56 protein-coding genes and 1 pseudogene (1 of these 57 running past the window's edge) are annotated in these 57,671 nt (G+C 49.3%); 34 read left to right on the forward strand and 23 right to left on the reverse strand.

The features are described 5' to 3' along the window. Window positions 1-942, forward strand: a 942-nt coding sequence (locus tag B5F34_RS11275; protein ID WP_140392999.1) for a DUF4143 domain-containing protein, incomplete at its 5' end; no start/stop codon positions are given. Window positions 943-2,039: 1,097 nt separating this feature from the next. Here the strand turns inward: B5F34_RS11275 and B5F34_RS11280 are convergent. Further along, window positions 2,040-3,200, reverse strand: coding sequence for a site-specific integrase (locus tag B5F34_RS11280; RefSeq protein WP_087338926.1), 1,161 nt, complete (start codon window positions 3,198-3,200; stop codon window positions 2,040-2,042). Window positions 3,201-3,651: 451 nt separating this feature from the next. On the opposite strand from B5F34_RS11280, the gene B5F34_RS11285 reads away from it, so the two are divergent. The 3 genes from B5F34_RS11285 to B5F34_RS11295 are packed head-to-tail and all read left to right on the forward strand — an operon-like array spanning window position 3,652 to window position 9,086. Beyond that, window positions 3,652-6,645 carry a TonB-dependent receptor gene (locus B5F34_RS11285; RefSeq protein WP_087338929.1) on the forward strand — a complete coding sequence of 998 codons (2,994 nt, stop codon included), beginning with the start codon at window positions 3,652-3,654 and terminating at the stop codon, window positions 6,643-6,645. Between the two features lie 26 nt (window positions 6,646-6,671). Next, the gene (locus B5F34_RS11290; RefSeq protein WP_087338932.1) at window positions 6,672-8,228 is read left to right on the forward strand and encodes a RagB/SusD family nutrient uptake outer membrane protein; all 1,557 of its coding nucleotides are present in this window, start codon (window positions 6,672-6,674) and stop codon (window positions 8,226-8,228) included. Between the two features lie 24 nt (window positions 8,229-8,252). After that, entirely contained in the window at window positions 8,253-9,086 is an 834-nt protein-coding gene (locus B5F34_RS11295) for a hypothetical protein (protein ID WP_087338935.1), read from the forward strand. Window positions 9,087-9,429: 343 nt separating this feature from the next. Here B5F34_RS11295 and B5F34_RS11300 read toward each other — a convergent pair whose 3' ends face one another. The 6 genes from B5F34_RS11300 to B5F34_RS11325 all read right to left on the reverse strand — a co-directional run bounded on the left by B5F34_RS11300 (window position 9,430) and on the right by B5F34_RS11325 (window position 14,025). Then, entirely contained in the window at window positions 9,430-10,083 is a 654-nt protein-coding gene (locus B5F34_RS11300; protein WP_087338938.1) for a MarC family protein, read from the reverse strand. 16 nt (window positions 10,084-10,099) lie between these two features. After that, window positions 10,100-10,798, reverse strand: a complete 699-nt coding sequence (locus B5F34_RS11305) for a YjjG family noncanonical pyrimidine nucleotidase (protein WP_087338941.1) — start codon at window positions 10,796-10,798, stop codon at window positions 10,100-10,102. Between the two features lie 3 nt (window positions 10,799-10,801). Next, window positions 10,802-11,680, reverse strand: coding sequence for a hypothetical protein (locus B5F34_RS11310; RefSeq protein ID WP_087338943.1), 879 nt, complete (start codon window positions 11,678-11,680; stop codon window positions 10,802-10,804). A gap of 36 nt (window positions 11,681-11,716) precedes the next feature. Beyond that, entirely contained in the window at window positions 11,717-12,400 is a 684-nt protein-coding gene (gene rsmI, locus B5F34_RS11315; RefSeq protein WP_087338947.1) for a 16S rRNA (cytidine(1402)-2'-O)-methyltransferase, read from the reverse strand. After that, window positions 12,397-12,993: a hypothetical protein gene (locus B5F34_RS11320; RefSeq protein ID WP_162609327.1), complete on the reverse strand. Its 597-nt coding sequence runs from the start codon at window positions 12,991-12,993 to the stop codon at window positions 12,397-12,399. The genes rsmI and B5F34_RS11320 overlap by 4 nt, the downstream gene beginning before the upstream one ends. Window positions 12,994-13,125: 132 nt before the next feature. Then, on the reverse strand, window positions 13,126-14,025 hold the full coding sequence (locus tag B5F34_RS11325) for a helix-turn-helix domain-containing protein (RefSeq protein ID WP_087338953.1): 900 nt from the start codon (window positions 14,023-14,025) through the stop codon (window positions 13,126-13,128). 190 nt (window positions 14,026-14,215) lie between these two features. Between B5F34_RS11325 and B5F34_RS11330 the strand changes: the two are divergent. Continuing rightward, a pseudogene (locus B5F34_RS11330) lies at window positions 14,216-14,953 on the forward strand (carboxypeptidase-like regulatory domain-containing protein); the annotation flags it as partial. 347 nt (window positions 14,954-15,300) lie between these two features. Here B5F34_RS11330 and B5F34_RS11335 read toward each other — a convergent pair. After that, entirely contained in the window at window positions 15,301-15,558 is a 258-nt protein-coding gene (locus B5F34_RS11335; RefSeq protein WP_087338961.1) for a hypothetical protein, read from the reverse strand. Between the two features lie 254 nt (window positions 15,559-15,812). Here B5F34_RS11335 and B5F34_RS11340 point away from each other — a divergent pair, with 254 nt between their 5' ends. Together B5F34_RS11340 and B5F34_RS11345 are read left to right on the forward strand one after the other, a co-directional pair. Then, a complete protein-coding gene (locus B5F34_RS11340; protein WP_087338964.1) occupies window positions 15,813-19,007 on the forward strand; it encodes a TonB-dependent receptor in 3,195 nt (1,064 codons plus the stop codon). Between the two features lie 12 nt (window positions 19,008-19,019). Then, window positions 19,020-21,050 carry a RagB/SusD family nutrient uptake outer membrane protein gene (locus B5F34_RS11345; protein ID WP_087338968.1) on the forward strand — a complete coding sequence of 677 codons (2,031 nt, stop codon included), beginning with the start codon at window positions 19,020-19,022 and terminating at the stop codon, window positions 21,048-21,050. Window positions 21,051-21,445: 395 nt separating this feature from the next. On the opposite strand, the gene B5F34_RS11350 is transcribed toward B5F34_RS11345, so the two are convergent. The 4 genes from B5F34_RS11350 to B5F34_RS11365 form a co-directional block, all read right to left on the reverse strand. Next, entirely contained in the window at window positions 21,446-21,631 is a 186-nt protein-coding gene (locus B5F34_RS11350) for a twin-arginine translocase TatA/TatE family subunit (RefSeq protein WP_087338970.1), read from the reverse strand. A 2-nt stretch (window positions 21,632-21,633) separates the two neighbouring features. Beyond that, on the reverse strand, window positions 21,634-22,143 hold the full coding sequence (locus B5F34_RS11355; RefSeq protein ID WP_087338973.1) for an ECF transporter S component: 510 nt from the start codon (window positions 22,141-22,143) through the stop codon (window positions 21,634-21,636). A gap of 151 nt (window positions 22,144-22,294) precedes the next feature. Beyond that, a complete protein-coding gene (locus tag B5F34_RS11360; RefSeq protein ID WP_087338977.1) occupies window positions 22,295-22,681 on the reverse strand; it encodes a VOC family protein in 387 nt (128 codons plus the stop codon). Window positions 22,682-22,692: 11 nt separating this feature from the next. Beyond that, window positions 22,693-23,325 carry a DUF1349 domain-containing protein gene (locus B5F34_RS11365; protein WP_087339127.1) on the reverse strand — a complete coding sequence of 211 codons (633 nt, stop codon included), beginning with the start codon at window positions 23,323-23,325 and terminating at the stop codon, window positions 22,693-22,695. Window positions 23,326-23,455: 130 nt separating this feature from the next. On the opposite strand from B5F34_RS11365, the gene B5F34_RS11370 reads away from it, so the two are divergent. Beyond that, window positions 23,456-24,211, forward strand: a complete 756-nt coding sequence (locus tag B5F34_RS11370; RefSeq protein ID WP_087338980.1) for a helix-turn-helix transcriptional regulator — start codon at window positions 23,456-23,458, stop codon at window positions 24,209-24,211. Here the strand turns inward: B5F34_RS11370 and B5F34_RS17600 are convergent. After that, window positions 24,203-24,373 carry a hypothetical protein gene (locus B5F34_RS17600; protein ID WP_162609328.1) on the reverse strand — a complete coding sequence of 57 codons (171 nt, stop codon included), beginning with the start codon at window positions 24,371-24,373 and terminating at the stop codon, window positions 24,203-24,205. The two genes, B5F34_RS11370 and B5F34_RS17600, sit on opposite strands and share 9 nt — an antisense overlap. Before the next feature lie 206 nt (window positions 24,374-24,579). Here B5F34_RS17600 and B5F34_RS11375 point away from each other — a divergent pair, with 206 nt between their 5' ends. Together B5F34_RS11375 and B5F34_RS11380 are read left to right on the forward strand one after the other, a co-directional pair. Beyond that, a complete protein-coding gene (locus B5F34_RS11375; protein ID WP_087338983.1) occupies window positions 24,580-25,095 on the forward strand; it encodes a PH domain-containing protein in 516 nt (171 codons plus the stop codon). Beyond that, window positions 25,082-26,578, forward strand: coding sequence for a PH domain-containing protein (locus B5F34_RS11380; protein WP_087338986.1), 1,497 nt, complete (start codon window positions 25,082-25,084; stop codon window positions 26,576-26,578). The genes B5F34_RS11375 and B5F34_RS11380 overlap by 14 nt, the downstream gene beginning before the upstream one ends. A 262-nt stretch (window positions 26,579-26,840) precedes the next feature. Here the strand turns inward: B5F34_RS11380 and B5F34_RS11385 are convergent, their stop codons facing one another. Continuing rightward, entirely contained in the window at window positions 26,841-27,683 is an 843-nt protein-coding gene (locus B5F34_RS11385; protein WP_087338989.1) for an aldo/keto reductase, read from the reverse strand. Between the two features lie 186 nt (window positions 27,684-27,869). Between B5F34_RS11385 and B5F34_RS11390 the strand changes: the two genes are divergently transcribed. Further along, window positions 27,870-28,697: a helix-turn-helix domain-containing protein gene (locus tag B5F34_RS11390; RefSeq protein WP_087338992.1), complete on the forward strand. Its 828-nt coding sequence runs from the start codon at window positions 27,870-27,872 to the stop codon at window positions 28,695-28,697. Between the two features lie 71 nt (window positions 28,698-28,768). Here the strand turns inward: B5F34_RS11390 and B5F34_RS11395 are convergent, their stop codons facing one another. After that, a complete protein-coding gene (locus B5F34_RS11395) occupies window positions 28,769-29,653 on the reverse strand; it encodes an arginase family protein (RefSeq protein ID WP_239448932.1) in 885 nt (294 codons plus the stop codon). Window positions 29,654-29,898: 245 nt separating this feature from the next. On the opposite strand from B5F34_RS11395, the gene B5F34_RS11400 reads away from it, so the two are divergent. Together B5F34_RS11400 and B5F34_RS11405 are read left to right on the forward strand one after the other, a co-directional pair. After that, window positions 29,899-30,261: a helix-turn-helix domain-containing protein gene (locus B5F34_RS11400; RefSeq protein ID WP_041583985.1), complete on the forward strand. Its 363-nt coding sequence runs from the start codon at window positions 29,899-29,901 to the stop codon at window positions 30,259-30,261. A gap of 61 nt (window positions 30,262-30,322) precedes the next feature. Next, entirely contained in the window at window positions 30,323-30,916 is a 594-nt protein-coding gene (locus tag B5F34_RS11405) for a sugar O-acetyltransferase (protein ID WP_087338994.1), read from the forward strand. A gap of 367 nt (window positions 30,917-31,283) precedes the next feature. On the opposite strand, the gene B5F34_RS11410 is transcribed toward B5F34_RS11405, so the two are convergent. Then, window positions 31,284-31,733, reverse strand: a complete 450-nt coding sequence (locus B5F34_RS11410) for a cupin domain-containing protein (protein ID WP_087338997.1) — start codon at window positions 31,731-31,733, stop codon at window positions 31,284-31,286. Between the two features lie 22 nt (window positions 31,734-31,755). Then, window positions 31,756-32,529 carry an MBL fold metallo-hydrolase gene (locus B5F34_RS11415; RefSeq protein WP_087339000.1) on the reverse strand — a complete coding sequence of 258 codons (774 nt, stop codon included), beginning with the start codon at window positions 32,527-32,529 and terminating at the stop codon, window positions 31,756-31,758. A 130-nt stretch (window positions 32,530-32,659) separates the two neighbouring features. Between B5F34_RS11415 and B5F34_RS11420 the strand changes: the two genes are divergently transcribed. Continuing rightward, complete coding sequence (locus B5F34_RS11420; RefSeq protein ID WP_087339002.1) at window positions 32,660-33,559, forward strand: AraC family transcriptional regulator; 900 nt, start codon at window positions 32,660-32,662, stop codon at window positions 33,557-33,559. A gap of 357 nt (window positions 33,560-33,916) precedes the next feature. On the opposite strand, the gene dnaK is transcribed toward B5F34_RS11420, so the two are convergent. Together dnaK and B5F34_RS11435 are read right to left on the reverse strand one after the other, a co-directional pair. Next, window positions 33,917-35,830 (reverse strand): molecular chaperone DnaK, encoded by a 1,914-nt coding sequence (dnaK, locus tag B5F34_RS11430; RefSeq protein ID WP_087339005.1) that lies wholly within the window; start codon window positions 35,828-35,830, stop codon window positions 33,917-33,919. 237 nt (window positions 35,831-36,067) lie between these two features. Then, window positions 36,068-36,973, reverse strand: coding sequence for a helix-turn-helix domain-containing protein (locus B5F34_RS11435; RefSeq protein WP_087339008.1), 906 nt, complete (start codon window positions 36,971-36,973; stop codon window positions 36,068-36,070). Window positions 36,974-37,244: 271 nt separating this feature from the next. Here B5F34_RS11435 and B5F34_RS11440 point away from each other — a divergent pair, with 271 nt between their 5' ends. The 5 genes from B5F34_RS11440 to B5F34_RS11460 all read left to right on the forward strand — a co-directional run bounded on the left by B5F34_RS11440 (window position 37,245) and on the right by B5F34_RS11460 (window position 40,713). Continuing rightward, entirely contained in the window at window positions 37,245-38,426 is a 1,182-nt protein-coding gene (locus B5F34_RS11440) for an iron-containing alcohol dehydrogenase (RefSeq protein ID WP_087339011.1), read from the forward strand. Window positions 38,427-38,758: 332 nt separating this feature from the next. Further along, window positions 38,759-39,184 carry a phospholipase gene (locus B5F34_RS11445; protein WP_087339014.1) on the forward strand — a complete coding sequence of 142 codons (426 nt, stop codon included), beginning with the start codon at window positions 38,759-38,761 and terminating at the stop codon, window positions 39,182-39,184. Window positions 39,185-39,195: 11 nt separating this feature from the next. Next, entirely contained in the window at window positions 39,196-40,023 is an 828-nt protein-coding gene (locus B5F34_RS11450) for a metal ABC transporter permease (RefSeq protein WP_087339133.1), read from the forward strand. Window positions 40,024-40,061: 38 nt separating this feature from the next. Continuing rightward, a complete protein-coding gene (gene tsaE / locus B5F34_RS11455; protein WP_087339017.1) occupies window positions 40,062-40,490 on the forward strand; it encodes a tRNA (adenosine(37)-N6)-threonylcarbamoyltransferase complex ATPase subunit type 1 TsaE in 429 nt (142 codons plus the stop codon). Between the two features lie 4 nt (window positions 40,491-40,494). After that, entirely contained in the window at window positions 40,495-40,713 is a 219-nt protein-coding gene (locus tag B5F34_RS11460; protein WP_087339020.1) for an immunity 17 family protein, read from the forward strand. A gap of 6 nt (window positions 40,714-40,719) precedes the next feature. Here B5F34_RS11460 and B5F34_RS11465 read toward each other — a convergent pair whose 3' ends face one another. Beyond that, window positions 40,720-41,151, reverse strand: coding sequence for a nucleoside deaminase (locus tag B5F34_RS11465; protein ID WP_087339023.1), 432 nt, complete (start codon window positions 41,149-41,151; stop codon window positions 40,720-40,722). Between the two features lie 15 nt (window positions 41,152-41,166). Next, window positions 41,167-41,400 carry a hypothetical protein gene (locus B5F34_RS11470; protein ID WP_087339025.1) on the reverse strand — a complete coding sequence of 78 codons (234 nt, stop codon included), beginning with the start codon at window positions 41,398-41,400 and terminating at the stop codon, window positions 41,167-41,169. 83 nt (window positions 41,401-41,483) lie between these two features. Between B5F34_RS11470 and B5F34_RS11475 the strand changes: the two genes are divergently transcribed. The 10 genes from B5F34_RS11475 (at window position 41,484) to B5F34_RS11520 (ending at window position 52,110) form a co-directional block, all read left to right on the forward strand. Further along, window positions 41,484-41,849: a YraN family protein gene (locus tag B5F34_RS11475; RefSeq protein ID WP_087339028.1), complete on the forward strand. Its 366-nt coding sequence runs from the start codon at window positions 41,484-41,486 to the stop codon at window positions 41,847-41,849. Between the two features lie 12 nt (window positions 41,850-41,861). Further along, entirely contained in the window at window positions 41,862-42,641 is a 780-nt protein-coding gene (locus B5F34_RS11480) for a biotin--[acetyl-CoA-carboxylase] ligase (protein ID WP_087339031.1), read from the forward strand. A gap of 13 nt (window positions 42,642-42,654) precedes the next feature. Next, complete coding sequence (locus B5F34_RS11485) at window positions 42,655-43,974, forward strand: MATE family efflux transporter (RefSeq protein WP_087339035.1); 1,320 nt, start codon at window positions 42,655-42,657, stop codon at window positions 43,972-43,974. 84 nt (window positions 43,975-44,058) lie between these two features. Then, window positions 44,059-45,261, forward strand: a complete 1,203-nt coding sequence (locus B5F34_RS11490; protein ID WP_087339038.1) for a 6-bladed beta-propeller — start codon at window positions 44,059-44,061, stop codon at window positions 45,259-45,261. Window positions 45,262-45,624: 363 nt separating this feature from the next. After that, complete coding sequence (locus B5F34_RS11495; RefSeq protein ID WP_087339041.1) at window positions 45,625-47,268, forward strand: fumarate hydratase; 1,644 nt, start codon at window positions 45,625-45,627, stop codon at window positions 47,266-47,268. Between the two features lie 229 nt (window positions 47,269-47,497). Next, window positions 47,498-48,571, forward strand: a complete 1,074-nt coding sequence (mutY, locus tag B5F34_RS11500; protein ID WP_087339136.1) for an A/G-specific adenine glycosylase — start codon at window positions 47,498-47,500, stop codon at window positions 48,569-48,571. 38 nt (window positions 48,572-48,609) lie between these two features. After that, window positions 48,610-49,056 (forward strand): single-stranded DNA-binding protein, encoded by a 447-nt coding sequence (ssb, locus tag B5F34_RS11505; RefSeq protein ID WP_087339044.1) that lies wholly within the window; start codon window positions 48,610-48,612, stop codon window positions 49,054-49,056. A gap of 23 nt (window positions 49,057-49,079) precedes the next feature. Next, window positions 49,080-50,444 carry a gliding motility-associated protein GldE gene (gene gldE / locus B5F34_RS11510; RefSeq protein WP_087339045.1) on the forward strand — a complete coding sequence of 455 codons (1,365 nt, stop codon included), beginning with the start codon at window positions 49,080-49,082 and terminating at the stop codon, window positions 50,442-50,444. Window positions 50,445-50,453: 9 nt separating this feature from the next. Continuing rightward, window positions 50,454-51,080, forward strand: coding sequence for a 4'-phosphopantetheinyl transferase superfamily protein (locus tag B5F34_RS11515; protein WP_087339048.1), 627 nt, complete (start codon window positions 50,454-50,456; stop codon window positions 51,078-51,080). A gap of 22 nt (window positions 51,081-51,102) precedes the next feature. Then, complete coding sequence (locus B5F34_RS11520) at window positions 51,103-52,110, forward strand: ABC transporter ATP-binding protein (RefSeq protein ID WP_162609330.1); 1,008 nt, start codon at window positions 51,103-51,105, stop codon at window positions 52,108-52,110. Here B5F34_RS11520 and B5F34_RS11525 read toward each other — a convergent pair. After that, a complete protein-coding gene (locus B5F34_RS11525) occupies window positions 52,094-53,326 on the reverse strand; it encodes a Cof-type HAD-IIB family hydrolase (protein ID WP_087339054.1) in 1,233 nt (410 codons plus the stop codon). The two genes, B5F34_RS11520 and B5F34_RS11525, sit on opposite strands and share 17 nt — an antisense overlap. Window positions 53,327-53,550: 224 nt before the next feature. Further along, a complete protein-coding gene (locus B5F34_RS11530) occupies window positions 53,551-54,420 on the reverse strand; it encodes an NAD kinase (RefSeq protein WP_087339057.1) in 870 nt (289 codons plus the stop codon). A gap of 105 nt (window positions 54,421-54,525) precedes the next feature. Between B5F34_RS11530 and B5F34_RS11535 the strand changes: the two genes are divergently transcribed. From B5F34_RS11535 to B5F34_RS11555, 5 genes are all read left to right on the forward strand, one after another. Further along, entirely contained in the window at window positions 54,526-55,239 is a 714-nt protein-coding gene (locus B5F34_RS11535; protein ID WP_087339060.1) for a pyridoxine 5'-phosphate synthase, read from the forward strand. Between the two features lie 9 nt (window positions 55,240-55,248). Continuing rightward, window positions 55,249-55,968, forward strand: coding sequence for a MotA/TolQ/ExbB proton channel family protein (locus B5F34_RS11540; RefSeq protein WP_204245602.1), 720 nt, complete (start codon window positions 55,249-55,251; stop codon window positions 55,966-55,968). A gap of 67 nt (window positions 55,969-56,035) precedes the next feature. Further along, the gene (locus tag B5F34_RS11545) at window positions 56,036-56,419 is read left to right on the forward strand and encodes a biopolymer transporter ExbD (RefSeq protein WP_087339066.1); all 384 of its coding nucleotides are present in this window, start codon (window positions 56,036-56,038) and stop codon (window positions 56,417-56,419) included. A gap of 19 nt (window positions 56,420-56,438) precedes the next feature. Next, complete coding sequence (locus B5F34_RS11550) at window positions 56,439-57,251, forward strand: energy transducer TonB (RefSeq protein ID WP_087339069.1); 813 nt, start codon at window positions 56,439-56,441, stop codon at window positions 57,249-57,251. Window positions 57,252-57,268: 17 nt separating this feature from the next. Continuing rightward, window positions 57,269-57,671, forward strand: the 5' portion of a protein-coding gene (locus B5F34_RS11555; protein ID WP_087339072.1) for a DJ-1 family glyoxalase III. The gene runs 146 nt beyond the window's last position; only the first 403 of its 549 coding nucleotides appear in the window; the start codon lies at window positions 57,269-57,271; its stop codon lies beyond the right edge, outside the window.

Genomic DNA, 57,671 nt, shown 5'->3' on the forward strand with positions numbered 1-57,671 from the left:
GGTTCTTTGTTGGGAGTTGCTGTGAATCGTCAAAAGTACTCTTATCCCGTAGGTAAAGTAGAAGAATTAACCCTTTATCCACTGGATTTTGAAGAGTATCTTTGGGCAATGGGGAAAGATGCTTTGGCCACAGAAATACGCGCTCATTATCAGACCGATGAGACCATGCCGGAAGCTTGGCATGAGCTGGCATTGGAACAATATCAGAATTACTTTATCGTAGGGGGGATGCCTGCTGCTATCATAGAATATCTCCGGACAAACAGTTTCCTCCAGGTTCAGCAAGTGCAGAACAATATTCTTAACCAGTATATCGCCGATATGGCCAAATATGCCGACCCGACAACCAGTGTCCGCATCAGGGCATGTTACAACTCCATCCCTACCCAGCTGGCCAAGGAAAACACCAAATTTCAGTACAAAGTTGTACAGCGAGGCGGTACAGCCACCATCTTTGGGGAAGCTATTGAATGGTTGGTATTTGCCGGGATTGCCTTGAAATGCCAAAGACTGGAACACGGTTTCATCCCTATTCATGCGTATGTAGATTTGTCCGATTTCAAGCTTTACATGGCTGATATCGGTTTGCTGACACTTCGTTCGGGCATGCCTCTGCAAACCATTTTGTCCCCTATCGAACAGGACAATACTTATTTGGGTGCCATGACCGAGAACTATGTGGCACAGGCCTTGACCTCCAACGGTCAGAAATGTTATTACTGGCAAAGTGATGGGAAAGCAGAAGTAGATTTTGTCCTTCAATGTAACGGACAGGTTATCCCCGTAGAAGTAAAGAAAGGCAGGAGAAACCGTTCGAAGAGTCTGGGCGTTTTTGCCGAAAAATATCATGCAGACTACGCCCTGCGCATATCAAAGAAAAACTTCGGGTTTGAAAATCGCATCAAATCAGTGCCGCTCTATGCTGTGTTTTGCCTTGTATAATTATAGAGCGTGGGAGCTATTCAATGAGCAGCGCGCTTCTTTTGAATGGAACAGGGATTGTCAACGCAAGCAAAAGTATGGCGATATGCACAATTCTAACCCGCGCAATGTATAGTTGGTTTAGAATGTGAGTTCAGTCTCGATAGTAAACTGGCGCGTACATGTTTTATACAAACCGCCTTCACGCTTTCACCGCCGATAAGTATTTGTGGATGAGTGAGATGCTGTGAAAGATAAAGCCTTCACGCATCTTTCACACGCCTTTCTTGTGGTTTCCTTGTCTATTCCTGCCTTTTCCCTGCGATAAGGCAGATTTTCACCGCTTTTTGCTTATACCTTGAAAGCGGATGTCTTATACCTTAAAAGCTGGTTTCTTATAGCTGAGGAGGCAGAAGAATAGACATTGAGGTGTGAAGTGAAAGCTGTGAAAGATGCGTGAGGGCTTTATCTTTCACAGCAACCTTCTAAATCACAACGGGTTATCTGTGCGTGAAACCGTGAAGGCAGATGGAAGCATCTTTTTTTTATGGAGTAGAAAGCAGGTTGGTCCCCTTCGGTTGCCTTCACAGTCTTTCTTTCCTATGCGGCTGTAAATAAGTAAATGTACAAAATTGAATGATACTAAACACAGAGGCACGGAGACACAGAGTTTTTGTTTTCTTGTCCATAGCTCACAGAGTTAATCTTCCTTCTCTCGTATGTGGCGAAGCCGCGGACTCTGTGCCCTCCCGTCATTTTTTCCGACAGACAGTTACAGAACTTTGTGTCTCTGTGTCTCTGTGTTGGATATAAACTAATTCTGGTTGATTACTTAAACAAATTGTTGTGAAAGCAACAGCTACTTCCTTACCTCCACATATCTAATTAGAAAAACGGTCCGCTGAGTTCCTCTTTCCGACCAATGACATAGTGGATGTTCCCAAAGTCACAGTTAGTTCGCTCAAAGTCAGAGTTACAGTTCCCAAAGTCACAGTTGGCTCGCTCAAAGTCACAGTTAGCCCGCTGATTAAAGGTTGCTCCACCAAGGTGGGCGATGAGGCGATACTTTTTCCATGCCCGGAGAGTACCGCTCCATAGACAGCGCGCCATCGGTGGTTTTACAGGCTGTGGCTCTTCAGGTCATGCACCAAGGTCTGGTCCATCACATTGGCATAAATTTGCGTAGTGCGTACACTCTTATGTCCCAACAGTTTTTGGACAGTTGTGATATTGACACCATTATATATAAGTAAGGTGGCGTTGGTATGTCGTGCGGTGTGGAAAGAAATAGGAGTATCCACACCCGCCATTTGTCCGATAAGGCGCAGGCGTTTGTTTGTATTTGAGTTGTCACCCAGCCGGAAGAAATCCTCCAGGCGGTTCTGATATTTTTCCAAGATGCCCAATGCCTTGCCACCGAAAAGCACGAATAGGGGCAATCGGACCTCTGTGCCGGTTTTGACTGAATGATATATCAGCCAACGCTCTTGTCCGATGTCCACAATATTGGCAGGTGATAAACTGGTGAAATCCGAATAACGCAATCCGGCATAACAGCAAAACAGAAAAGCATCCAGTACGTGATACAGGTTCCGGTGTGTTTCCAAAGGGCGGAACAATTCTAACTTTGTCAGTTCTTCGGGGGTCAGATGGGTGTGGCGTCCCGGAATCATTTTGATTCGGTAATTGCGGAAAGGGTTATGCTGCTCTTCCAGAAACCCTTTGTTCACAGCAGCGTTAACCTGCCGCCGCAGGTGCTTGATGTGTTTGGCTATCGTATTGGTATGATACCCCCGGCGGCGCAGATAAAGTTCAAAGTCGGCTACAAAGTCGAATGTCAGGTCTGAAAAAAGCACCGATGGCCGGAAGCCTCGCAGCAGTTGCCATGTCGACAGTTGATTGTTTCGGGTACTTTCTTTTACATCACTGTCTTTTACTTCCCGAGCAAAAAAATCAATGAACGACTCTTCTTGCGTTACCCCCTCCAATTCCGCTTTCAGCATTTCCAAAGAAACCGGCTTTCCGCGTTTCCACAGCTGTAATTCTTTCCGCTCAACATCTGCTATATGCTGGTGGATCAAATGGTTTAAAGCTTCTGCATTCGGATGGTTTCTTACCAACTGCTTGCGGATGTCCCACTGATGGGGCAGCAGATACACATGTGTAGAGAAATACTTTTTCTGCTTTCCCTGGCAGGCTTCTATTTGTACCAATCCCATACCATACCTGTTAAGGCACTTCTTCCGGTCAAAAATTAATTTGTAAACAATTTTACTCATTTTATTTTAAATTAAGCATTCTACGTCGATTTATAGGCGGACTGATACGTCCAATGCTCCTGAATAGCTCTTTTCAGCATCTATAAAGACGGTGAGTAGAAACAGATTTGATGCATGATTGGGATAAAAAACAAGGTTTGGTGCTATGAATACAGCTAAATAAGCCCCCAGGGAAACGGTATTTTAACCATTTTGTATTAAAAAAAGTGTAATCATTAAACGAATCCCCATTCTCCAAGCAAACATATAGACAGGTAAAGAGGCTGTATTTAGGTCTTTTTAAGTGAGAAAAAGTGTTTTTCGACATAAAATCGGGCTTCTGTTTAACAAATTGGCAGAAAAGCAAGGTTTTTTCAAATAAATAATTGTTTGTTTCATATTTATTAATATATTTGCAGTTTGTTAGAGTAAAGAGACAATTAATGTAAAGTTTAACTTTAAGAGAGAATTTATGAAAAGAAAATTAATGCTGTTATTGGCCTGTCTTTTTGTAGGGATAGGCTTGGTAACTGCCCAGAATCAGAGGGTCACAGGTGTTGTGATTTCTGAAGAAGACGGGCAGCCGGTTATTGGAGCGTCAGTGAAGGTACAAGGTACCAATCAAGGTACAATTACCGACGTGGATGGTAAGTTCACTTTGACGAATGTACCAAGTTCCGCGGGAACTCTGGTAATCTCGTATGTGGGTATGATCGCTCAAGAGGTTGAAATACAGCCTAATATGGTTGTTCATCTGAAGAGCGACAACGAGATGTTGGACGAGGTGGTTGTAGTAGGTTATGGTACAGCTCGAAAAGTGGGTTCTGTGGTTGGATCTGTTACAGCAGTGAGCGGAACGAAGCTGGAGAACAAGCCGATAGCCAATGCCGGTGATGCTTTGCAGGGACAGGTAGCCGGTTTGCAGGTATTTACGGCATCCGGTGAACCGAGTGAATCGGTAAGCATGCGCTTGCGTGGTGTCAGCTCTATCAATGGTAGCCAGGCTCCGTTGTTTATCCTCGACGGTTCTCCGGTGTCTTCAGGCGTATTTACGGCCCTGAACCCTAATGATATTGAGAGTACGACTGTGCTGAAGGATGCTTCCGCTACGGCTATCTATGGTGCGCGTGCTGCCAATGGTGTTGTGATTGTTACAACCAAGAAAGGCCAGCGTGGACAGAAAGCCCGGGTTACTGCTACAGCTATGTATGGCTTGTCTAAAATGACGGGTGACAAAATGACTATGATGAATGCAGAGCAGTGGCTGAACTTCCAGGAAGTTCTCAACCCCGCTTTGGCTAATGATGCATCTTTCCAGCAGCGCAAGGCTTTCTATATTGATAATGGCATATCAACCAACTGGCGCGATGTGTTCTTTGGTGATACGGCACCGGTACAGCAGTATGACGTAAGCGTGAACGGAGGTTCTGAGAGCTTAAACTATTATCTGTCTTTCGGACACTATGATGCAGACGGTATCATGGACGACTCCAACCTGCGCCGTGAAACCCTGCGTGCCAATCTTGATGCCAATATTACTAAATGGTTAAAGATCGGTGCCAACTTAGGCTTCTCTTACCAGAAGTATTCTACGACCGCTTTCGGTGGTTCAGCGAACAGCGTATATAATAAGGTGTTTGCTTCCCGTACCTATCGTCCGGACCAGGAATATTATGAGATCCTGACAGACGACAACGGTAACTTCATCGGTTATGGCGACCGTTTGAACTATTTTGAAACATTGGGCTACTACAATCCTTATTATCTGTCTGAGTTGCAGCCCAGCTCGAATGATATGGTGCGCATCAACGGTAGTACGTTCATCAATATCAATCCGATTCGCGGACTGAATATCCGTGCTGCACAAGCTGTAGAAGCATACGACTACCGTGTCAGCGGTAAGGCTTATCCTACGGATGACGGTGATAATCCTTTTGTTAATGACGGTACTGCTCGTGAGAGCTTCCAGCGTTACTATCAGTTCACTTATACCAATACGGCCGAATATAAGTTTACGGCGTGGGATGATCATGATTTTACCGTTCTGTTAGGACAGGAATCTATTATCAACAAGAATCAGAGCTTTGGCGTCAGCGTAAGCCATCTGGAAGACGAGCGCCTGATGTTGATGAGTGCAGCCCCCAGCGATGGTCTGAGCGTTCCGTCACACGGCATCTCTGAAACAGTGTATAATTCTTATTTTGCTACATTCAGCTATGATTATGCTGATAAGTATTTCTTTGATGCTTCTTTCCGTCGCGATGGTTCTTCGCTGTTTGGTCTGAACAACCAGTGGGGTAACTTCTGGTCGGTAGGTGCCATGTGGGATCTGAAGAAAGAAAACTTCCTGACGGACGTAGACTGGCTGAATGATTTGCAGTTGAAGGTCAGCTATGGTTCGGTAGGTAACTCTGCAGGTATCGATGCTTACCTGGCTTACGGTCTGATTGGTACCGGCAATCGTTATTACGAAGGTGTGGGAACCGCTGTGTCTAATCCTGCCAACCCTGATTTGACATGGGAAACTGTGAAATCTACCAATGTAGGTGTAAATGCACGGCTCTTTGACCGTTTGAATATTGAAGTGGAATTCTACAACCGTGTAACGGATAACATGTTGATGAGCATTCCTTATTCTTATACCACGGGCTACGGCTCCGGTTGGGGTAATGTGGGCAGCATGCGCAACCGCGGTATGGATATTACGGCAAATGTGGATATATTCAAGAATTTCCATGGGATTAACTGGAATGTACGTGCCAACATCAACTACAACAAGAACGAAATTACGGAATTGTTTAACGGTTTGGATGAATATGTACTCTCTAATACAGGTCTGAAACTGCAGGTGGGCAAACCTTACGGTGAGTTCTACTATACTCGTTGGGCTGGTGTTGACCCCCGCGACGGTTACAACATGTGGTATGACAAGAACGGCAATCTGACCAAGACATATTCTGATGATGATGCCGTGTTTACCGGCAAGCAGCGTTATGCACCCTGGTCCGGTGGATTTGGTTCGGAAATCAGCTGGAAAGGCATTACGGTAAGTGCAGACTTCTCTTTCATGCTGGGTCAGTACATGCTGAACAATGAACGCTGGTTCACTGAAAACGCAACTTTCGCAACTGCCAATAACCAGAGTGTGAAGATGCTGTCCATGTGGCAGAAACCGGGTGATGTAACCGAAATCTCCACACCGGAATCGGCTATGCAGTTTGATACACACTTGCTGGAGAATGCTTCGTTCATGCGTCTGAAGAACCTGACTATCAGCTATGATTTGCCGAAACGCTGGATGCAGAAGACCGGTTTCATGGAAGGTTGCCGTATCTTCTTCGTTGGACGTAACCTGTGGACTGTAACCAAGTATCAGGGATATGACCCGGAAATCAACAGCAATATCCAATTGGGTAACTACCCCAATACGAAGCAATTCTCTTTCGGTCTGGAACTGAATTTCTAATTATCAACCTCAATAAAGATTTTAATATGAAGAAAATACATATACTTTTCACAACTCTGCTGGCCGCCGCAGGACTCGCGTCCTGCGATATGGAGAAGTATCCTTATAACTCCATAGAGGAAAGCCTGTATATGACACAGCTGGATGACTTTAAAGCTGCACGCTACGGCTTGTATTCCAACTACCGCGCGTTGACTACAGGCGGTTACATCTTGAACTCCGAGATGCAGGCCGATGATTTCTATGCAACTATCGACTACGGAAACTACTTCGGTAGCTTCTACCGCTGGGACATCCAGACCGGTAACGGAGACATCGAAACCATGTGGAGCGCTTACTACAGCACCATTGCCCGCTGCAACTACTACTTGGACAGCTATGCCCGCGTGACCAGCGGTGAACTGACCGGCTTTGACGATGCTGCCCTGCAGGAAATCAACACGTATGCTGCAGAAGCCTATTTTACCCGCGCGTTCAGCTATTATCAGTTGGCGGTTAACTTCTGCCATCCCTACGATGCCTCTACGGCTGCCAATGAACTGGGTGTGCCCCTGCAGCTGACATACGCACCGACATCGGACAATAGCTTGTATCCGGGCCGTTCCAGCCTCCAGGCTACGTATGCACAGATTGTCAGCGACCTGAACGAGGCTGCCCGTCTCTATCAGAACTTCTATGCTTTTGCCGATGGCCGCGAAGACCGGTTGTATTATATTACTCCGGATGCCATTACTGCTTTGCAGGCTCGTGTGGCTCTTCAAATGAATGATTATACAACGGCTATCAATGCTTCCACTTCGCTTATCAATAGTGGTACCTATCCGCTTACCGGAGATGCCGAAACATACCGTGGCATTTGGGAGCTTGATAATGGCGAAGAAACTATCTGGCAGATCTACATGAGCAATCCTAACGAATTGGGTACGGCCAATGGTTTATATTTCCATGGGCAGCGCATTCCCAATGCTCCTGAGACGCAAACGCCGTCATTCTTCCCCAAACAGCCTGTCATTGACATGTATGACCAGGCAAATGACATCCGTTTCACTTCGTTCTTCACCCAGTTCACATACACGGCCAGCACGGGAGCATCGGGCACAATCTGGTTGTTCGACAAGTATCCCGGCAACCCCACTATGGGCACGAACTCGGATAACTACTATGTGAACATGTCTAAGCCGTTCCGCATCGCCGAGCAGTATCTGATAGCAGCTGAGGCTTATTTGGAATCGGGCGATTTGTCTAATGCTACCAACTATTTGAATGAACTGCGCAGTCATCGTATTACCGGTTATTCGAATGAGTCTTTCGGCAATGCAGAAACGTTGCGCACGGCTATCCGTACGGAGCGTCACAAGGAATTGATTGGCGAAGGCTTCCGCTTCTACGACCTGAAGCGCTGGGGCATGGGCATGGACCGCGGCAATGATTCACAGAACGATGATCTGACCTTTGGTCCCGGCCTGATTACGGGAAGTGGTCTGTCTATCCCGGCAGGCGATTACCGTTTCACTTGGCCCATCCCGCAGGCAGAAATGGATACCAATCCGCAATTGGAAGGACAACAGAACCCGGATTATTAATCATTTTAAAATTACATTCGAATTATGAAATATCTTAAATTATTAGCATTATGCCTGTTGCCGTTGTCGTTTGCGGCTTGTAGCGACGATGATGACATCAATGGAGGCAGTGCAACAGTGGGCTTTACATCGTCTCAGATAACGTTAGCTGAAAATGCTTCTTCACTGACACTTCCTATTGTCGTAGAAGGAGAGCATAACGGGCTTATCAAAGTGCAGGTAGCCGTTACGAATCTTACCGGGACATCGGTTGTCAACGATGAGACGGTTATCATGACATCAGGTAATCTCCTGTTTCCTGCTGATGTGAATGAGGTAAATGTTGAATTGAGGACAAATGTCAATACGCCTGAGGATGACTATAACCGTTCTTTTACGGTTGAAATCATTGCTGCAGAAGGTGCTACGGTTTCCACTTCTTCATGTGTGGTGAATATTCAGGAAATGGTAGACCCCTATAATAATCTGACTGGTAATTGGATATTACCTATCGGTGAAAATGATGTTCCTGTAACTATTACTGGTCGTGAGGATCGTTCCGGATTCGATTGCACCATGGAATATGATGGAGTACCTGTTGATTGGGACATGGATTATTCTCCATCTGGATTGCAGGTTGTCTGCGGAAGTGTAGTAGCTCGTGATATTGATTTCGGCGAAATCGGTGTATTCAATATCCAATTTGGTTATGTAAATGGCGGTTATTGGTATACTGACAATATACCGGCCATGTGGAATGAAACATTTGATACCATTACGCTGGATGCTGGTATTACAGGTGGTTTATACACATCGGCAGGTGCATTCGGAGGATATACATGGTTCTCAAGTGAAACAACAATGACAAAGGTGCAATAAGGTAGCGCCAAACAAATTGTTACAAATCTATACGCGGGTTACGCTTATGTGGAAGATTTAGCATTCCATACTGAAGCGTAACCCGCTTTTTTATACCGAACCGATCATTGCTTTGCTGCAATTTAAGTAATCAATCAGAAGTTTATATTAAACACAGAGACATAGAGACACAAAGAGTTCTGTAACTGTCTGTCGGAAAAATGACGGGAGGACACAGAGTTCGCGGCTTCGCCGCATACGAGAGAAGGGGAATTAACTCTGTGAACTATGGGGCAAGAAAACAAAAAACTCTGTGTCTCTGTGCCTCTGTGTTTAGTATCATTTAATTTTTCACATTTACTTATCAGGAGGGAAGACCCTGATAACTTTCGGCAAGTACATCCAGCAAGATGGGTTTCACCCCTCCCACGAAGCACTCTACTCCGATAACCATTAGAATGAGTCCCATCAGGCGCATCATGACATTGTTGCCAGTTTCGCCCAGCACATTGACCAGGCGGGTTGAAGCACGCAGGATGAAGTAGGTGAGCAGGTAGATGAAGGCGATGGAGCCTATCAGGATGCTTTTCAATTCCATGCTCTGTGCGTCCTGCATCAGTACGATGGAGTTGGCGATGGCACCCGGACCACACAGCATGGGGATGCCCAGCGGAGTGATGGATATGTCATTGGCATAAGTCTTGATTTCTTCGTCTTTTAGCTTCATAGGGGTGTAGCGTGCTTGCAGCATGTCGTAGCCTATCTTGAAGATGATGAAACCGCCTGCGATACGGAAACCGTCGGTGGAGATGCCGAAGAATTTGAAGAGGAATTGTCCGGCAAAGGTAAAGACCATGATAATGATGAAAGCTGTCAGCGTGGCACGGGTCACGATAAAACGACGTTCTTTCTCGGTCATGCCTTGAGTCATGGTCAGGAAAACAGGCATGGTGCCCAGCGGATTAGTCAGGGTAAAGAATGACGTCAGACAGAGAAGGGCAAAAGATAAGGTGTCCATAAGGTGTTTTGAAAATCTATAAGAATGTAGTCAGTTCCTGCAAGTCGCTGATGTGGTAGGTAGGGTGGAAGGGGAGAGAAGTGTCAGCAGTCGGATGATAGTACACCTGATGCATACCGGCATTACGGGCACCTACAATGTCATTCTCCCAGTTATCTCCTATCATGAGCGATTCCTGCAGTTCGGATTGGGTGGCCGACATGGCAAAGTGGAATATCTCTATGTGTGGTTTCAGGATGCCGATGTCGTCGGACAAGACAACTTTGCGGAAATAGTTTTCTATGCCTGCCGAACACATTTTGCGGTATTGCAATTCGCGGAAGCCGTTGGAGAGGATATACAGCCGGTAGCGGCTGTGCAGGTATTCCAACGTTTCGCGGGCGTGGGGCATCAGTTTCCTGCACGTGGGTATCACGGCAAAAAAGTCACGGGAGAAGTCTTGGGCCAGCCCTGCATCTTCTACCCCCACCTGTTGCAGGGGGTAGAAGAAGCGTTGGCGGTTCAGTTCGTCTTTCGTGATGAGTCCCCGGCCATATTCTTCCCACAGTTGCAGGTTGCGTTGCGTATAGAGGGTGTAGAAATGCTCGAATGAGTCGAAATAACGCCCATAGCGATGTTTTTCATACATAGCCTCGAAAGTGTCGCGCGCATTTTCCGAGAAAGCCCACAACGTGTCGTCCAGGTCGAAAAACAAGTTTCTGTAGCGGCTGGCCACCTCTTATTTCACTTGAATGACCAGGTATCTGGATACGCTCCAGAAGTTGGTGGGATCGTTAATCTTCAGTGTCAGCAAACCCTTGTCGTCTTCTTCCAGTGTAAACGAACCGGCCGGGTGCGTGGTGAGCAGGTCGGCAGACTTGGAGTAGAGTTTGATTTCTTTCGTGGTACGGATGTCTATTTGCGTGAAATAGTCCTTGTTGATGTTGGCATCCTGCATCACTTCTCCTTTCTTGAAGAGTCCCGTGTTGCTCAGAATATGCTGGTCTTTCAGTTCCTTCTTGGTGCCGAATACAAACCAGGCAGCGTTGAGCGCCTTGTCTTGGTTGGCCACTGTTTGCGCTTTGGCTTCGTTTTCGGCGGTAAGAGCTTCTTTTTCAGCCGTAAGTCCGCTTACTGCTGCATCCAGTTCCTGGATGCGTATGTTTTTCGAAGCCAATTCAGCTTGCAGTTCTTCGATGCGTTGTGTCTTTTCCACCAATTCCTGCGTGAGCGATTCGATGGCTCTTTTCAGTTGGGCGGAATTGTTGTGGCTGGATTTCAGCTGTGCCTGCAGTTTGGCAATCTGCTGTCGGTTCTCTTCCATCTGTTTGCGGATGAACTCAATGTCGGAGGCTATCTGTTCTTTGGCGTTCAGCGAGCCTTCGGCCACGGCTCCCCGTTGCAGGTCCACACGGTTTTCTGCTGCATTGATTTGGCGGAAGCCTTCGGAGATGTCGTTGAATGTTCCCATCATTTCGTCCAGTTCTGCATCACGTTGGTTGAGGACGGCTTGCAGAGAGTCTCTTTCTGCCTGAAGGCGGCTCTTCCCGCCTCCCAGGCCGTCGCACGAAGCCAGCAGGGCTGCGCACGCCATCATTGATAATACGAGCTTTTTCATACGCTTTGTTTTTTACACTTGGTTAATAAAGTTATATTATTCGTCTATTCCGGCTACTACAATTACTATTTCGCCCCTCGGTTCGTTGGCGGTAAAGTGTGCTGTCAGTTCGGCGAGGGTACCGCGCACGGTTTCTTCGTGCACTTTCGATATTTCGCGCGAGACGGAAGCCTGTCTTTCCGTTCCCATATACTCAGCCAGTTGCGTCAGGGTTTTCACCAGACGGTAGGGCGATTCATAGAAAATCATGGTCCGCTTTTCGCTGGCCAGAGTCTGCAGGCGTGTCATGCGTCCTTTTTTCTGCGGCAGGAAACCTTCGAAGCAGAAACGGTCGTCCGGTAGTCCTGAAGCCACTATGGCCGGCACAAAGGCAGTAGCTCCCGGCAGGCATTGCACCTCGATGCCCTGGCGTGCACATTCGCGTACCAGCAGGAATCCGGGGTCTGATATGCCCGGCGTTCCTGCATCCGAGATGAGTGCGACGGTTTCTCCAGCCTTTATTTTACTTATAACATTTTCCACCGTTTTATGTTCATTGAATTTGTGGTGAGACTGCATGGCATTCTTTATCTCGAAGTGTTTCAGCAGAATGCCCGACGTGCGCGTGTCTTCGGCCAGGATGAGGTCTGCTTCCTTCAGTATGCGGATGGCACGGAACGTCATGTCTTCCAGATTGCCTACCGGGGTGGGTACGATATATAGTATTCCTTGGTCTTTCATCGGTCGAAATGTTTCTTCAGCAGTTCTTCGAATTCGGCAAGAGAGGGATTGCCTTCCTGGGCGGGTACCTCGTTATGGAGCAGGGAAACGGCTTCGTCTGCCGTGTGAGTCCCGTCCAGCCGGGTGAGCAAGTCGTGTAGCCGGGCAACGTCTCCGTCGCACAATGCGCGTGCAAAACGGAACGTGTCGTTCAGACTGAGTGAATGGCGCAGGTCGCCGGTCGGGCGGATGCGTTCTGCCAGAATAGGTCCACTTTCGGCTTCCTGCGTGGCAGGAGATAAAGAAACTTCCGGTTGGGGAGTTTCTTCTTCCGGTTCGGTGGGGAGTGGGGCAGAAGGCTCTTCCTTTGCCGTGGAGGAGGGAACTTCTTCCCGAACAAAAGTCTCTGCCTTTTCTTCCGTGTGAGCCGGTTCTCCCGTTGTGGCTTGAGAAGAGGAAGCAGATGCCTCCAAGAACCGCTGCAGTTCGTCCAACCGTTCTTTCAGGTGGCTGATGTTGCGTCCCGCCACCTTGGCCAGTTTAGGGTCGGCGGTTGTTGTTAATGCCTGAAGCAGGTATTTCAGTTCGGCCACATCCAATTCTATGTCATTCAAAATCGTTTGCATATCCAGTGTCTTGCAAGTCTTATGAATACAAAAGTAGAAATAAATACTGAAATATTTCTGGATTTGGCGCAAAAGTCTTCGTTATGCCCTGAACTTTTTGTGGTACGGCCTTCTTTTCCGTTACCTTATCTGCATCCGATATTCGTTTGGCGTACACCCTGCCACCTTCTTGAACAGTCGGCTCAAGTGGTGCGGATATTGGAATCCCACTTCGTAGGCGATTTCGCTGACGGTCTTGTTGGTTTCCAGCAGGCGGTCTTTTACTCTGTTGATGATGGCAAAGTGGATGTATTCTATGGCAGATTTGCCTGTCTGTTTTTTCACAAGGTCGCCGAAATAGTTGGCAGAAAGGTGAAGCTGGTCGGCACACCAGGCCACGGATGGCAGTCCGAGTTCTTCCGGTTTGGGAGAGTCAAAGTAGCTGTTCAATAAACTCTCAAAGCGGGTGAGCACATCCGAATTGATAGCCTCCCGGGTAGCAAACTGGCGGTCGTAGAAGCGGAGGCAATGGTTGAGCAACACTTCGATGTTGGAAACGATGATGCTACGGCTGTGTTTGTCAATCGTGTGGCGGAGTTCTTCCTCTATTTCACCGAAGCAGTTGAAGACGGTTTGCCTTTCACGTTCAGACATGTGAAGGGCTTCGTTTGCTTCGTAAGAGAAGAATGTGTAAGTCTTCATGTTACGGGCAAGGGAGGTACCCCGGATCAGGTCGGGATGGAACAGCAGGGCATAGCCTTGCGGATGCAGTGTTTCGCCGTCATCATTGATGCCTCCTACTTGTCCGGGAGCGATGAATACCAGTGTACCTTCCTGATAGTCGTATTTGCTGCGGCCGTAGGTGATAGGCCCGTGTATCTTCTCTTTTAAAAAGATGGCATAGAAGCCAAAGCATTTGCAGCGGTGCTTCAGCACTGCCACCTTCGAGAAATCAACGAAGCTCACCAAGGGGTTCAGCGTTTCCAGCCCCAAGAAGTCGTTGTAATCGTGTATCGTTTTCAAGTCCAGTATTTCGCTCATAGTTGCTTTGTTTTTTAGTTGGATTGCTCAAATGTACGGAAATCTTTTGAAAGAAGGCATGCTGTGTTCTATCTTTCAGTAAAATAGGTATGAGATTCTGTGAAATGGGTTCGTCTTCCGTGCAGGATTATCTTGCTCCGCATGTATGGTCGATGCCATCAGCACTTTCCGCACCGAAAGTGACTCTTCCGTAAGCGAGACCCCTTACACGCAGGATGCCGGCAGGGACCGTGTGCGCATCCTCAAAGGTCGTCGTCTGCTCAGCCCGAAACTGAGCGACACGCTGGCCGTAAAACTCTTAGGCGGTCCTACCGCTTCCATTTATCTGGACGTGGTGAAGAATCCCGACCTGCTGCTCAGCCCGGAAATGCTTCCGTTGTATGATTTTCATCTGGAAGAACCTGCTGCCATCGACGAACGACCCCAATACGTAGTCAGCTTCCGCCCCAACCGTCAACTGCCCTATGCCCTTTACTATGGGAGGTTCTACATCGACAGAGAACGCCTTTCTTTCACCCGTGCCGAGTTCAACCTGGATGTGGACGACCGCCATAAGGCGACACAGGCCATCCTCCGCCGCAAACCCATCGGTTTGCGCTTCAAACCGATGGAAGTAGCTTATATCGTGGATTATGCCGACCACGGCGGTAAGACTTACCTTAATTACGTACGCAATGAGATCCGCTTTAAGTGCGATTGGCGGCGTAAGTTGTTTGCCACTTCGTATGCAGTCGTGTCAGAAATGGTCGTGACAGACATCAAGTCTTCTGCAACCGACATTCCCGTCCGCGAAGCCTTCGGCAAAGACCAGATACTTTCCGATGACGCAACCTTGTTCTTCGATAAAAACTTCTGGGGAAATTATAACATCATCAAACCGGAGGAGTCGTTGGAAAAGGCGGTCGGCAAGTTAAAAAAGATGTATTAGTGCAGGTTCCCTCCGGTATCTGTTTCCATATTAGGGGTGTACCCGTTGTCTTGCCTATACCCGAGAGGAAGCAAACCTTCGGTTCACACCTTCACCCTGCTTCAAACGGTTGCTGTTCAGTTGCTTGCTGTGAAAGATCGTGTCTTCACGTATCTTTCACAGCCTTTTTGTGGCCTTTCTAAAAATCGCTTTTCTCCATTGGTAACGGCATCCCTGTGGAGGATAGCAGGAAAGAGAATTTGCGTAAGGTATAAGAAGTCGGCACGGTGTATATAGGAAGTCGGCTTGTTATACCTTTCCATCGGGGCTCGGAAGGGGCTGTGAAAGATGTGTGAAGGATGTATCTTTCACAGCAACTTTCCTGAAATCAATGCGTTGGTGGCTGGTGAAGGCGTGAAGGATATTTTGCGAAGTTCTTCTTTGTAGCTGGCTGTCCCCTCCTTGGGGGTGGTTGCACACGGTTTCACAAAATGCCAGGTTACGTTGTTCAAGTTGAGGTTTACGTTGCTCAAGTTGAGGTTTACGCGGATAAACCTCAGTTTTGTGGACTTCTGTATGGAAACATGAAGTTGGATAGGGGAAGTGTTCTTAGGTAAATCAATCAAACATAAAGGTTGATATGTTCGGGCTGTTTACTTGTGCGTCCGGTGTCCGATCAGACACCTTAATTATTAACTAACTTTTCAACGAATTTGTTTAATTTGTTACCGGGTCAGCCTGTGATTGGTCATTTTTTTAACGGATATGTCTTCATAATGGCCGATTTATTAAATAAATTTTCCGAATTTCTTTGAAGTTAATTTTCGATTTTGTATTTTTGCGGCGACATCTATTAGTTTTACCTAAAACAGTTTTAATTATGCTAAAGCATTACAGACCCATCGCGGCACTGCTCATAGGTTCTTTCCTGTTCAGTGGGACGGTGTACGCGACGACCAATGAAGAACATGGTGTAAGGTCCGTTCAACAAGAAGGGGCATGCACGGGTACAGTATTGGATGAAACGGGCATGGGCATCATCGGCGCATCCGTAGTCATCAAAGACAACCGGACTGTAGGATCGGTGACCGACCTCGACGGAAAATTCCGTATTCCCAGCGCCAAGCGTGGCGATGTGCTGGTCATCACCTACATCGGTTATAAGCCGGTGGAAGTGACGTGGAACGGTACGCCTCTGAACATTACTTTAATGGAGGATACGGAACTGCTGGACGAAGTGGTAGTAGTAGGTTATGGTACACAGAAGAAGGTAAACGTAACAGGCGCCGTTTCGATGGTGGACGATAAAGTGTTCGAGTCTCGTCCCGTGCAGAACGTGGCACAGGCCCTGCAGGGACAAATTCCCGGTTTGACCATGAGCGTGGGCAACAGCGGAGGTACGCTGGACAGTGAGTTGAACTTCAGCATTCGCGGTAGCGGTACTATCGGTACAGGATCGAGCGGCAGTCCGCTGGTATTGATCGACGGTATCGAAGGTAATATGAATACCGTGAACCCGAACGATATTGCCAGCGTGTCCGTGCTGAAGGATGCTTCTTCTGCCTCCATCTATGGTGCGCGTGCCGCCTTCGGTGTAATCTTGATTACCACCAAGAACGGACAAGCCGGCAAGACTCGCGTCAACTACACCGGCAACGTGCGTTTCTCTACGGCCATACAGGTGCCTGAGATGATGAACTCATGGGATTTCGCCAACTATTTCAACACGGCTGCCACCAACGACGGTAGCGCACCGGTGTTCAATGAAGAAGCGCTGAACAATATCAAGACTTATCTGGAGGGCGGGTTCACCGATCCTACTACGCCGGAATATTACGGTACGTCCATCAATCCGCAAAACAACCGTTACCGCAACTACGACGGTGCATTTGCTAATACGGACTGGTTCCAGGAATTCTACCGTAAGAATGCCCCTGCACACGAGCATAACCTGAGCATCAGCGGAGGTTCGGAGAAGATGACCTATATGTTGAGCGGTAACTTCCTGAACCAACTCGGTCTGTTGCGTCACGGCGAAGACAAGTTCAACCGTTATACGCTGAACGGAAAGTTCAATATCAAGATAACGGATTGGTTGAGCGTGAACTATACGACGAAATGGACGCGTGAAGACTATGACCGTCCTACGTATCTGACGGCTTTGTTTTATCACAACATTGCCCGCCGCTGGCCGACTTGTTTCGTCAGAGACCCCCACGGACACTGGGCACCTGATATGGAAATCATTCAGCTGGAAGAAGGCGGTAAGCAGAACGACCAGAAAAACTGGGTGACTAACCAGCTGCAGGTGGTGCTTGAACCGATTAAAGACTGGCATATCAACCTCGAGGGAAGTATGCGCCAGTATCATCGGGCATACGGATGGGCTGTATTGCCTATCTATGGCTATGATGCTAACAACCAGCCTTATCTGCTGTCGTGGAACGGTGGTGCTGCCGGATATAGCGAAGCACAGGAAGTGCGTGAGGCAGAAGACTATTTCTCGACCAACCTTTATACGGACTATTCGAAGACAATCAACGGACACTACTTCAAGGTGCTTGCCGGTTTCAACGCCGAGCTTTACCGTGGCAATAATCTGAGTGGTTTCGGTACGGATCTGATTACAGCCAGTGTGCCCCAACTGAGCACTACGCAAGACAACCAAAAGACCAGCAACGGTGCCAATGAATTGGCTATGGCAGGTTTCTTCGGACGTATTAACTACAACTGGAATGAACGCTACATTTTGGAAGCCAATCTCCGTTACGATGGATCCTCGCGTTTCATAGGCGACAAGCGTTGGGGACTGTTCCCCTCGTTCTCTGCCGGATGGAACGTGGCACGCGAAGAGTTCTTCGAACCTTTGGCTCCGTGGATCAACACCCTGAAGCTGAGAGGTTCTTGGGGACAGTTGGGAAATAATGAACTGGACAGCTATTATCCCTTCTATCAGTCCATGCCTACGGGTGTCAACAGCACGTCGTGGCTTATCAACGGCCAGAAACTTAATGCTGCCAGTCTGCCGGGCATTGTGAACAGTCTCTTTACCTGGGAAACCATCGAAAGCTGGGATATTGGTTTCGATTGGGGTGCTTTCAACAATCGCTTCACTGGTTCGTTCAGCTACTACAACCGCTGGACTAAGGACATGGTGGCAGCCGCACCCCCTCTCCCCGGTATCCTCGGTGCCTCTTCGCCCAAAATGAACAATGCCGACTTGAAATCTTACGGTTGGGAAATTGAACTTTCATGGAGAGACCGTATCGCTGACTTCAATTATGGTGTGCGTTTCGTATTGGATGACAACCAGCAGAAGATAACGAAGTACTACAATCCGACTGGCGACCTGAATTCATATTACGTAGGCCGCATGATCGGTGAAATCTGGGGATATACCACGGTAGGTATCGCACAGAGCCAGGAAGAAATGGATGCACACTTAGCCAACAACCGCCCCAATTGGGGAACGAGCTGGCAGGCCGGTGACGTGATGTACAAAGACCTGAACGGCGACGGTGTCGTCAACGGAGGCTCACAGACGCTGTCTAATCATGGCGACCTGAGCATCATCGGTAACAATACTCCGCGTTATAAGTTCGGTTTGACGCTGGACGGTGCATGGAAAGGATTAGACTTCTCGCTCTTCTTCCAAGGCGTGATGAAACGTGACTACTGGCTGGGTGATGTTTACTTCTGGGGAGCCCAGGGTGGCATGTGGCAGTCTGCAGGATTCGTAGAGCATCTGGATTATTGGAGCGAAGACAACCGCGACGCTTACTATCCGCGTCCCTACTTCGGAACAAACAAGAACCAACAGACACAGACCCGCTATCTGCAGAATGCTGCTTACCTGCGCCTGAAGAACTTGCAGGTGGGTTACACACTGCCTAAGAAGTGGATGGACAGAATCGGTGTGGAATCGCTCCGCGTTTACTTCTCGGCCGATAACGTATTTACTGTCAGCAGTATCAGCGGCGTGTACGATCCTGAATTGCTGGGAGGCGACTGGGGTTCCGGTAAGCTTTATCCGCTGCAGCGCACATGGTCGCTCGGTCTGAATCTTAATTTCTAAACAGCTACAATTATGAAACTGAATATAATAAAACATATCTCTCTCTATTCGCTCATCTGCTTGAGCGGAACAGCGTTGACTTCCTGCGAGGACTTCCTGGATCGTCAGCCTATTACCAGCGTGACGCCCGAATCCTACTTTACTACGGCCAGTCAGGTGGGGGCTTATCTGAACAACTACTACAATGGTTATCTGATAAATTCTCAGGGACAGTCCCTGTTCCACCCCCAAAGCTGGAACTCCGGCTTGGCCAACAACGACCAGTACACCGATAATCTTGTGGAAGGCGAAGTGGCCAATGGCAGCAATCTGGCGTATTTTGCCAAACAATGGGAGTCGTCGGCAGGGCAGAATCTGGTATCGGACTATGGACGTATCCGTGTGTGGAATTACCTGATTAATACCGTAGAGCCCAAAGAGGCTTCGATACAGAACGATGACAATAACCTGTCGCATTACATCGGCGAGGCATATTTCTTCCGCGCTCTGGCTTACTACAATGCTCTGGTGAAATTCGGAGATCTGCCCATCATCACCGAGGTGTTGCCCAACGAAGAAGGATACCTGCAGGAGAAATCCGTGCGTGCTCCGCGTAACGAGGTGGCCCGCTTCATCCTTTCTGATCTCGACAAGGCAATTGCCCGCTTGAACGATGTGGGATTCCTGAACAACCAGCGCATCAACAAACAGACGGCGCAATTGTATAAGTCCAGGGTGGCTTTGTTTGAAGCAACCTTCGAGAAATATCATCAAGGCACTGGTCGTGTACCGGGCGACTCCAACTGGCCGGGTGGCACATTCAGCGGTAACATACAAGAAGAAATTAACTTCTTCCTCGATCAAGCCATGGAGGCAGCCAGTGCTGTGGCAGATTATCCCGGCTTGACCCTGACTGAAAACAGCCACGTCATCAATCCTGCCTACGGAGAGATATACGGCTGGAACCCCTATTTCGAGATGTTCAGCCAGACTTCGCTGGGAAGCGTGCCCGAGGTTTTGCTGTGGAAAGAATACAACAAGGCTCTGAGCATCAGCCACGATGCCCCCAACCGTCTGAAGGTGGGCGACAACGACGGACTGACACGCAGCTTCATTACATCGTTTCTGATGCAGGATGGTCTGCCTTTCTACGCCAGCCCCAACTATCAGGGTGACGCGACGCTGGACCAGGAGTTTGCCAACCGCGACGAGCGACTGCAACTCTTTGTGTGGGCTGAAAGCACTGTGCAGAAGTCCGATCCGTCCGAGCAGGGTATTGCCGATGCCGGCGAGGTGAAGCTTTTTGAAAAGCCGCTTATCACCAACAGCGCTACGCAGAACATGGACCGTACCGGCTATCGTCAGCGCAAGCATTATACCTATGACTATTCGCAATCTGTGGGCGATGAACTGTTGGGAGTTAATGCCTGCCCCATCTTCAGAGTGGCCGAAGCATACGTCAACTACATCGAGGCCTGCTACGAGCGTACGGGACAGATTAATTCGAAAGCTGACCAATATTGGAGGGCTCTTCGCCGCCGTGCCGGTGTGGACGAAGACTATAATAAGACTATCGCCGCTACCGACATCAACCGCGAACTGGAACTGCAAGACTTGAGCGCTTGGTCGGGTAACGGTCCGGTAGATGCCACGCTCTTCAATATTCGCCGTGAACGCCGCTGTGAATTTATTGGTGAAGGCATGCGCTGGGACGACCTGAAACGCTGGCGTTCGTGGGACAGACTGTTTACTCATCCCTATATACCTGAAGGTTTCAATCTCTGGGATCAGGCATATCAGAACTATACGGCAGAGACAGCCGGCGAGGGTAATGGAGAATTGGTGGCCGATGGATCGACCAACGCCAATGCATCGCCCGAATCGGTCAGCAAGTATTTGCGCCCTTACCAGCGTACGCAGACCAACAACGACTTGTATAACGGATATACTTGGATGAAGGCTTACTACCTGTCACCCATCGGTATACAGGAGTTGACCCTCGCTCCGCAGATGTACCAGAACCCTTATTGGGATTCTGAGGATGCAGGATTGGCACTGGAATAACAAGAGTAGCTTTATAATAGATTTTTGACTTTTAGCTATTAAACGGTCTCTTCCCGCCGTGAGGCGTGAAGGGACTTTTTTTTCTTTCATCCCGTCATATTGTGGTTATCAACAGAACTTGGAGTATTCTCTCTATCATTGTCTCTGCTCAAAACATTCTGGGAGAACAGGCTCATATAGTTTGAACGAAGTGAAAGATATTCTGCATGCGGCATCTTCAGAACATCGTTCACTTCGTTCAATATGTAATAGTATGTCGGTTATCAGGAATATTTGAAGTCTTGCGAGGATTCTTGCTATCGGTCTTCCCATCAGTAAGCCTCTCGCAGATAACCGTTATGATCTCAAGCGTTCCGCTTGGCAGGGTTGGAATACTACAAAATCCCCGCTTAGGGTTATTGCTCCGGTTTATTGTCCTGGGCATTGACATTGAGGTCGTTCTCGATGCCCTTTACGCCTTCTTTAAAACTGCGTACTCCTTTACCCAAGCCTTTCATCAGTTCGGGGATTTTTTTTCCGCCGAAAAACAGCAGGAGTATCAGTACGATGAAAATAATTTCTTGTGTTCCAATTCCAAACATCATTATTTACGTATTAAGTATTTGACAAACAGATAACCGCCGAAGATTTGCAGCAGCATGCCCGGTATGCCAATCCGGAAGTCCTGAATGGCATCATAGAAGTTGCCCTTCATTATCCATTCGCCGAGTGTGCCGGTCAACTGATAGAATAATACGACTGTCAGCATAATCGCCAGAGACACTTTCTGGAGTCTGTGAGCCGCATATCCGGCTGCTATGGCCAGTAATACGGATTTAAGAAGTATGCCGGGGAGCGAGGCCGTTGCCGGCATTCCGAATGCCAGGGAATTGACCACCGGTGAAGCGACCGCTGTCAGAAGTCCTACCTTCCAGCCGTATTTGTAGGCACCGACAAGGGTGAAGAAATAGATGGGTAACCAGGTTGTTCCACCCTGAGGCACAAGGTGAAAAAGTTGCGGCAAAGCGATGTTGCCGATAACGAATAATGCAGCAGCCAGCCAAGTCCTGGCTTCGGCATAGCTTAGTTCATAAAGTCTTACGGTTGTTTGCATAGTGCATTCTTTTTTAGGGTTTTGTTATTTCATGGCAAAGGTAAGGCTTCAGATGCCGTGAAGATATATCAAGATTACAGAGAGTTGTACCAGTTTTACAGAAAATGCTCCTTGTTTCTTCGGGATAGCCTCTGGATGTCATACCTTTGTCTCACACCGTTATCTCCACATAGTTGCCCTCCGGGTCGGCAACGGCACTTTCATAATATCCGTCGCCAGTGGTCCGAGGCTCGCTCAAGATGGTATAACCGTCTTCCCTCAAGCGGCTGGTAAGTGCATCGACCGTTTCCCGGTTTCCTGTCGCGATGGAGAAGTGTGCCAGCCCTTTCAGGTTTCCTCTGCTTGCCGGAGCTTCCATATCAGGGATGTGCATCAGTTCAATGCGTGTTCCCCCTTCTTCGAAAGACAGGAAATAAGAGGTGAAGTTTTTAGTCGGGTTGGTATATTTATCCCCACAGTGTAAATTGAAATACTTCATATAAAACGCACGAAGCAGTTCTATGTCGTCTGCCCAAATGGCTAAGTGTTCTATCTTCATAACTTTTGTTTTCAGTTTTTCTTCTCATTGTTTTTCTCCAGCCACTGTACCCGGCGCAGGTCAGGCAGATGCTTGATGGAAAAATTATCAAACCGTGCTTTGAAGCCATTTCCGTCAGGGCAGGCTCCCATGATGCCTACCATGACCGGACAGTTGTCTTGCAGCCAGGCATTGCGCATCATGGTGTATTCCTTGTCGTCGAAGGAATAAAATATCTCTACGGCATCCAGTCGGCGCACGGCCTTTATCCATACGAACGGTACGGGTTTGTTCAGAGGGATGATGCTCCAGTCGCTTGTATGGTGGGTGACAACGGTACTGAGGTTGTATTTGCCATCCACAAACTCGATACCGGCTTTGATGTAATTCTCGTGGTCGATGCGCAACATCAGCCCCGACTGGTCGAAACGTGTCCGGTAGTCGCCCGAAATCTTCACTTTTACTTCAAACTCTCCTCCACGCAGGGTATACAGGAAGGGGGCATCGTCCACGGTAAAACCATAGTGGGATATGCGCCAATAATCGGTCTGGGGCGTAACGTCCATGATGAGTGTATTGCCGTCGATTTCCCACTGTGCGGGTTCGTTGAACCATTGCATTTTCTCCAATGACTGCGCCATGCCGGTGAGTGAAGCCGTGGCCATCAGTCCGCTGAATGCCAGCTTTTTCAATTCTTTCATGTCCATAATAACCATTCTTTTTGTTTACCTTTGCAAAGGTAACGCCTTATGGCGGCTTGCACAATGACTATAAATAACCATTTTGTCAACTGATATGAAGACGATAAACAGGTTGAACAGGGAATTTTTCTCGCAGGATTTCTCCGAAGAAGAACCGTATGCCGAATGGCTGGAGCGATATAAAACCATAGCCTGCAACTATGCACGGATGGAAAATGCCATTGCCGTATTGAGCGATATGCGGGACAATGCCAGCTTCGTTTACTATGGAGGGTTTTCGCAAATGCTGGGGATGGGCAGAAACAGCAAGGAGGGCAGGCTTCCTTCCATCTGGGAAGAAGAAATCTTCCGGCTCATTCATCCGGATGATTTGTCGGGCAAGCACTTGCAGGAACTCCGCTTCTTTCATTTCATGAAACGCCGGCCTAAAAAAGAACGCTCCGATTATTACCTGGCAAGCCGGCTCCGTATGAAGAATGCCACCGGCGACTATGTGCCAGTATTGCACCGGATGTTTTATATTCCGGGACCTTGTGACGATACCTTGCGGTTGGCATTGTGTCTTTACGGTCCTCTGCTGCTGGACATTCCCGGCCAATGTGTGATTATTCATTCCGTCAGCGGACGTATCGTAGAAATGGGGAAACAGGACAACACCCGCATTCTGTCCGTCAGGGAGAGGCAAGTATTAGACCTTATAGACAAGGGGTTGACCAGCAAAGGCATAGCCGAAACGCTTTCAATCAGAATTCATACTGTCAACCGGCACAGGCAGGAAATCTTAGGCAAGCTGCAGGTCAGGAATGCCATTGCAGCTTGCCGGGTGGCAAAGGAATTGGAACTAATCTGATTCGCCAATCCTTTCCGGCTTATAATTAACGGGGTGCGTACCGTTGTTGCAGCGCGTAATCCTTATCTTCTCGTCGGGTGTATAAAGAAGAGCCAAGGTCCCCTTGGGTGACTGACGAATATCTTGCTTTATATCATGTTGATAATCAGTATGCTGTTTCATATATATAACGCCCCTGCTGCTTATAGCCGGGAAGCTGGCTGCTTATTGCTTGGCAGTTTCCTGCTAAGGGGTTGTCAGAGAAGCCGTCTGTCAATGAACCGCGTTCTGGTTCCAAGCACGCTACGTGCCTTCGGGCAACAAATTGTGACAGAAGGCTTGCTTTATGGAAATAATGTCTTAATTTTGTAGTTAAAAAAGGAAGTAATATGACAAACAGACAATTGGCTCTGGAAAATATAGACAGAATAGACCATCTGGTTTATACTCCTCTTGAGAGGCGATACCTCCGAGTCCGGCTGGTCGGGACGGTGCTGACTTATGTCGGACTGATGGTTCTGCCGTTTTTGATTTTTCTGGCAGATGATTTCAAAGGACAGGATATGCTTGTGATTTGTGCCGAGTCCTTGCTGGCGATAGCGGCTTTCGTCAACCTGCTGCTTCTGCCCAAAGCCTGTACGTACAAGGGCTTTGCCATCCGCGAGCATGACATCACCTACCGTAGCGGGATTATCTTCCCATCCGTCACTACGGTTCCTTTCTGCAAAATCCAGCAGGTAAGTATCCGGCAGAATCCTGTCTCACGCCTCTTCGGACTTTATTCGGTGGCTGTCGTGAACGGTGCGCAGCTGATGACGGAGACTGCCATTCCCGGACTGACCCGGGAAAGGGCAGAAGAGATAAAAGCGTTTTTAATCGAGAGAGTGGGAAATGAAAGCAAGTGATTTTTCACAACCCCGGCGAATGAGCGGGAGTGCTTATGTCGTGCTTCTGGTCAAGGCTTTGCGACAGTATGCGAGTATTTTTCTTATCATCATCCTTATCAATGCTTTCAAAACTGACGGGCAGCGTCCGCTTCTGGAGACGGTGGGCATCATAGCTGCCTTGGTCGGCTGCTATCTGGGGCTGGCGGCGGTCACGGCCTTTGTCGGTTATTATTTCAGGAAATATTATATGGAGGACGGCAAGCTGATATTTATCCACGGGCTGTTCAGCAAGGAGACGACCAGCATACCGTTGGACAGGGTGCAATCTTTGCGCACCAGGCAGGGATTTGTCTACCGCCTGCTGGACATGCGGGGAGTCTTGTTTGATACGCTTGCCTCCCAATCTGCGGAAATAGAACTGATTCTGGACGAAAGCGACTGGAACGCCCTGCTGAGCCGGGTGGAGACCCAGGAACGGACACAGGAGAATAAAGGGCCGGAAGTGGAAGCGGACGGCGAACCAGGTACAAGATTGATTTTCAGCAACTGGAATCTGATAAAGGGTGCACTCTGCCAGAACCATCTTCAAGGCATGGCCGTGCTCTTTGCTGCATTGGCTGCGTTTTACAATACAGTGACTACCGTAGACGACCGTGCCGTGGACCATGTCATCGACTATGTGGATGCTCACGCAGGTTCGCTGTCGTTCCAGCCATCCGTCTGGCTCGCTGTCGCGGCAGTCCTTTATCTGGTCATACTGCTGCTGTGGATAGGCAAGGTATTTTTGCGCTATTCCAACATGGAAGTGAGGATGGCAAGCGGCCAACTGCTTTTCGAGAGCAGACTCATTGCCCGCAACAGCAACCGCTTCCGGCATGATAAGGTCTGTACGGTCTATGTGAAACGGAATTTTCTGGAAAAACGACTGCATGGGAGCACCATCGTGCTGAAGCAGGCACTCAATGCCACCGATGAGAAAGTGGGGGCGGACGTGAGAATATATGGTTCGGATGCAGCAGCCGACTTCCTGGGTTGGTGGCTGGGAAAGGACTATGGGGATTCTCCAGAGATTATCTCTGCCCGTTCCGGCTACGGCCTGATGGGTCATGTCGTGTGGTTGGACCTGCTGATTTCCCTTGTTGCCACGGTCGTACTGCTTTGCTCCGGTCTGTGGGTATGGATTACACTGCCGGCAGCCTGGCTGCTGGTATCGCTGGTCAAGGGTCTCCTTGCCGTCCGTCGCGGTTGTCTGATACTGAAAGAAGATTATCTGGAGATATGTGCCGGCAGGTTTGCGGACATCCACAACTACGTCAAATACAGCAACGTCGAGGTAGTCCGCCTGGTATCCACTCCTTTTACTCCGTACTTCCATCGCGTCAGGTTTACCCTTTCCACCAACGGAACGTCATTTACCATACGAAGTCTGAAGGAGCAAGAGGCAAAGAATATCTACGATTGGTTGCTTGTCAGGTGCGGTGCCGGTCGGGTGCAGGCATAAAAAGAGGGTGTATCAAAATAGCGATTACTTATCATTCTGTCATTCCGAGCGTAGCCGAGGAATCTCAAGATTGGTTAAGTGAGATGTTTCGACTTCGCTTCGCACCCCCTCTTACCTCCCCCGTTTGTCGGGGGAGAACAATGCTCAACATGACAGACTATACCTTCATGAAATAGTCAAAAGAGGTTTTGAGCGAAGCTAATGATAGCTGTTTGTCATTATGATACATCCTCTCTTCGTTTCAGAAAAGAATCATCATGCTTTATTTTCCGTAGTTAGCCAGCCACTTTACCGTCTCGGGAGCATAGTGTGAGAAGAACAGGCTTTCGCCCTTGTCCAGCTTGACGATGGTCTCCATGTCTTCGGCGGAAAGGGAGAAGTCGAATACATCGAGGTTCTGCTCCATGCGCTCTTTGTGCGTGGACTTCGGGATGACTACCACGTCGCGCTGGATGAGGAAGCGCAGGGCGGTCTGTGCCACGGACTTGCCGTATTTCTCGCCGATGGCTTTCAGCACGGGATTGGTGAAGAAGTCGTTGCGCCCTTCGGCGAATGGTCCCCACGACATGATTTGCGTGCCGTACTCCTTCATGATTTCCTGCGGCCGGCGTTGCTGGTTGAACACATGCGTTTCCACTTGGTTCACCATCGGTTTGATGTCGCAGAACTCTGCCAAGTCGATGAAACGGTCGGGGTAGAAGTTCGATACGCCGATGGCACGGAGCTTACCAGCCTTGTATGCTTCTTCCATGGCGCGGTAAGTACCGTAGTAGTCGTTGAAGGGCTGGTGGATGAGCAGCAGGTCGATGTAGTCGGTCTGCAATTTGCGGAGGGATTCGTCGATGGAAGCCTTTGCCTTCTCATACCCGGCGTTGGATATCCACACCTTTGTCACAAGAAACAGTTCCTCGCGCGGAATGCCGCTCTTCTTCACCGCACGGCCCACGCCTTCCTCGTTGTAGTAAGCCTGCGCCGTGTCTATCATACGGTAGCCTACGCTCAAGGCATCCGATACGCAGCGTTCACACTCTTCAGGAGTTACCTGATATACACCATAACCTAAAATCGGCATTTCTACGCCGTTTGATAATTTGACTGTTTGCATAATTCGTTGTTTTTATGGGGTTGTTATTTAATGTCTTCGTGAATATCATCCAGTCTTTTACAGTTTTTAGTTACGGTGCAAAGTTACGTTGCTTTTCCACTTCTTATGTTTCACAAAAGGTATCTAATGTTTCACCAAAAGCACAAATCATTTGGCGCTCTCCGGATAATGCCCTAATTTTGCGGCATGGCAAAGGATAAAGGACTGAAAATCGTATATTCCACCCTGTTCCAACTGATAGGCTCGGTGAAACTGAAAGGCTGGTGCGTGCACATGGTGTGCCTGCAAGGGGAAGGCTTCTTTACTTACGACGGCCGCCCGTTTCATGTGAAGAAACATGACGCCGTGGTCATCAATGCGCCCCAGCAAGTGCATGTAGTCAGTCAGAGTGAAGATTTGAAAGTGGAAGTCTTGGCAGCCCCGCATGATTTCCTCTCCAACCAGCTTCCGGCGAATAATTATGGTATAGGAGGCAGTATCAGCCTGTACGACAACCCTGTCATCCCCTTGTCGGAAGAGGATGCGGAGACGTTGGTGCGCGACATACACCATATCCGCGACCGCATCGCCGATACCGGTCATCTGTTTTACCGCGAGCTGATAGGCGGACTGGCTCTTCCGCTGATTTATGACCTGTTCTATTTCCACGCCAAGAACCGTACCCCGATATTTGCCACGGACAGGAGCATGTATGTCGTGAAGGAACTGATGGCGTTGCTGGAAAGCGGACGCAGCAAGAAATACCGGGAAGTCGCTTATTATGCCGAACAACTGAACGTGACCGTCAAGTACCTATCCAATACCGTAAAGCGGCAGACGGGCAAGAGCGTCACCTATTACATCGACCGCTACACCGTCCCGATGATAAAGGAATATCTCAACAATCTCGACCTTTCCATCGTACAGATTGCAGAAGAAATGAACTTCACGACGCTCTCTTATTTCAGCCGGTACGTGACCAAACACCTGGGCATGTCGCCGAAGGCTTACCGGGAATCATTGATGCCGCGGTAAACATGTCCAGCCGAGAGATTGACAACCATCATTTCAGGTTCGATTTTCTGAAAGGATTGAAGAATATGAATTTATTTCAATAGCGGAAGCTGTTCCAGCATGTTCTTAATGCGGATGGCTGTGCGGGGCATAGGTTCGGCTACGGTCAGCCCGACAATATCCTTTTCCTTCCCGATATCGTTTATCACACGCACCACTTCTGCGATTTTCATTCCATCCGGGACCACACCGACCGCCGCGATGATTTCTGCCGGGTCGAGTACATCCATATCAAAGTGTATGACAACCTTGGATGCTCCGCACGATTGTAACCATTGCCGTACCGCATCACTGTTCTCGCGGACATCTTCCGGTGTCAGGTGTTGGATGCCGTATTGTTCCTGCCTTACCTTGATTTCGTCACGCTCCCAATCGCGCAATCCGACAAAAAGGATTTTGGAAGGGGCTATCTTCATCGGCAGTTCAGAAACAAGCTGTTTGTCGCCCAGCCCCATGCAGGCTGTTACCGCCATGGCGTGATAGCCCGCATAGGCATCGCCGGGCAAGGTAATGTCCGGATGTGCGTCAATCCAGACCATTGCAAGGTCATCTTTGTATTTGTCCGCAAGGTAGGTAAACGGAACGACGCTTGCCGAACATTCTCCGCCCAGTGTTACGATTTTATCAGGATGGGTTATCTTCAAAATATCCAAAGCCGCGCGTGTCTGTGCGATGAGTGCCTCTTTGTCCAAAACTCCATCGGTTACTTTACGCTCTATCTTGTCGGTTGCCACAGGAACCGTGTAGGTTTCTTGCCCGTTGTCCGGTGCAAGGAAATTCAGTAACTGCGCCCCAAGGTAATATCCCCTCGAAGCCTGTTCCGGGTCTTTCACTTCCGTTATCCAGTGGGCGATGTCGCCACCTTGCCACTGCGGATAAACCAGCCGGATGGTTTTTGTACGTTGATTATTATCCATGGTGATTTCGTTATTTTGTGCCTTGGCAGGAAACGATGTCCCATACAACAAGGCGGTGAATAATAGCATTTGCTTCAGGAATCTGTGTCTGTCCATTTTTCCTTTTTGGGTGCGAAGATAGCATTCTATAAGCACGGACGCAAGTACGGGCAAATTATTCATATACAGATAAATTTGTCCCTATATCCGTTTCCGGTCATAAAATGTATACCTTTGTCCTGCGAATTAGTAAAATCGAATTTTATATGTATAAGAAGAAAATACCCTTAGACCTGGATTGCGGTGTGGCCATAGCCATGGAAGTCATGGGTGGCAAGTGGAAATCGTGTATCCTCTACGAACTGGAGAAAGGCTGCAAACGTCCCAGTGAACTGCACCGGCATTTTGAGGATACCAGCCCCCGTGTCATCAATCAGCAGTTGAAAGAACTGGAAATGCACGGCATGATTGAGAAAACAATCTATCCCGAACTTCCGCCCCATGTGGAATATTCCATCACGGACGACGGGCGGAGCCTTATCCCCATTATCCGGATGCTGGAACAATGGGGAAATGATTTCCGCCCGAAGATGGTGCGGATATTAGAAAAAACGGGAATGGCGGAATAGTTTTTATATACAATTGTAACACGAAAAAGTTATCTTTGCCCCGGATATAAATCAAGCAAACATGGAAACAGAAAAAATGAAAATGAAGGCCGGCAAGTTGTACGATGCCAACTATGACAAAGAACTGTTGGCGGAGCGTGCGGCATGTGCCGATCTGACTTACGAACTGAATCAGCTACGCCCCTCCAAAGCGGAAGAACGGGATGCGTTGGTAAGGCGCATATTGGGTAAAGTGAAGGGCAACTGCACGATTGTCTCTCCTTTCTTCTGCGATTACGGCTATCACATCGAAGTGGGTGAGAATTTCTTTGCCAACATGAACTGTGTCATCCTCGACGAAGCTCCGGTGAAGTTCGGCGACAATGTGTTCGTGGCTCCGAACTGCGGCTTTTATACGGCAGGGCATCCGCTGGATGCAGAACGCAGGAGCCAGGGACTGGAATATGCACGTCCCATCACGGTAGGCGATGACGTATGGATAGGAGCCGGTGTCAGTGTGTTGCCGGGCGTGACGATAGGTCAGGGTGCGGTTATCGGTGCGGGCAGCGTGGTGAACCGGGATATTCCACCACGGGTACTGGCAGCGGGAAATCCCTGCCGGGTGATTCGTGAGATTACGGAAGAAGACAAGAAGCGATATACAGAAAACGTCTGAATAACATCAGTCCAGTCCCTTCGCGCACAACCATTCGTACATCAGCTCTGCCACTTCCCGGTTGTTCAGGTCGGACATCGGGAAGTGGGTATTAAACCTCCTTTTTTGTGTCTTTTTCCTCTCTTTACCAGGTTCCTTTGCAACCGGTTGATTGGTAGGAGATTGCCTTTTGTACCCAACGAGTCTTTTGCTTATCCCTTACGAGGGTCTTGCTTGTCCCTTACGAGCACCCCTTTTATCCCCCACGAGGAGGCTGTGTATCCCCGAAGAGAAATTGGGGTGTCTGTGGGCAGATTGGTGCTTGGATAATTCTTGACAGAAAGACGGGTTAAACATGAAATTGTTCAGCCTCTACCTATTTCGTTTCTCACCACTTCACCGGTTCATTCAGAATCACGCCGTCGGTTGCGTCTTCTGCCGTGAACGTGTCGCCCCGATATTGCACGCAGAGCATTACGAGCGGAGTTGTCCCGTTGTTGCGCACGCTACGCTTTCCGCTTGGGGACACACGTACTACGCTACCTTCTTCAACGGGGAACACTTGCCCGTCCACTTGGAATTCACCCTTTCCCGCAAGGAAGAAATAAAGTTCCTCATGATTCTTGTGTGTATGTAGGAATCCCGTTTCCGTTCCAGGCTGGAACATCTGGAAGGAGAAATCGCTGCCCGTTGCTTGAAGTACCGCACCTCCGAACACCTTTCCTGGAATCTTCACTTCGGGCGAAAGCTCTATCACATAGTCACTCAGTTCACTCAGTTTGCCAACGCTTATTGCGTTGAAGTTTTCGGCTGCTGCCACATTCTTAATTGCCTTCATTTCTGTAATTTTTTTATAAGGTTTATAATTTGATGGTTTCCCCGTCTTCCGGGATAAGCAGGCGAGACATATCGACACCGTGGTGCAGTGCCTCGTTGCGCAGGATGGCGCGAGTGGTCTGCCCGTGGTCCGTAGCATCCATGTGGACGGCTATCAGCTTGATTTGCAGGGGCAGTTCATCAAGCATTTGCATTACCTCGGCTTCATCGGGGATGATGCAGCCGTCTACCTTGGAGAACTCCGGGAAGACCGCTCCGCCGCTGTTCACCACGATATAGTCGGGCTTGAATCGCTCCACCGTTTCGCGGATGCAGGCTTCCCATTTGCAATCGCCCATGATATAGACCGTAGGACAGCCCTCTGCTTTCAGAACATAGCCCGACACAGGTCCCATTATCTCGCCAATCTTGCCGAAACCGTGATGGCCGCTCACACGATGAATGGCCATACCCTCCACTGTCGCCTTGTCTTCGATTACTTCCACCCGGGTAAAGCCGTCCTGCTCCACCGTCGCCTTGTCTTGCGGCTGAACATAATAACGGATGTCTTTGGGTAGATGTTGTTTCACGGTTTCATCGTAGTGGTCGGGATGAATATGGGTCTGCAACACCATGTCCAGCCCTTCGGTTATTTCACTGACGGGCATGGTCAGATGTACACGTGGGGTCTTATACACGCCGATTGCCGACTGCATGCTTCCCTTATCGGCAAAGAATGGGTCAACAAGGATGTTATGCCCTGCATAATTGATTTTCAAGGTGGCATTGCGCACCAAACGGATAGTTGTTGTTTCCATTGTCTTCTATGCTTTTAATGTTTACGGTTGCAAAGTTCGGTAGAATCTTCCCGTACCTCTATGCCTAAAACAGGGGAATAAATGCCATTTTGATAAAGGAATATATTACCTTTGCGGAAACTTCAAGCGTATGAAAGAGATAATCAACCCCGAACGACTGGTCAGCGTGCCGTTCAGCAAGACGGATTGCGGCGTGGACTTCTACATCAACACCGCCACAAACAAGGACATCGGCCCTGTGCTGACCGAATACAAACGGTTCAAGACGGACTTCTTCAGTTTCTATTTTCTTCGGAAGGCAAACGGTTTCCTGTTGCTGAACTTCCGCAAGATAGAGCTGCACGACGGCATGGTGCTGCTCCTCTCGCCCCACCAGCAACAGGAGTGGCACGTGGACGAGGCGGCATTGGACTATACGTTCCTCATTTTCCGTGAGGACTTCATGCGCACATTCATTGCTGACAAGTTCTTTGTCTATCGTTTGCTGTACTATTATCAGACCGATACGCCACCTTACTTGTATGCTTCGCCCGAAGAACTGACGGAATACATGCGCCTGCTCGGCAAGATAAAGCAAGAATTGCTGCATCCCGTGGCGGACACGTACAACCTCATTGTGTCCGTACTCTATTACTTGTTGCTGATTATCAACCGTGCGTATGCTGCCGCATACCGGTTGCCCGTAGAAATCGCGAAGAACAATTATGCTTTTCAGTTCAAGGACTTGCTGGAACAGAACATCCGCACCATGCAGCGGGTACAGGAATATGCCGACAAACTTCACATCAGCCGTATCACGCTGAATACTTCGGTCATGGCGCAGTTTGGCGTATCAGCCACCCATCTGCTGAAACAACGTCTGCTGGAAGAACTGAAGAACGAGCTGCTCTTCTCCAACCGCACCGTCAGCGAACTGGCAGATGATTTCCATTTCTCCGACCCCAGCCACCTGATGCGTTTCTTCAAACAGCAGACTGGGAAGACGTTCACGCAGTATCTGCAGGATTATCGGAACGGTATCTACGAATAGGAACTATTCATATTTGTGGCACTTTACGCCACTAAAATGCAGGTTTAGCTACATAACTCTAAGGTTTAGCTGCATAACTCTAAGGTTTACGCTATGCAGCTATGGCGGGTTGATAAAACGCTTGCGCTTTCAGTTTTTGCTGATGCTTCAGACGCCCGCTCACAGTGATAACCTAAAGCAGCATCACTAAGGTTTTCTTCAAAAGCTTCTTTTCACCAAATAAGACGTGATGCAAATATGTCGCAAATAAGAGATAAAAAAGGCATAGAAACCAAGAACCCCATAAACGCAAAAAGCGTGCAACTCGTTGAGCTGCACGCTTTTGCTTGCGATTTAGTATTTGTTTACTTATCGGAATCATTTGACTTCCTCAAAGTCCGCATCTTGTACATTGTCACCTTGTTTGCCTTGGTTATTGTTAGCTTGCTGGCCAGCATTACCCTGGGCACCGGCACCGCCTTGTGCACCGCTTTGAGCGTACATCTCAGCACTGGCAGCTTGGAAAGCTGTGTTCAGTTCTGACATTGCACTGTCAATGGCTGCCAAATCTTGAGCCTTGTGGGCATCTTTCAGTTTCTGCAAAGCAGCTTCGATAGGAGCTTTCTTGTCAGCCGGGAGCTTATCACCCAAATCTTTCAGCTGATTTTCGGTTGTGAAGATCATGGAGTCTGCTTGATTCAGTTTGTCCACTTTCTCACGTTCTTTCTTATCTGCTTCAGCGTTGGCTGTAGCTTCAGCTTTCATGCGTTCGATTTCTTCCTTGCTCAAGCCACTGGAAGCTTCGATTCGAATGGCTTGTTCCTTGCCTGTAGCCTTATCCTTGGCAGATACTTTCAAGATACCGTTGGCATCAATATCGAAGGTTACCTCAATCTGAGGAACACCACGGCGTGCAGGAGCGATACCCGTCAGGTTGAACTGACCGATGGACTTGTTTTGAGCAGCCATAGGACGCTCACCTTGCAATACGTGGATGGTTACTTCCGTCTGGTTGTCGGCAGCCGTCGAGAAGACTTCGCTCTTCTTGCACGGGATGGTTGTATTGGCGTCAATCAGCTTAGTCATGACACCACCCATGGTCTCAATACCCAGTGTCAGCGGAGTGACATCCAACAGCACGATGTTGCCCACACCGGCTTCCTTATTCAATACGGCACCCTGGATAGCAGCACCCACGGCTACTACTTCATCGGGGTTCACACCCTTGGAAGGCACCTTGCCGAAATAGTCCTGAACTAATTTCTGAACAGCGGGGATACGGGAAGAACCGCCCACCAAGATTACTTCATCAATATCAGAAGTGCTCAGACCTGCATCACTTACTGCTTTCTTACACGGTTCCAGACAAGCTTGAATCAAATCATGTGCCAATTGTTCGAATTTAGCACGAGTCAAAGTCTTAACCAAGTGCTTGGGAACGCCACCTACCGGCATGATATACGGCAGATTGATTTCTGTAGATGTAGAAGAGGACAATTCAATCTTGGCCTTTTCGGCTGCTTCTTTCAGACGCTGCATAGCCATCGGGTCGGTTGTCAGATCCGCACCTTCATCGTTCTTAAACTCCTGTACCAGCCAGTTGATGATAGCTTGGTCAAAGTCGTCACCACCCAAGTGAGTATCACCGTTGGTAGACAATACTTCGAACACGCCGCCACCGAATTCCAGGATAGAAATATCAAATGTACCACCACCCAGGTCGAACACAGCCACCTTCATGTCTTTGTTGGCTTTGTCGATACCGTAAGCCAGAGCTGCTGCCGTAGGTTCATTCACAATACGTTTTACATCCAAACCTGCAATCTGTCCGGCTTCTTTCGTTGCCTGGCGCTGAGAATCGGAGAAATAGGCAGGCACTGTGATAACAGCTTCTGTTACTTCCTGACCCAGATAATCTTCAGCTGTCTTCTTCATCTTCTGAAGAATCATGGCAGAGATTTCCTGCGGTGTGTAGTGACGTCCGTCAATGTCCACGCGGGGCATACCGTTGTCATTGACTACGGGATAAGGCACGCGTGATACCTCTTTCTGTACTTGTTGCCAATTTTCACCCATGAAACGCTTGATAGAATAAACCGTGCGTTTCGGGTTAGTGATGGCTTGACGTTTGGCGGGGTCACCCACTTTACGTTCACCACCATCTACAAATGCTACTACGGAAGGAGTCGTACGCTTGCCTTCGCTATTTGCAATCACTACAGGTTCGTTGCCTTCAAATACGGACACACATGAGTTTGTAGTTCCTAAGTCAATACCAATAATTTTTCCCATGACTGTTATTTTTTATTTGTTATTATTCATTTTTATTCTGTCCACCTTACCGGCAGACGTTATGCATAAGACAAACGTCGTGCCAAAACATACATGGGAAAGATTTCATTATTCTTTTGGCAGAGTAACTGACAAACTGACATAAACGGCTCTTCGGGGGATAGCTCTCGGCTGTGTGGTAGGGCCGTTTCCTGCCTGTCGGTGAGCCGATGTCCTTTAAGCATCCTCCCGTTACTTTTACAATGTTGCCGATTTACGGTATTCGTTGGGTGACAATCCTGTGTTTCTTTTGAAAACGCGATTGAAATGTTGTGAGTACTGGAAGCCTAAGTCGTAGGCAATCTGCGAGACACTTTTCTCCGAACCAAGCAACATGTCTTTGGCCAGGTCCATAATTTTGGCTTGAATGTATTCCTGGGGACTTTTCCCGGTTTCTTTCTTAACCAAATCGCCGAAGTAGTTGGGCGAAAGAAACACGGCTTCTGCAAAATAACGTACGGTGGGGATGCCTGCTGTCTGCGTCTTCCCGCTCTGGAAATAGTCGTCGAGTAAATGCTCAAAACGTGTCAGTACGTCTTTATTGGCTTCCGTGCGGGTGACAAACTGACGGTTATAGAAGCGCATGCAATAATCCAGTAAGAGCTGTATGTTTCTGGAAATCAGTCTCCGGCTCAATTTGTCTATCGGGTGCGTCAATTCCATCCTGATTTTCGACAGGCAGTCTAATATAATTGTTTTTTCGTCATCCGACAAGTGAAGAGCCTCCCGCGAATCATAGGAAAAGAAAGAATAGCTTCTGATTTCCTGTCCCAGCGATGTGCCCTTGATGAGGTCCGGATGAAAGACTATGCCTTTCGCTTTAGGCTTTACCCCTTCCGGCATGTCTGTTTCCGTCACTTGTCCGGGGGCAAAACTGGTAATGGTTCCTTCCTGATAATCATACGGCTGCCTGCCATAACGGATATCTCCGCATTTTGTCTCTTTCAGGAAAAGTGCATATACGCCATAGTTCACCGTGAAATGGGTAGGAAAACTGGTCGCTTGCGACAAGTCTATGACATTGACCAGCGGATGGAGTGTCTCAAGACCGAACAGCCGGTTATAATCATCCACCGTATTCAGTTTTATGATTCCTTCTTTCATATAATTATATAGGGATTAAGTCTGAGGCAAATGTACAAATTCTATCCATAACTTTCGCGTAAAAGACTTGGAATCTGTAAAAGAGGTATCATTTTCTGTAATGTTGTTACAAACTGTCACTTGCCGGCCCCGTCCTATCAGGAACAAGCCTGCCGGTTAGGGACGAATCTGTAAAAAGGATTGGTTCTTCTGTAATCTGGATACAACCGGAAGAGGACATTTCTTCTACTTTTGCAATCAAGAAATACAAGTAACAAACTTTTGTACGATTATGAATACAAACTTGAATTATGACATGTATGTCCCCACTCGCGTAATGTTCGGAGCAGGGATGTTGAACAAACTTAGCGAACAACCGATGCCGGGCACACGCGCCCTTATCATCATCTCCAACGGCAAGTCGACTCGTGCTAACGGCTATCTGGCCCGTACTGAGGAACAACTGCACCGGGCGGGCATAGAAACAACCGTGTTCGACGGCGTTTCGCCCAATCCCACCGTGGGCAATGTCAATGCAGGAGCACAGGCGGCCCGCGAGAACGGTTGCGACTTCCTGGTTGCCCTCGGAGGCGGCAGTGTGATGGATTGTGCCAAAGCCATTGCCATCATGGCCACTAACGAAGGTGAACTGTGGGATTACGTACCGGTCGGCTCGGGCAAAGGAACTCCCATTGCCGTAAAGCCGCTGCCTATCGTAGCCATCACCACTACGGCTGGCACCGGTTCGGAAACGGACAATTCGGGTGTTATCACCAAAGAAGACACGTTTGAAAAAGCCTTCGTAGGCGACGTTTCGCTCTACCCTGTGCTCTCCATCGTCGACCCGGAGCTTATGACCAGCGTACCTCCCACGTTTACAGCCTACCAGGGATTCGATGCCCTCTTCCACAGCACCGAAGGTTACATTGCCCGTGGTGCCAACCTGATGAGCGACATGTATGCACTGACTGCCATTGAGAACCTGGCCAAATATTTGCCCCGTGCCGTGCAGGAAGGAAAAGACCTGGAAGCCCGTACTCACGTGGCTTGGGGTAACACGCTGTCCGGTGTAGTAATGTGTCTGACGCTTATTACCAGCGAACATGCTTTGGAACATGCCCTCTCGGCTTATCACCCTGCTTTGCCTCATGGTGCGGGACTTATCATGATAAGCAAGGCTTATTATAAATACTTCATCGAACATCACGCTTGCGATGACCGTTTCATACGCATGGCGCAAGCCATGGGAATGCCTGAGGCTGACAAGCCCGAAGACTTTCTTACCGCCCTTGGTCGGCTGCAAGAGGCTTGTGGCGTGGCAGACCTGAAGATGTCCGATTATGGCATTACTCCTGCCGAGTTCGAGACGTTGATGCGCAACACCCGTGAGGTGATGGGAGTGATGTTCTCCAGCGATCGCATACAGATGTCTGATGAAGATATTGTGGAGGTGTACAGACAATCTTACCGATAATGACCATGCTGCAAATAGCTTAGCAGTAATGTTGCAGTAGCTTAGCAGCAGCCTTGCAATAGCTTAGCAGCAGCCTTGAAACAGATATGCAGGAAGGCTGCATAATATGGGCAATTGTCTTGTAATTGCACGTGCCTGTTAATCAACCTGATCAATCTGCTCTGCCGAACTGACAGCAACCGACATGCGGCCTGTTGTCGGGCAGAGTTTTTTTGTGTCCGGTGCCACAACTTCATCTTTCCGATTTTGTCATCTCCCAAACAAACCGTATCTTTGTCCGTCCTTTCTGACCGGGAAGAGTAGAACCGTTTTCATAAACCTAACGTATAAATATGTGGATACTCATCATAGCTTTGTTCGCCCTGGCTGTATTGGCCGCCCTGATGGGATGGATACGCAACCGGAAGCTGCAACAGAAAGTGGAACGCGGAGAAATAGAACAACTGCCAGAAGTAAACCCCGTAGACATGGAATGCTGCGGACAGCACGAAGTGTGCGAGAAAGAAAGTCTGCTGGCAGCTGTGAGCAAGAAGATAGAGTATTACGACGATGAAGAGCTGGACCGTTACATCGGCACTCCGCCCGATGGCTATACGGCAGAGCAGGAAGACGAATTCCGCAACGTGTTCTACACCATGCGTGAGGAAGACGTGGCTGGATGGGTGCGCAGCCTGCAACTACGTGGTATCGCGTTGCCCGATGCTCTCAAAGACGAAGTGTTCCTCATTATCGGCGAACGGAGGAACGGCAAACAATGACGAAGATTGTTATGGACTTACTGCAATATACATTCATTCAACATGCCCTTATCGGCAGCTTACTGGCCAGCATCGCTTGCGGACTGGTAGGGACATACATTGTCACCCGGCGGCTGGTATTTATCAGTGGCGGACTGACACACGCCTCGTTCGGAGGAATCGGGTTGGGACTTTACACGGGGTTGCCACCTATCCTGTCGGCAGCAGTGTTTGCCGTGCTTTCTGCATTCGGGGTAGAATGGCTGAGCAAACGCAAGGATATGCGTGAGGATTCGGCCATTGCTGTTTTCTGGGCTTTGGGCATGGCAGTGGGCGTGATGTTCACATTTCTTTCGCCCGGGTTTGCTCCCGACCTTTCGGCCTATCTGTTCGGCAATATTCTGACTATCACCCAAAGTGACTTGGCATTGCTGGGAAGTGTAGCGGCTGTGTTGGTCATCTTCTTTGCCCTGTTCATTCATCCGCTTACATATATGGCGTTCGACCCGGAATTTGCCCGTTCTCAAGGGCTGAATGTGCAGTTGTTGGAATATGTAATGATGATGTTCATTGCTCTTACCATCGTGGCCTGTCTGCGCATGGTGGGTATCGTGCTTGTCATCTCACTGCTCACCATTCCGCAAATGACAGCCAACCTTTTTGTACACCGTTTCCATCACATCATTTGGCTGTCTGTCGGAATCGGTTATGTCAGTTGTCTCGGTGGATTGTATCTCTCATTCCGTGAGAATATTCCTTCGGGAGCATCTATCATATTCTTTTCTATAGTCATTTATGCCGTGTGCAAAGCAGTCAAAAGCCTGTGGATATACCGCCGGCAACGCCGGCTGCATGAGTAAGCCACGCCACAATAATCATTCAACAACAATAATATATTATGAAGGAAATCAAGATTCAATCATTAGAACAGATTCACGAGGCCGCCCGTCAATTCATCGAAGCCATGGGCGAAAATACGGTGTTCGCCTTTTACGGTAAGATGGGGGCGGGCAAAACGACCTTTATCAAGGCTGTGTGCGAGGAGCTTGGCGTGACAGATACGGTTACTTCGCCTACCTTTGCCATCGTCAACGAATATCGCTCCGACACGACGGGCGAACTGATTTACCACTTCGACTTCTACCGTATTAAAAAGCTGGAAGAGGTGTATGACATGGGCTACGAAGACTATTTCTATTGTGGTGCCGTGTGTTTCATCGAGTGGCCGGAACTGATAGAAGAACTGCTGCCCGGCGATGCAGTGAAAGTAACCATCGAAGAGCGGGAAAGCGGCGAACGTCTCATCTGTGTGAAAGACCCCGAATAAAGATATGGCCAGCCAATACATCATACAAGGTATCTTTGCGCTGGCAGGCATTCTGTCTCTGCTGGCGGCATTGCTGGATTGGGATTGGTTCTTCACGGCACGCAACGCCCAGTTTGTGGTCCGCAACGTAGGACGTCGGCAGGCACGTTGGTTCTATGGAGTGCTGGGAGGGATACTTATTGGGATGGCGGCGTTTTTCTTTACGCACACAGGTAAAGGTTGAAGCCCTTCAGCGACGGGCGGCAAAGAAGTCCTTCATCAAAGCGGTGCATTCACTGGCCAGTACGCCGCTTGTAACCTCAGTCTTGGGGTGCAGAGCCTGAGGGGCGTAGCGGAGATAGCCGCGCTTCGCATCCTCTGCTCCGAAGACCAAGCGCTTCAGTTGCGACCATCCGATGGCTCCTGCACACATTACGCAGGGCTCTACGGTGACATAAAGCGTGCATTCGTTCAGATATTTGCCGCCCAAAGCGGAGGCTGCGGCTGTAATGGCCTGCATCTCGGCGTGGGCAGTGACGTCTGTCAGCGTCTCGGTAAGATTGTAGGCACGAGCAATAATGCGGTCTTTGCATACTACTATGGCACCTACCGGAACTTCGCCCTTTTCAGCGGCCCGGCGGGCTTCGGTCAGTGCTTGTCGCATGTAGAAAGTATCATCCATCTTCCTTTATCTTAGTTATCTCCGCATATCGTGTTCGCCAAACAAGGTGGGATAATCATCCTCCATATTCTTGTGAATGAAAGCCAGGATGGTCTCACGAAACCAGCGCGACTTGTTCGTTATCTTGTAGCGGGCAAGATAACGGTCCACTATACGCTGCTCTTCCTTGCTGAGAAGGCAAACAATACGGTGCTCGCGTTTGGGCTCAAGCGGAGTGGCTTTGGCGCAGGTTTTGTCTCTTTTTCTCATATTCTCTGCAAATTTACATCTACTTCGTTAAATACAAAACAGAAAAAGCCTATTTTTGCACGAAATTAAAGAAAACAGGCGATATGACAGCACCCAATATTCTCGGAAAGGCAGGCGAAGATGCTGCCGTGGACTATCTGGTTCGAAAGGGATATACCATACTTGACCGTAACTGGCGGAAGAACCGCCTCGAACTCGACATTATAGCCGCCAAAGACGGAACGCTGGTGTTTGTCGAAGTGAAAACTCGGCGCAACACTGAGTTCCGCCAGCCCTACGAGGCCGTGGATTGGAAGAAGATACGCCATATCGTGACTGCTGCCGACACCTATATCAAACTGCACGACTTTGAAGGACCGGTGCGTTTCGATATAATGACGGTGGTAGGACGTGAAAGCCATTTCGACATACAGCACATAGAGGATGCGTTTGACTCCCCTATTTTCTAAGAAGAACAGAAGATGAACATACAGAACAAAATACATCCGTTTCCCTTGATACGGCTGGATGAAACAGATTCTACTAACCGCTATCTTGCCCGCTTATGCGACCGCGAAGCCGTGGACGAATATACCACGGTAGTCACCGATTACCAGACTGCCGGACAAGGGCAACGGGGAAATACCTGGGAATCGGAACGCGGCTGCAACCTACTGTTCAGCTTTGTGCTTTACCCAGGCTTCCTGGAGGCACGACGCCAGTTCCTGCTGTCGCAGCTTACTGCTTTGGCTGTCGGTGAAGAGCTGGCACTGCGGGCAGAAGGCATCTGCATCAAGTGGCCTAACGATATTTATTGGCATGAGAAGAAAATATGCGGTCTGTTGATAGAGCACGAACTCGCTGGTACGCATATAGCCCGCAGTATAGCTGGTATTGGGGTGAATATCAACCAGGAGGTGTTCCGCGGTGATGCTCCTAATCCTGTATCGCTGAAACTTATCACTGGGCGGGAGTACGACCGGGAGGATATTTTGCGTGGAATCATCGCCCGCGTGCAAGATTACTACACTGCTTTACAGAGAGACACTCAAGGTAACGCTTTGGAAGGCGCTGCGGCAGACATTGCCCGGAAATATGACCGGGTACTTTTCAGACGTACGGGGCTACATCCTTATGAGGATGCGCGTGGACGCTTCAACGCACGCCTGCTCCGGGTGGAAGGAGACGGACGGATGGTGCTGCAGGATGAGACTGGAGAAGAACGGAGCTATCTGTTCAAGGAAGTGCAGTATCTCCTCTAAGACTGGCCGTATCATGAAATCTATCGACCGACAGATTCTTCGCATTGCCTTGCCATCCATAGTAAGTAATATTACTGTGCCCCTGCTGGGATTGGTAGATGTGGCCATCGTGGGGCATCTGGGTAGTCCGGCTTACATAGGTGCTATAGCCGTGGGGGGATTGTTGTTCAACATCATCTATTGGATATTTGGCTTTCTGCGCATGGGTACCAGTGGCATGACATCGCAGGCTTACGGGCGACAGGATGCCGCCGAGACCTTCCGTCTGTTGGTGCGGGCCATAGGATTGGGCTTGTTAGTGGCGGTGGTGCTTATAGCCTTGCAAATACCTATCGTACATGGTGCTTTCTGTTTCATTCAACCCACAGAAGAGGTGCGCATACTGGCCGAGACCTACTTCCATATCTGTATCTGGGGAGCGCCTGCTATGTTAGGATTGTATGGCCTGACGGGTTGGTACATCGGCATGCAGAACTCGCGCATTCCCATGTTGGTAGCCATCGTGCAGAACGTGGTGAATATCGTTGCCAGTCTTGCCTTCGTCTATGGAGGCGGCATGAAGGTGGAAGGGGTGGCACTGGGTACGCTCACGGCACAATGGGCAGGCTTCCTTATGGGGTTGGGGTTGTGGGTGCACCGATATGGAAACCTGAGACGGTACGGACTGAAGGGCGTATGGAAGCGTGAGGCCATGAAACGCTTCTTCGGCGTGAACCGCGACATCTTCCTGCGCACGCTTTGTTTAGTGACCGTGACGATGTTTTTCACTTCGGCTGGGGCGGAGCAAGGCGAGATTGTATTGGCTGTCAACACCCTGCTCATGCAACTGTTTACTCTGTTTTCTTACGTCATGGATGGCTTTGCCTATGCGGGTGAGGCATTGAGCGGACGTTACGTCGGTGCACACGACCTGCTGACTTTCCGCCGGACTGTGCGGCGTCTCTTTGTCTGGGGAGTGGCCATGTCGGTGCTCTTTACCCTGACTTATGCAGGAGGTGGGCATGCTTTTCTGGAATTGCTAACGGACGAGGCGGCAGTGATTGCGGCATCGGACGAGTATTTCCCTTGGGCGCTGGCCATACCGATGGCAGGTATGGCGGCTTTCGTGTGGGATGGCGTGTTCATAGGTGCCACTGCTACCCGTGGGATGCTGCTGGCTATGGCACTGGCAGCTGCTGGTTTCTTTGCCCTCTACTACGGACTGCGGTCTGCTATGGGTAATCATGCACTCTGGCTGGCATTCAATGTCTACCTGTTGATGCGCGGATTGGTACAGACGGGGCTGGCACGTGGGGTGGAACGGAAAGCTTTTATATCTACTGATAAAACGTAAAATAAAAAAAAACAGCATTGTACGCTTGTGTTTGTCTTCGCTTTTCGCTAACTTGCGCCCGTTAATCCTAAAAACACGAGTAAGATGAAAGCTGTTAAATTATGGGGGCTTTCCGCATTGGCTATGGTGCTGGGAGCTTGCGGCGGAAACCAGTCTGCCGGTGAACTGACGTTAGACAATCTGCCTGTGGTCGCTACGATGGAGGCTGTCGGGCAAGATTCGGTATGCGTGTTACATCTTGACAAGTTGGGCAAAGATACTCTTACCATTGCCCTGAGCCAATATCTGGAAGACTTCCGCCTTGTCCGTCTGGATAACCGGGATGAGGCTTTGACGAGAGGAGGTGGTGTTTGCCTGGGCAACTACTTCATAACGGGAGGCGGGTCAAGAGAAGCCTGCCGCTTGTTTGACAAAGACGGGCGATTCCTCTTCCGGGTGGGCAATAACGGCCAGGGCCCCGGCGAATACTGGGCTGTGTATAACAAGCAGATAGACGAGCAGAACCGACGCATCTACCTCATGCCTTGGAATGCCACCTCCCTGCTGGTCTACGACCTCGACACCGGTGCCTACCTTTCCTCCATCCCTCTGCCCACCATGGTGCCGAAGGGAGTGTTTACGGTAGATGCCGCCAAGCAAACGGTCATCGTGGGCATGCTTCCGTTCAACGACATCGAAGGGGCACGCGTGGTGTGGCAACAGGACTTTGAAGGCAATGTGCTGCAGGGCATTGATGCCACTCCCTACGCTGTGGTGCCAGACTTTAGTAACGAGGTGAGCAATATGGACAACATGGAAGGCACGTTCGATTTCTACCTCTTTACCTGGGTGACCCAAGCTGATACACTCTATCACTACATCGCCGAAGAAAATCGGCTGAAGCCTGTTTTCACTCTCAATATGCCGGGCGACCCCATCCAACATTATTACACTGAATTGCCTGACTGCTACCTGATGGATGTGACGTTGGAATGGGCACAAAACCAGTATGGAACCTACGTTTCCAAACGGGCAATCATCTTGGTGGACAAGCGCACAGGCAGGGGAGGCTTCGTGCAGTTTGTCAATGACAAGGTCGGCAACCTGCCTACAGACAACGCAGCTTTCCTCTTCAACAACGGCTACTTCATGCAAAGCATCGAACCGGGCGAACTTGCCCTGCGCATTGATGAGGCTCTCTCAAGCCCCGGCGGACTCACACTCAAGCAGCAAGACGAACTGAAGTCGCTCCGTGCAAGCATCAACGAAGATGACAATACGTACCTTTTCGTGGGCAAACTGAAATAGGCATACACATAGCCAAGGCAGCCGCAGAGGGGACTGGCAACCCGATGGGCTGCCTTTTTTTATGTCTGCATCCGGCCCCATCAGGCTTATCTGTGGAATAGCTTCTTATCTTGTTGATATATACTGGTTTATTTCTTATATATAACCAGTCTGCTTCTTATCCCTTAGAATGCCGCTTCTTATCCCTTAGAAAGAAGCCTCTTATACCTTGAACATTTCATTGTCGTCGGAAACCGGAACTTGTATCCGATGTTTTTCTACTCTTTGCACGAAGAAAGCTACTTTGGAGAAAGGATTTTCCAATAATACTTCTTATCTTTGCGCATACGAATAATCAACCGATTAATAATACATATAGTAATTATGGCAACAACACCCGAATTCAAGTATGCGCCCATGTTCCAATTGGGCAAAGACGACACGGAATACTACCTGTTGAGCAAGGAAGGCGTGTCGGTGAGCGAGTTTGAAGGCAAACCCATCCTGAAAGTCAGCCCCGAGGCTTTGACGATGTTGACCCATGCGGCTTTCCGTGATGTCAATTTCCTGTTGCGCCGTTCGCACAACGAACAGGTGGCGGCAATTCTGACCGATCCCGAAGCCAGTGAAAACGACAAGTATGTGGCTCTGACTTTCCTCCGCAACGCCGAAGTGGCCAGCAAGGGACAGTTGCCTTTCTGTCAGGATACCGGCACGGCCATCATCCACGGTGAGAAGGGCCAGCAGGTATGGACCGGGTTCTGCGACGAAGAAGCCCTGTCGAAAGGCGTGTACAAGACTTATACGGAAGAGAACCTGCGTTATTCGCAGAATGCTCCGCTCACGATGTATGATGAAGTGAACACGCGCTGCAACCTGCCTGCACAGATTGATATTGAGGCTACGGAAGGCGATGAGTATAAGTTCCTTTGCGTGGTAAAAGGCGGTGGCTCTGCCAACAAGACTTATTTCTATCAGGAAACAAAGGCCCGCATACAGAATCCGGGCACGCTTGTTCCTTTCCTTGTAGAAAAAATGAAGAGCCTGGGCACGGCGGCTTGTCCTCCTTACCACATCGCTTTCGTCATCGGTGGTACGTCGGCCGAAAAGAACCTGCTTACGGTGAAGCTGGCTTCTACACATTATTACGACAACCTGCCCACTACGGGCGACGAGACGGGTCGTGCTTTCCGTGATGTGGAGCTGGAAAAGCAGTTGCTGGAAGAGGCGCACAAGATTGGTTTCGGTGCCCAGTTTGGCGGAAAGGCTTTCGCTCACGATGTGCGCGTTATCCGTCTGCCGCGCCACGGCGCTTCTTGTCCGATAGGATTGGGAGTAAGCTGCTCGGCCGACCGCAATATCAAGGCTAAAATCAACAAAGACGGTATCTGGATTGAGAAGCTGGACGATAATCCCGGCGAATTGATTCCCGCCGAACTGCGCAATGCAGGCGAAGGTGGTGCCGTGCGTATCGACCTGAACCAGCCGATGAGCGAAATCTGTAAGATTCTCTCGCAGTATCCCGTTGCTACGCGTGTCAGCTTGAACGGTACCATCATCGTGGCCCGCGACATTGCTCATGCCAAACTGAAAGCGCGTCTGGACGCCGGTGAGGACTTGCCTCAGTACTTCAAGGATCATCCCGTGCTCTATGCCGGTCCTGCCAAGACGCCTGCCGGTATGCCTTGCGGCTCCATGGGCCCGACGACTGCCAACCGTATGGACCCCTACGTAGACGAGTTCCAGGATCATGGCGGTTCGATGGTGATGATTGCCAAGGGCAACCGCACGCAAGTGGTGACCGATGCATGCCAGAAGCACGGCGGATTCTACTTGGGTAGCATCGGAGGTCCGGCAGCGGTTCTTTCGATGAACAGCATCAAGAGCATTGAATGCGTCGAATATCCTGAACTGGGCATGGAGGCTATCTGGAAGATTGATGTAGTAGACTTCCCAGCTTTCATTCTGGTGGATGACAAGGGCAATGACTTCTTTAAACAGCTAAAGCCTTGGAATTGCAAGAAATGATTTCCTAATCCATTGTATTTACAGGTGTGTCAAGACAAATACCGTCTGGTGGGCTTCCCGGTGCCACCTGCTTAACAACGGGTGAGGTTTGCCTGAAGTTCGGATTTGTCAGTTGAACACGATTATTCTTCTTTGTCCTGACCAGGACGTTTGAGGGGGTGGCAAAATGCAAAGTAACTTTTCATTTTGACGCCCCCTTATGTATGCTCGTATTAAGATTTTGTGTGATATGAATTCATTCAGCGACATATTATTGGCATGGTATCGTGACAACAGGCGTGCATTGCCTTGGCGTGAGGTGAAAGACCCTTACCTGATATGGGTATCCGAAATAATCCTGCAACAGACACGGGTAGCACAGGGCTATGATTATTATGCGCGTTTCGTGCAACGTTTCCCGGATGTGAAGTCTCTGGCAGAAGCCGACGGAGATGAAGTGATGCGGTATTGGCAGGGGTTGGGGTATTATTCGCGGGCTCGTAACCTGCATGAAGCAGCCCGGAGCCTTCAGGATGGTGTCTTTCCTGACACCTACGAAGGGGTGCGGTCTATGAAGGGGGTGGGAGACTATACGGCGGCGGCTATCTGTTCTTTTGCCTACGGTATGCCTTATGCAGTGGTGGATGGCAATGTCTATCGTGTGTTGTCACGTTATTTCGGCATAGATACTCCCATTGATTCTACGGCAGGGAAAAAAACTTTTTCTGCTCTGGCACAGGAAGTGCTGGACAAAAAACGCCCCGGCGATTATAACCAGGCAATTATGGATTTCGGTGCCTTGGTGTGTACGCCTCAGTCGCCCCAATGTCTTTTTTGTCCATTGGCAGAAAGTTGTGCGGCATTGGCTTCGGGACAGGTATCTGCCTTGCCGGTGAAGCAGCATAAAACTAAGCAGACAGACCGTTATTTCAATTATCTGTTGGTCGTTTTAGGAAGAGAAGATACTTTGATTCGCAAGCGGACGGGAGACGACATCTGGAAGAACCTTTTTGAACTCCCGCTGTTGGAAACCTCTAAAGACATGAGTGTGGAAGAATTTTTAGCTTCCGATATACTGGCAGACTTTTTGCAAGGTCATGCCGAAGCCGTGATAAGGCCTTTGGCTCGCGATGTAAAGCATGTCTTATCTCACCGCATCATTCATGCCCATTTTTATGAAGTGGTTTTGCCGGAAGGGACAGAAACATTTGCTGGCTATCAGCGTGTACGGCTGGTCGACTTAGAACGCTATGCCTTCCCGCGTCTTTTGCATGCCTTCTTGGAAAAACTTCTTAAAAACGGGGATGATTCTTGCAAGATGTAGATATTCTCGTTAAATTTGGCACGATATTTTAGATAATTATGGGAATAAACAAAGTAATACTGGTAGGTAATGTGGGGCAGGAGCCTAAAGTTACTTATTATGAGGGTGGAAGCTGTGTGGCGCAGTTGTCATTGGCAACCACGGAAAAGGGCTATACTTTGCAGAGCGGCATTCAGGTGCCGGACCGTACAGAATGGCATAACCTTATTTTCAGAAACCGTTTGGGAGAGGTAGTGGAAAAGTATGTGCACAAAGGTGACAAGCTCTATGTGGAAGGTAAAATCCGTACCCGCTCGTATGATGACCAGGCGGGTGCCAAACGCTATGTGACGGAGATTTTCGTAGACGTAATGGAGATGCTTTCGCCGAAACCGGTCTCTCCCCAGCAGGGAGCGGGAATGGCTGTGCCGCCTGTGCAGGCTACGGCAAAACCACAGAACAGCACACCGGTGCAAGAGAATTTGACGGACGACCTGCCGTTCTGATTGTTTAACTAAAACGAATATCTTTGGACTCGGATTCTTACTTATGTCTGGTGGCAGATTTCCTGGGAGGATTCTCTGTCACCGCCCCTTCACCGTCGGCCATGTGTGCCGTGATTCTGGCAGGCTTACTCCTGCTTGTGTCAGCCTTTGCATCTGCTTCGGAGACGGCATTTTTCTCATTGTCTCCATCTGAATTGGCATCTGTGGCCGAGCGGAAACACGCCTCCGATGCGCGCATAGCCAAATTGCTTGACGATACCGAACGTCTGCTGGCCACTCTGCTCATCACGAATAATGTGGCCAATGTGGCTGTTATTCTACTCTGCAATTTCTTTTTCGTGGACGTGTTCCATTTCTTCATTCCTGCGGCTCAGTTTGGGGTGCTGATGGTGGTTCTCTGCGTGCTCATTCTTTTGTTGGGCGAGATTATTCCTAAAATGTTTTCTGCTCAGAAGGCTTTGGCTTTCTGCCGTTTTGCTTCACCGGGAGTCGAAGTGTGCCGTTCGGTTTTCTATCCGTTTGCATCGCTTATGGTGCGGGGGTCTTCGCTGATGGACAAGTGGCTTATGCGCAGGAAAGGGCGTACAGGCTTGTCGGTTGACGAACTTTCTCATGCGCTGGAGCTGACTGATAAAACGGAACTGAAAGAAGAAAATAATCTGCTGGAAGGTATTATCCGCTTTGGCGAGGAGACAGCCAAGGAAATTATGACCTCTCGTCTGGATATGGTAGATTTGGAGATACGTACACCTTTTAAGGATGTATTGAAATGTATTGTGGAGAATGTCTATTCGCGCATACCTGTTTATTCAGAGACGAGAGATAATATCAAAGGAATTCTGTACATCAAAGACTTGCTACCGCATCTTTCCAAAGGCGATGGTTTTCGTTGGCAGTCGCTTATCCGCCCGGCCTATTTTGTGCCCGAAACCAAGATGATTGATGAACTGTTGCGCGATTTTCAGGCTAATAAGATACATATCGCTATCGTGGTGGATGAATTCGGAGGCACTTCAGGGTTGGTAACCATGGAAGATATCATAGAAGAAATTGTAGGCGAGATTCGTGATGAGTACGATGATGAAGAGCGTACTTATGCCCGTCTTGACGAACATACGTGGGTGTTCGAAGCCAAGACACAGTTAATAGATTTCTATAAGATTACGAAGATAGAAGAAGGAACATTCGACGAAGTGGCGGGCGATGCCGATACCTTGGCTGGATTGGTACTGGAACTGAAAGGGGAATTTCCTGCCCGGCATGAAAAGCTGACATGGGACCGTTATGAGTTCGAAGTGCTTGAATTGGACAACCGTCGTATTTTAAAAGTAAAATTCACCATTTGCGAAAGTCTTGTTACTTTGGCAGATGAGGATAAATCTGAATAATTTGTATTTATGGCTTTGTTTTGGCAGCATCAGGAGCCTGGCTGGCGTTGGGGCGTTTGGAAAATGGAGGAAACTTATGAGGAGTTGTGTGCTTTGTTGCCTCATGCCGTGGTGATGCAGGCCGAGCAGTCTTTCTCATCTCTTCACCGAAGGCAGGAATGGCTGTCGGTACGGGCTTTGCTGGCACAATGTGCCGGTAGTGGTGTGCAGATTGGTTACCTTCCTTCGGGAAAGCCATATCTGAATGATGACTCTGCTTTTATCAGTATTTCACATACACGCGGGTATGTTGCTGTCATGCTGGGGGAGAAGCCGCTGGGTATTGACATTGAGCAATATGGAGCACGGGTACATAAGGTGGCTTCCCGGTTTATGAGAGAGGATGAAAGGGCCGGTACCTGGCAGGAAGACGATACATGGGGATTGCTGTTGCATTGGTCTGCCAAAGAGGCAATGTTTAAGTGCTTGGGCGAGCAGGAGGTGGACTTTCGGGAGCATTTGCGTATTCTTCCTTTTGAAATCAAGGAGAAGGGAGAGTTTCTGGCCCATGAGTGCAAGACGGCTGCATGTCATGGCTTCCGGGGGTATTACTGGCTGCATGCCGATTTTGTGCTGACAGCCGTGACGTTTCTGTGATGTTGAAAGCCGTGTCTACAATATAGAACATAAAACGATGATTGAATTGCAAGACTTAGCGGTGGGATACCGGTCGAGGCGTGGCATCAAGGTGGTGGCCGATGCCATTAACGGTACGATATGTCGCGGTGAACTGACGTGTCTGTTGGGAACCAATGGAGTAGGGAAGTCCACTCTGTTGCGTACCCTTTCTGCTTTCCAACCTAAGTTGGGTGGAGGTATATATATAAATGGTAAAGAACTGGACGAATATACCGGCAGACAATTGGCACGGCTTATCGGCGTGGTGCTGACGGAGCGTCCCGAAGTACATAATCTTTCTGTAAGTGATTTGATAGGCCTGGGGCGCAGTCCATACACCGGTTTTTGGGGCGGTTTGGATGAGGTAGACCGTGAGGTTGTGCAGAAAGCTGTCGCGTTGGTGGGCATAGAAGGTCTGATGGGGCGGATGACAGATATGCTGAGTGATGGAGAACGACAAAAGGTGATGATTGCAAAGGCTTTGGCTCAGGAAACGCCCATTATTCTGCTGGATGAGCCTACTGCCTTCCTTGATTTTCCCAGCAAGGTGGAAATCATGCAACTGCTCCATCGGCTCAGCAGGCAGATGCAGAAGACTGTTTTTCTTTCCACGCACGATTTGGATCTTGCCTTGCAATTAGCGGATAAGGTATGGTTGATGGGTGAGGGAGGCAGTTTGGCAGTGGGAACGCCCGAAGATTTGGCACTGGACGGTGTCTTGGCGAAATTCTTTCTCCGCAAGGGCATTGCTTTTGACGGGCAGGCCGGGTCGTTTCGGGTGGCAAATGAATGTACGTGCAAGATACGGCTTTGTGGGACAAACCCACGGGTGGCGATGGTAAAAAAGGCACTTCGCCGCAACGGCATAGAAGCCGGCGACGAAGTGCAGTCAGATACTTGTATTGAAGTGGATGAGGAACATTATCTTCTTAACCGTCCGGGACAACCCCTGCAGACCGCATCGACGGTAGAAGAACTGTTGCAACTTCTGGCTATTTCTTCTTCATAATACTGTTTACTACACGGATAGACGACACCAGTTTGTTGGTAGAAGTAAACACATCTACGTTCCACACATGCGATGAGCGCCCCTTGTGCACAATGGTGCCTACAGCCCGTACCGTATCGCCTTCGTGTGCCGAAGATATGTGGTTGCCGCTTACTTGCATTCCCACAACGATTTCGTCCGGCTTGCAGGTAATCATGGAGCCTAACCCGGCGACCGTTTCGGCCAATGCCAGTGTAGCTCCTCCATGCAGGATGCCGAAAGGCTGGCGCGTGCGTTGGTCTACGGGCATGGTGGCTTCGATACGGTCTTCTGAGGCGTAAGTGTATTGAATGCCCAGATTGCCCATCAGAGCGTATTTGCCGCGTTCGTTCAGCAAATCCAAGGGGATTTCAGAAGCATGCACCTCGGATAAGATGGCTTTCTCGACAGCCAAAGCTACGCCGTCTTCTTCGTTGGAAGCAGTCACATAGTCGGCACAGACTTTCACGGAATCGGGCGCGTGTCCCATGGCGATACCTAAACCTGCCGTCTGCAGCATGGTTACGTCTGCCACTCCGTCGCCGATGGCAATCGTCTCTTCGCGTGAGATTCCCAGCATGTCCAGCAAGACTCCCATTGTATTGGCTTTGTCTATGCCGCAAGGCACAGCTTCCAGGTAGAACGGTTCGGAGGGGAACACGTCCAACGTGCCCGCCAGGCGTTTCTTCCAGTGGTTTTCCAATCCAGCCAGGGCTTCATAGTCGTCGCTTACCAGCATCACCTTGCAGGGAGAGAAGTCGATGGCTGTGGAAAACTCTTCTTCTCTGATGATTTTCAAGTTGTTTAACTTGGCTTCCTGTTGGATGTGCGGATTGTCCGGATTGCTGGACAGGATGGTATCATCGTGGTAAGTGAAGATGTCGAAGCTGTTCTTTCTCGCTTTCTTTTCCAGATAGGGAATCAATTCCGGGTTGATGCGACGTTCGAAAACGATTTCTCCGTTTTCTGCCTTGATGATTTGGCAACCGTTGTATGAGATGACAAATCCGCCATAGTTGCCCAGTTCCAAGGCTTTGGCCAGCGGAATGATTCCGTAAGTCGGTCTGCCTGAGGCCAAGACAATCCTGACTCCCGTTTGTTGTACTTTCAGCAAGGCACTTAGGGTGCGTTTGCTGATTTGGCATTCGTTGTTGAGCAATGTCCCGTCTACGTCCAGGACTAATAGTTTGTACTTCATGGCCGATAGGATTTTGATTGGAGTACAAATATAGTCATTTCTTTGAGAAAGGCACAAAGAAAGTGGGCAAAAGTTTGTTATATTTGGCGCTATAGACAAAGACAGCCCGACTGCGGCTGCTCCTTATAGCTAAGGAGGCGGCTTCATGGCGCTTGGCAGTGCGCTTCTAATCGCTAAGAAAAAACGTGCCGGTGAGGTGTCGTTAACCTTTCAGAATGAGTTGCTTATCGGAGGTCTGCTCCCCACATCATTTTGTTGCGCAGTGTGTCGAAGAAGCGGTGATTAAAGCGTTTCACTACCTTGATGGTGTAGTCGGCCTTCGAAATGGTGAGCCGTGTGTTTTCCTGACACGACTCGCTGCGTCCGTCGATAGCCACGAGGAAGTTATGGCTTCGGCTCTCCACGTCCAGCGTGATTTCCCGGTCATCGCAGATGACGATGGGGCGCATGTTGAGGCTGTGCGGCGCTACGGGAGTCAGGGCAATGGTTTTGCTGTCTGGTGCTATGATGGGTCCGCCTACACTGAGAGAGTAGGCCGTAGAACCGGTAGGGGTGGCCACTATCAGCCCATCGGCCTGATACGTCGTGAGTAGCGAACCGTTTACGGTGGCGCGGATGCTTATCATCGACGAACTGTCCCGTTTCAGCACGGCAATCTCGTTGAGGGCATAAGGGGCTTTCTGCAGGTGCGGGTTGTTGCATTTCAGTTGCAGCACGCTTCGCTCTTCGGTGCGGAAACGGTGCTCGTATATCTCGTTGAAGGTTGTTTCCATTTCTTCCGGTGAGATGTCGGCCAGAAAGCCCAGGCGGCCTGTGTTGATACCCAGGATGGGAATGCCTTTTCTGCCCACGTGGCTGGCGGCTTTCAGGAAAGTGCCGTCGCCTCCCAGACTGATGACCATGTCGGCTTGGAAATCGTCGTTGTCAAACAAATCTGCATGCGGAATCTGCAAATGGGCATCTTTGCACAAAAACTCGTAGAAGTCGCGGCTGATACAGAGTTGAGCCTGGTGCTGCTCCAGCAAGCGGAACAATTGTTCTGCATGCAACGACTTCTTGGCTTGGTAAGTGTTACCGAATAAGGCAAATCTCATATCATTTTCTTTTTTTACGGGATGCAAAGATGGCATTTTTTTTGTAGAATGCACCAAGGTATTGCTATTATTTGTATTTTTGCCCCCGAACTATAACGTAGGATTATGACAAAATTGAGTGTAAACATCAACAAGGTGGCCACGCTGCGCAACGCGCGGGGTGGAAATGTGCCTGATGTGCTGAAGGTTGCACAGGATTGCGAAAACTTTGGCGCGGATGGTATAACGGTGCATCCCCGTCCTGACGAACGGCATATTCGCCGGAGTGACGTCTATGCCCTGCGCCCCTTGCTTCGTACGGAGTTTAACATCGAGGGATATCCCTCACGCGAATTTATAGATTTGGTGTTGCAGGTGAAACCTCATCAGGTGACGCTGGTGCCGGACAGCCCTACACAACTCACCTCTAATGCCGGGTGGGATACGAAAGCGCATTTCACCTTCTTGAGCGAGGTGCTCGATGCGTTCAACAATGCGGGCATCCGTACTTCCGTTTTTGTTTCTACCGATGCGGAGATGATAGAGTATGCTGCCAAGGCCGGTGCAGACCGCGTGGAACTCTACACGGAACCTTATGCCTCCGCCTATGCTGGCAACCGGGAGGCAGCGGTAGCCCCTTTTGTGGAGGCTGGTAAGGTGGCGCGCAATTTGGGGCTTGGCCTGAATGCCGGGCACGACCTGAACCTGGAGAATTTGAATTATTTTTATCAGAATATTCCTTGGCTGGATGAAGTGTCGATAGGACATGCACTGATTTGCGATGCCTTGTATTTAGGACTGGAACGCACCATTCAGGAATATAAAAACTGCCTTCGTTAAATGAATTTTATGGAAGCAATGACGATGCTGTTGGCTCAGGCAGCTACTTCGCTGAGCGATACAATTGCCGGAGCCAATCCGGTGCTTACGCCGGTGGAAGCTGCCGGAGAAATGAATCTGTGGGATATGGCCGTGAAGGGCGGCTGGATTATGATTGTGCTGGCTGTGATGTCGCTGATAGGTTTCTATATCCTTTTCGAGCGCAATTATGTTATCCGCAAGGCCGGGAAGGAAGACCCGATGTTTATGGATAAGATAAAAGACTACATCCTGGGAGGGGAAATCAAGGCTGCCATATCCTATTGCCGCAGTGTCAATACTCCCTCGGCCCGCATGATTGAGAAGGGAATCACCCGTCTGGGGCGCCCTGTGAATGATGTGCAGGCTGCTATAGAGAATGTGGGTAACATTGAGGTGGCCAAACTGGAAAAAGGGCTGACCATCATGGCTACGATTGCCGGAGGAGCACCGATGCTGGGATTCCTGGGTACGGTGACCGGTATGGTACGCGCCTTCTTCGAAATGGCTAATGCCGGAAATAACATAGACATCACTCTTCTTTCGGGAGGTATTTATGAAGCGATGATAACAACCGTGGGGGGACTGATTGTCGGCATTATTATGATGTTTGCCTATAACTATCTGGTGACTTTGGTGGACGGGGTGGTCAACAAGATGGAGGCTAAGACTATGGCCTTTATGGATTTGCTGAATGAACCCGCCAATTAAATATGAACGAACCTAAACAGATGAACTTGTGTTAAAACGTAGAGCTAAAATATCACCTACCTTCAGCATGGCGTCCATGACGGACCTCATCTTTCTGTTGCTGATATTTTTCATGATTACTTCGACGGTGGTGTCGCCCAATGCCATCAAGGTGTTGCTTCCCCAAGGCAAAGAGCAGACCTCTGCCAAACCTTTGACGCGGGTTATCATCGACAAGGAGTTGAACTATTATGCAGCTTTCGGCAATGACCGCGAGCAGCCCGTTACACTGGACGAACTGCCTGGGTTCCTGCAATCGTGTGCCGAACGCGAGCCGGAGATGTATGTGGCTCTTTATGCCGATGTGTCAGTGCCATACGGCGAAATTGTGAAGGTGCTGAATATTGCCAATGAGAATCATTTCAAGATGGTGCTGGCTACACGTCCACCCGACAGTACTGATAATGAATAACTCTTTTGCCTGATTCATCATGACGGATGCGAAAAAGAAAGGAAAATATATAGGTATCATCGGCGCAGTGGTGGTGCACATCGGTGTGATAGCCTTTTTGCTGGTCGTTACCTTCGCTTTGCCTGAACCTCAGGAAGAAAGCGGTGTGCCCGTCATGCTGGGAGATGTTCCGCAATCTTCCGGATGGGCAGACCCGTCGCTGGTAGAAGTGGAAACCATGCCAGACGAACCTACCATCCCTCAGGAAACCGCAGAACAGGAACTTCTTACGCAAGACATGGAGGAGACGGTTTCGCTGACTCCGGAAAATAAATCGCCCGAAGAAGTGAAGAAGCCCGAGAAAACAGAGGCAGAAAAAGCCGAAGAAGCCCGCCGGCTGGCTGAAGCCCGTGCCGAACAGCAACGTCGTGAGGCCGAAGAGGCTGCACGCCAGAAAGTGGCAGGAGCTTTCGGAAAAGGGGCCAAAATGGGAAGCCGGGGAAACGCAGAAACCGGCGATGGCTTGCAGGGAAGTCCTCAGGGCAATGCACCGGAGGGCGCTTCAACGGGAGTAGGTGGCTATGGTGAGTTCGATTTAGGAGGACGTTCCATTGGTGCGGGAGGCTTGCCACGGCCGGTGTATAACGTGCAGGACGAAGGGCGTGTGGTGGTGACCATTACCGTCAACCCGGCGGGATACGTCATTGCTACTTCTATCAACAAGCGGACCAATACTGTCAACCCGGCCTTGCGCAAAGCGGCGGAAGATGCGGCTCGTAAGGCTCGGTTTAACGCAGTAGAAGGACTGAACAACCAAGTGGGAACAATTACATATTACTTTAATCTAAAATAAAAGAGGAGACTTAATTTATGGGTACAGTTTATGTTTTCTTTGCCGATGGCTTTGAAGAAATGGAGGCTTTTGCAGCTGTAGATATTTTGAAACGTGCCGGTGTAAAGGTGCAGATGGTAACCGTGACCGACGATGAGATAGTAAGGGGCGCTCATGGTGTTCCTGTGCTGTGCGATAAGAACTTTGCCAACTGCGATTTCTTCGATGCTGAGATGTTGGTTCTGCCTGGTGGGCTGCCTGGTGCCACGACGTTGTCCGAACATGCCGATTTGGGCAAGTTGCTGGTGCGTTTTGCTGATGCCGGCAAGAATATTGCCGCTATTTGCGCCGCTCCCATGGCATTGGGCAAGTTGGGTCTGTTGAAAGGCAAAAAGGCCACGTGCTATCCGGGTTTTGACAAATACCTGGAGGGTGCGGAGT

This window comes from Mediterranea sp. An20 (assembly GCF_002160055.1).
GTDB classification, from domain to species: Bacteria; Bacteroidota; Bacteroidia; order Bacteroidales; family Bacteroidaceae; genus Bacteroides; species Bacteroides avicola.

Bases quoted from the DNA above. Each gene is read 5' to 3' on its own strand.
- dnaK (WP_087339005.1), bottom strand. From the start codon at position 35,830: ATGGGAAAAATTATTGGTATTGACTTAGGAACTACAAACTCATGTGTG.
- B5F34_RS11280 (WP_087338926.1), bottom strand. From the start codon at position 3,200: ATGAGTAAAATTGTTTACAAATTAATTTTTGACCGGAAGAAGTGCCTT.
- B5F34_RS11360 (WP_087338977.1), bottom strand. From the start codon at position 22,681: ATGAAGATAGAACACTTAGCCATTTGGGCAGACGACATAGAACTGCTT.
- B5F34_RS11375 (WP_087338983.1), top strand. From the start codon at position 24,580: ATGACAAACAGACAATTGGCTCTGGAAAATATAGACAGAATAGACCAT.
- B5F34_RS11525 (WP_087339054.1), bottom strand. From the start codon at position 53,326: ATGAAGTACAAACTATTAGTCCTGGACGTAGACGGGACATTGCTCAAC.
- B5F34_RS11530 (WP_087339057.1), bottom strand. From the start codon at position 54,420: ATGAGATTTGCCTTATTCGGTAACACTTACCAAGCCAAGAAGTCGTTG.
- mutY (WP_087339136.1), top strand. From the start codon at position 47,498: ATGAATTCATTCAGCGACATATTATTGGCATGGTATCGTGACAACAGG.
- B5F34_RS11475 (WP_087339028.1), top strand. From the start codon at position 41,484: ATGACAGCACCCAATATTCTCGGAAAGGCAGGCGAAGATGCTGCCGTG.
- B5F34_RS11435 (WP_087339008.1), bottom strand. From the start codon at position 36,973: ATGAAAGAAGGAATCATAAAACTGAATACGGTGGATGATTATAACCGG.
- B5F34_RS11420 (WP_087339002.1), top strand. From the start codon at position 32,660: ATGAAAGAGATAATCAACCCCGAACGACTGGTCAGCGTGCCGTTCAGC.
- B5F34_RS11300 (WP_087338938.1), bottom strand. From the start codon at position 10,083: ATGGACACCTTATCTTTTGCCCTTCTCTGTCTGACGTCATTCTTTACC.
- B5F34_RS11550 (WP_087339069.1), top strand. From the start codon at position 56,439: ATGACGGATGCGAAAAAGAAAGGAAAATATATAGGTATCATCGGCGCA.
- B5F34_RS11490 (WP_087339038.1), top strand. From the start codon at position 44,059: ATGAAAGCTGTTAAATTATGGGGGCTTTCCGCATTGGCTATGGTGCTG.
- B5F34_RS11290 (WP_087338932.1), top strand. From the start codon at position 6,672: ATGAAGAAAATACATATACTTTTCACAACTCTGCTGGCCGCCGCAGGA.
- B5F34_RS11325 (WP_087338953.1), bottom strand. From the start codon at position 14,025: ATGAGCGAAATACTGGACTTGAAAACGATACACGATTACAACGACTTC.
- tsaE (WP_087339017.1), top strand. From the start codon at position 40,062: ATGAAGGAAATCAAGATTCAATCATTAGAACAGATTCACGAGGCCGCC.
- B5F34_RS11545 (WP_087339066.1), top strand. From the start codon at position 56,036: ATGGCGTCCATGACGGACCTCATCTTTCTGTTGCTGATATTTTTCATG.
- B5F34_RS11485 (WP_087339035.1), top strand. From the start codon at position 42,655: ATGAAATCTATCGACCGACAGATTCTTCGCATTGCCTTGCCATCCATA.
- B5F34_RS11350 (WP_087338970.1), bottom strand. From the start codon at position 21,631: ATGTTTGGAATTGGAACACAAGAAATTATTTTCATCGTACTGATACTC.
- B5F34_RS11390 (WP_087338992.1), top strand. From the start codon at position 27,870: ATGGCAAAGGATAAAGGACTGAAAATCGTATATTCCACCCTGTTCCAA.
- B5F34_RS11450 (WP_087339133.1), top strand. From the start codon at position 39,196: ATGGACTTACTGCAATATACATTCATTCAACATGCCCTTATCGGCAGC.
- B5F34_RS11355 (WP_087338973.1), bottom strand. From the start codon at position 22,143: ATGCAAACAACCGTAAGACTTTATGAACTAAGCTATGCCGAAGCCAGG.
- B5F34_RS11460 (WP_087339020.1), top strand. From the start codon at position 40,495: ATGGCCAGCCAATACATCATACAAGGTATCTTTGCGCTGGCAGGCATT.
- B5F34_RS11535 (WP_087339060.1), top strand. From the start codon at position 54,526: ATGACAAAATTGAGTGTAAACATCAACAAGGTGGCCACGCTGCGCAAC.
- B5F34_RS11515 (WP_087339048.1), top strand. From the start codon at position 50,454: ATGGCTTTGTTTTGGCAGCATCAGGAGCCTGGCTGGCGTTGGGGCGTT.
- B5F34_RS11310 (WP_087338943.1), bottom strand. From the start codon at position 11,680: ATGAAAAAGCTCGTATTATCAATGATGGCGTGCGCAGCCCTGCTGGCT.
- B5F34_RS11495 (WP_087339041.1), top strand. From the start codon at position 45,625: ATGGCAACAACACCCGAATTCAAGTATGCGCCCATGTTCCAATTGGGC.
- B5F34_RS11540 (WP_204245602.1), top strand. From the start codon at position 55,249: ATGGAAGCAATGACGATGCTGTTGGCTCAGGCAGCTACTTCGCTGAGC.
- B5F34_RS11395 (WP_239448932.1), bottom strand. From the start codon at position 29,653: ATGGATAATAATCAACGTACAAAAACCATCCGGCTGGTTTATCCGCAG.
- B5F34_RS11285 (WP_087338929.1), top strand. From the start codon at position 3,652: ATGAAAAGAAAATTAATGCTGTTATTGGCCTGTCTTTTTGTAGGGATA.
- B5F34_RS11385 (WP_087338989.1), bottom strand. From the start codon at position 27,683: ATGCAAACAGTCAAATTATCAAACGGCGTAGAAATGCCGATTTTAGGT.
- B5F34_RS11405 (WP_087338994.1), top strand. From the start codon at position 30,323: ATGGAAACAGAAAAAATGAAAATGAAGGCCGGCAAGTTGTACGATGCC.
- B5F34_RS11410 (WP_087338997.1), bottom strand. From the start codon at position 31,733: ATGAAGGCAATTAAGAATGTGGCAGCAGCCGAAAACTTCAACGCAATA.
- B5F34_RS11295 (WP_087338935.1), top strand. From the start codon at position 8,253: ATGAAATATCTTAAATTATTAGCATTATGCCTGTTGCCGTTGTCGTTT.
- B5F34_RS17600 (WP_162609328.1), bottom strand. From the start codon at position 24,373: ATGAAACAGCATACTGATTATCAACATGATATAAAGCAAGATATTCGT.
- B5F34_RS11470 (WP_087339025.1), bottom strand. From the start codon at position 41,400: ATGAGAAAAAGAGACAAAACCTGCGCCAAAGCCACTCCGCTTGAGCCC.
- B5F34_RS11365 (WP_087339127.1), bottom strand. From the start codon at position 23,325: ATGGCCACGGCTTCACTCACCGGCATGGCGCAGTCATTGGAGAAAATG.
- B5F34_RS11340 (WP_087338964.1), top strand. From the start codon at position 15,813: ATGCTAAAGCATTACAGACCCATCGCGGCACTGCTCATAGGTTCTTTC.
- B5F34_RS11480 (WP_087339031.1), top strand. From the start codon at position 41,862: ATGAACATACAGAACAAAATACATCCGTTTCCCTTGATACGGCTGGAT.
- B5F34_RS11415 (WP_087339000.1), bottom strand. From the start codon at position 32,529: ATGGAAACAACAACTATCCGTTTGGTGCGCAATGCCACCTTGAAAATC.
- rsmI (WP_087338947.1), bottom strand. From the start codon at position 12,400: ATGAAAGACCAAGGAATACTATATATCGTACCCACCCCGGTAGGCAAT.
- B5F34_RS11380 (WP_087338986.1), top strand. From the start codon at position 25,082: ATGAAAGCAAGTGATTTTTCACAACCCCGGCGAATGAGCGGGAGTGCT.
- B5F34_RS11465 (WP_087339023.1), bottom strand. From the start codon at position 41,151: ATGGATGATACTTTCTACATGCGACAAGCACTGACCGAAGCCCGCCGG.
- B5F34_RS11445 (WP_087339014.1), top strand. From the start codon at position 38,759: ATGTGGATACTCATCATAGCTTTGTTCGCCCTGGCTGTATTGGCCGCC.
- B5F34_RS11400 (WP_041583985.1), top strand. From the start codon at position 29,899: ATGTATAAGAAGAAAATACCCTTAGACCTGGATTGCGGTGTGGCCATA.
- B5F34_RS11440 (WP_087339011.1), top strand. From the start codon at position 37,245: ATGAATACAAACTTGAATTATGACATGTATGTCCCCACTCGCGTAATG.
- ssb (WP_087339044.1), top strand. From the start codon at position 48,610: ATGGGAATAAACAAAGTAATACTGGTAGGTAATGTGGGGCAGGAGCCT.
- B5F34_RS11345 (WP_087338968.1), top strand. From the start codon at position 19,020: ATGAAACTGAATATAATAAAACATATCTCTCTCTATTCGCTCATCTGC.
- B5F34_RS11370 (WP_087338980.1), top strand. From the start codon at position 23,456: ATGAAGACGATAAACAGGTTGAACAGGGAATTTTTCTCGCAGGATTTC.